Source organism: Paenibacillus silvae (genome assembly GCF_014639235.1).
In the GTDB taxonomy this organism is placed as follows: domain Bacteria; phylum Bacillota; class Bacilli; order Paenibacillales; family Paenibacillaceae; genus Paenibacillus; species Paenibacillus silvae.
Genome location: NZ_BMFU01000003.1, coordinates 230,687 through 288,357, shown reverse-complemented (window position 1 = coordinate 288,357; position 57,671 = coordinate 230,687). Strand labels below are relative to the sequence as shown.

At 39.6% G+C, this 57,671-nt stretch carries 67 protein-coding genes and 3 pseudogenes (2 of these 70 running past the window's edge); 64 read left to right on the top strand and 6 right to left on the bottom strand.

Annotated features, from left to right (window positions below; translation table 11 throughout):
- The 12 genes from IEW26_RS12205 to IEW26_RS12150 all read left to right on the top strand — a co-directional run.
- Nucleotides 1-9, top strand: partial view of a Cthe_2314 family HEPN domain-containing protein gene (locus IEW26_RS12205; RefSeq protein ID WP_188592622.1) — the end only. It extends 525 nt beyond the left edge of the window; only the last 9 of its 534 coding nucleotides appear in the window; the start codon falls outside the window, past its left edge; it ends in the stop codon at nt 7-9.
- A gap of 255 nt (nt 10-264) precedes the next feature.
- On the top strand, nt 265-594 hold the full coding sequence (locus tag IEW26_RS12200) for a DUF3024 domain-containing protein (protein WP_188592621.1): 330 nt from the start codon (nt 265-267) through the stop codon (nt 592-594).
- A 247-nt stretch (nt 595-841) separates the two neighbouring features.
- Nucleotides 842-1,171, top strand: a complete 330-nt coding sequence (locus IEW26_RS12195) for a hypothetical protein (RefSeq protein ID WP_188592620.1) — start codon at nt 842-844, stop codon at nt 1,169-1,171.
- A 15-nt stretch (nt 1,172-1,186) separates the two neighbouring features.
- On the top strand, nt 1,187-1,531 hold the full coding sequence (locus IEW26_RS12190; protein ID WP_188592619.1) for a hypothetical protein: 345 nt from the start codon (nt 1,187-1,189) through the stop codon (nt 1,529-1,531).
- Nucleotides 1,532-1,555: 24 nt separating this feature from the next.
- Nucleotides 1,556-2,023 carry a type III secretion system chaperone family protein gene (locus tag IEW26_RS12185; RefSeq protein WP_188592618.1) on the top strand — a complete coding sequence of 156 codons (468 nt, stop codon included), beginning with the start codon at nt 1,556-1,558 and terminating at the stop codon, nt 2,021-2,023.
- Complete coding sequence (locus IEW26_RS12180) at nt 2,020-2,460, top strand: hypothetical protein (RefSeq protein WP_188592617.1); 441 nt, start codon at nt 2,020-2,022, stop codon at nt 2,458-2,460. Before IEW26_RS12185 ends, IEW26_RS12180 begins: the two co-directional genes overlap by 4 nt.
- A gap of 202 nt (nt 2,461-2,662) precedes the next feature.
- Entirely contained in the window at nt 2,663-3,961 is a 1,299-nt protein-coding gene (locus tag IEW26_RS12175; protein WP_188592616.1) for a hypothetical protein, read from the top strand.
- Between the two features lie 304 nt (nt 3,962-4,265).
- Entirely contained in the window at nt 4,266-4,649 is a 384-nt protein-coding gene (locus IEW26_RS12170; protein WP_188592615.1) for a hypothetical protein, read from the top strand.
- Nucleotides 4,650-4,783: 134 nt separating this feature from the next.
- Nucleotides 4,784-5,593: a DUF5677 domain-containing protein gene (locus IEW26_RS12165; protein WP_188592614.1), complete on the top strand. Its 810-nt coding sequence runs from the start codon at nt 4,784-4,786 to the stop codon at nt 5,591-5,593.
- Between the two features lie 198 nt (nt 5,594-5,791).
- Complete coding sequence (locus IEW26_RS12160) at nt 5,792-6,400, top strand: hypothetical protein (RefSeq protein ID WP_188592613.1); 609 nt, start codon at nt 5,792-5,794, stop codon at nt 6,398-6,400.
- 248 nt (nt 6,401-6,648) lie between these two features.
- On the top strand, nt 6,649-6,924 hold the full coding sequence (locus tag IEW26_RS12155; protein WP_188592612.1) for a hypothetical protein: 276 nt from the start codon (nt 6,649-6,651) through the stop codon (nt 6,922-6,924).
- Between the two features lie 793 nt (nt 6,925-7,717).
- Nucleotides 7,718-8,530, top strand: coding sequence for a stalk domain-containing protein (locus IEW26_RS12150; RefSeq protein ID WP_188592611.1), 813 nt, complete (start codon nt 7,718-7,720; stop codon nt 8,528-8,530).
- Nucleotides 8,531-8,588: 58 nt separating this feature from the next.
- Here the strand turns inward: IEW26_RS12150 and IEW26_RS12145 are convergent, their stop codons facing one another.
- Complete coding sequence (locus IEW26_RS12145) at nt 8,589-10,289, bottom strand: DUF4127 family protein (RefSeq protein WP_188592610.1); 1,701 nt, start codon at nt 10,287-10,289, stop codon at nt 8,589-8,591.
- A 305-nt stretch (nt 10,290-10,594) separates the two neighbouring features.
- Here IEW26_RS12145 and IEW26_RS30750 point away from each other — a divergent pair.
- The 23 genes and pseudogenes from IEW26_RS30750 to IEW26_RS12030 form a co-directional block, all read left to right on the top strand.
- A pseudogene (locus IEW26_RS30750) lies at nt 10,595-10,789 on the top strand (DUF4259 domain-containing protein); the annotation flags it as partial.
- A gap of 11 nt (nt 10,790-10,800) precedes the next feature.
- Entirely contained in the window at nt 10,801-10,926 is a 126-nt protein-coding gene (locus IEW26_RS30745; RefSeq protein WP_188592879.1) for a DUF4259 domain-containing protein, read from the top strand.
- 326 nt (nt 10,927-11,252) lie between these two features.
- Nucleotides 11,253-11,828, top strand: a complete 576-nt coding sequence (locus IEW26_RS12130; protein WP_188592878.1) for a dihydrofolate reductase family protein — start codon at nt 11,253-11,255, stop codon at nt 11,826-11,828.
- 274 nt (nt 11,829-12,102) lie between these two features.
- Nucleotides 12,103-12,615 carry an NUDIX hydrolase gene (locus IEW26_RS12125; RefSeq protein ID WP_188592609.1) on the top strand — a complete coding sequence of 171 codons (513 nt, stop codon included), beginning with the start codon at nt 12,103-12,105 and terminating at the stop codon, nt 12,613-12,615.
- Between the two features lie 318 nt (nt 12,616-12,933).
- Entirely contained in the window at nt 12,934-13,434 is a 501-nt protein-coding gene (locus IEW26_RS12120; RefSeq protein ID WP_188592608.1) for a hypothetical protein, read from the top strand.
- 190 nt (nt 13,435-13,624) lie between these two features.
- A pseudogene (locus IEW26_RS12115) lies at nt 13,625-13,765 on the top strand (P-loop nucleotide/nucleoside kinase family protein); the annotation flags it as partial.
- Between the two features lie 38 nt (nt 13,766-13,803).
- Nucleotides 13,804-14,607: a phosphotransferase gene (locus tag IEW26_RS12110; RefSeq protein WP_188592606.1), complete on the top strand. Its 804-nt coding sequence runs from the start codon at nt 13,804-13,806 to the stop codon at nt 14,605-14,607.
- Between the two features lie 76 nt (nt 14,608-14,683).
- On the top strand, nt 14,684-15,067 hold the full coding sequence (locus IEW26_RS12105) for a nuclear transport factor 2 family protein (RefSeq protein WP_188592605.1): 384 nt from the start codon (nt 14,684-14,686) through the stop codon (nt 15,065-15,067).
- Nucleotides 15,068-15,232: 165 nt separating this feature from the next.
- The gene (locus IEW26_RS12100; RefSeq protein WP_188592604.1) at nt 15,233-16,003 is read left to right on the top strand and encodes a nucleotidyltransferase domain-containing protein; all 771 of its coding nucleotides are present in this window, start codon (nt 15,233-15,235) and stop codon (nt 16,001-16,003) included.
- 227 nt (nt 16,004-16,230) lie between these two features.
- Nucleotides 16,231-16,653 (top strand): GNAT family N-acetyltransferase, encoded by a 423-nt coding sequence (locus IEW26_RS12095; protein ID WP_188592603.1) that lies wholly within the window; start codon nt 16,231-16,233, stop codon nt 16,651-16,653.
- Nucleotides 16,654-16,784: 131 nt separating this feature from the next.
- Entirely contained in the window at nt 16,785-17,312 is a 528-nt protein-coding gene (locus IEW26_RS12090; protein ID WP_188592602.1) for a histidine phosphatase family protein, read from the top strand.
- Between the two features lie 145 nt (nt 17,313-17,457).
- A complete protein-coding gene (locus IEW26_RS12085) occupies nt 17,458-17,805 on the top strand; it encodes a DUF952 domain-containing protein (protein WP_188592601.1) in 348 nt (115 codons plus the stop codon).
- A gap of 57 nt (nt 17,806-17,862) precedes the next feature.
- Nucleotides 17,863-18,381: a GNAT family N-acetyltransferase gene (locus tag IEW26_RS12080; RefSeq protein WP_229729823.1), complete on the top strand. Its 519-nt coding sequence runs from the start codon at nt 17,863-17,865 to the stop codon at nt 18,379-18,381.
- 112 nt (nt 18,382-18,493) lie between these two features.
- Complete coding sequence (locus IEW26_RS12075; protein ID WP_229729822.1) at nt 18,494-18,859, top strand: hypothetical protein; 366 nt, start codon at nt 18,494-18,496, stop codon at nt 18,857-18,859.
- Nucleotides 18,860-18,940: 81 nt separating this feature from the next.
- Nucleotides 18,941-19,273 carry a DUF2834 domain-containing protein gene (locus tag IEW26_RS12070; RefSeq protein WP_188592600.1) on the top strand — a complete coding sequence of 111 codons (333 nt, stop codon included), beginning with the start codon at nt 18,941-18,943 and terminating at the stop codon, nt 19,271-19,273.
- A gap of 160 nt (nt 19,274-19,433) precedes the next feature.
- Nucleotides 19,434-19,970 (top strand): GrpB family protein, encoded by a 537-nt coding sequence (locus tag IEW26_RS12065; RefSeq protein ID WP_188592599.1) that lies wholly within the window; start codon nt 19,434-19,436, stop codon nt 19,968-19,970.
- A gap of 91 nt (nt 19,971-20,061) precedes the next feature.
- Nucleotides 20,062-20,610 (top strand): GNAT family N-acetyltransferase, encoded by a 549-nt coding sequence (locus IEW26_RS12060; protein WP_188592598.1) that lies wholly within the window; start codon nt 20,062-20,064, stop codon nt 20,608-20,610.
- A gap of 81 nt (nt 20,611-20,691) precedes the next feature.
- Complete coding sequence (locus IEW26_RS12055) at nt 20,692-21,708, top strand: hypothetical protein (protein WP_188592597.1); 1,017 nt, start codon at nt 20,692-20,694, stop codon at nt 21,706-21,708.
- Between the two features lie 192 nt (nt 21,709-21,900).
- The gene (locus tag IEW26_RS12050; protein ID WP_188592596.1) at nt 21,901-22,584 is read left to right on the top strand and encodes a helix-turn-helix domain-containing protein; all 684 of its coding nucleotides are present in this window, start codon (nt 21,901-21,903) and stop codon (nt 22,582-22,584) included.
- A 66-nt stretch (nt 22,585-22,650) separates the two neighbouring features.
- Complete coding sequence (locus IEW26_RS12045) at nt 22,651-23,448, top strand: patatin-like phospholipase family protein (RefSeq protein ID WP_188592595.1); 798 nt, start codon at nt 22,651-22,653, stop codon at nt 23,446-23,448.
- A gap of 444 nt (nt 23,449-23,892) precedes the next feature.
- The gene (locus tag IEW26_RS12040; protein ID WP_145403270.1) at nt 23,893-24,357 is read left to right on the top strand and encodes a UPF0158 family protein; all 465 of its coding nucleotides are present in this window, start codon (nt 23,893-23,895) and stop codon (nt 24,355-24,357) included.
- Nucleotides 24,354-24,863 (top strand): DUF6933 domain-containing protein, encoded by a 510-nt coding sequence (locus IEW26_RS12035; protein ID WP_145403269.1) that lies wholly within the window; start codon nt 24,354-24,356, stop codon nt 24,861-24,863. Before IEW26_RS12040 ends, IEW26_RS12035 begins: the two co-directional genes overlap by 4 nt.
- 79 nt (nt 24,864-24,942) lie before the next feature.
- Nucleotides 24,943-25,425, top strand: a complete 483-nt coding sequence (locus IEW26_RS12030; protein WP_229729821.1) for a hypothetical protein — start codon at nt 24,943-24,945, stop codon at nt 25,423-25,425.
- Between the two features lie 88 nt (nt 25,426-25,513).
- Here IEW26_RS12030 and IEW26_RS12025 read toward each other — a convergent pair whose 3' ends face one another.
- Nucleotides 25,514-26,134 (bottom strand): hypothetical protein, encoded by a 621-nt coding sequence (locus IEW26_RS12025; RefSeq protein WP_188592594.1) that lies wholly within the window; start codon nt 26,132-26,134, stop codon nt 25,514-25,516.
- A gap of 122 nt (nt 26,135-26,256) precedes the next feature.
- Between IEW26_RS12025 and IEW26_RS12020 the strand changes: the two genes are divergently transcribed.
- From IEW26_RS12020 to IEW26_RS11970, 11 genes are all read left to right on the top strand, one after another.
- A complete protein-coding gene (locus tag IEW26_RS12020) occupies nt 26,257-26,832 on the top strand; it encodes a histidine phosphatase family protein (protein WP_188592593.1) in 576 nt (191 codons plus the stop codon).
- 75 nt (nt 26,833-26,907) lie between these two features.
- Nucleotides 26,908-27,654, top strand: coding sequence for a cyclase family protein (locus tag IEW26_RS12015; protein WP_188592592.1), 747 nt, complete (start codon nt 26,908-26,910; stop codon nt 27,652-27,654).
- A gap of 111 nt (nt 27,655-27,765) precedes the next feature.
- On the top strand, nt 27,766-28,350 hold the full coding sequence (locus IEW26_RS12010) for a chloramphenicol phosphotransferase CPT family protein (protein WP_188592591.1): 585 nt from the start codon (nt 27,766-27,768) through the stop codon (nt 28,348-28,350).
- A gap of 15 nt (nt 28,351-28,365) precedes the next feature.
- A complete protein-coding gene (locus IEW26_RS12005) occupies nt 28,366-28,848 on the top strand; it encodes a GyrI-like domain-containing protein (RefSeq protein WP_145403264.1) in 483 nt (160 codons plus the stop codon).
- 365 nt (nt 28,849-29,213) lie between these two features.
- A complete protein-coding gene (locus tag IEW26_RS12000) occupies nt 29,214-30,035 on the top strand; it encodes a transporter substrate-binding domain-containing protein (RefSeq protein WP_188592590.1) in 822 nt (273 codons plus the stop codon).
- Between the two features lie 27 nt (nt 30,036-30,062).
- On the top strand, nt 30,063-30,758 hold the full coding sequence (locus tag IEW26_RS11995) for an amino acid ABC transporter permease (RefSeq protein WP_145403262.1): 696 nt from the start codon (nt 30,063-30,065) through the stop codon (nt 30,756-30,758).
- Nucleotides 30,755-31,465, top strand: coding sequence for an amino acid ABC transporter permease (locus tag IEW26_RS11990; RefSeq protein WP_188592589.1), 711 nt, complete (start codon nt 30,755-30,757; stop codon nt 31,463-31,465). Before IEW26_RS11995 ends, IEW26_RS11990 begins: the two co-directional genes overlap by 4 nt.
- Nucleotides 31,462-32,214, top strand: a complete 753-nt coding sequence (locus IEW26_RS11985; RefSeq protein ID WP_188592588.1) for an amino acid ABC transporter ATP-binding protein — start codon at nt 31,462-31,464, stop codon at nt 32,212-32,214. Before IEW26_RS11990 ends, IEW26_RS11985 begins: the two co-directional genes overlap by 4 nt.
- Nucleotides 32,215-32,262: 48 nt before the next feature.
- Nucleotides 32,263-33,273 carry an LLM class flavin-dependent oxidoreductase gene (locus IEW26_RS11980; RefSeq protein ID WP_188592587.1) on the top strand — a complete coding sequence of 337 codons (1,011 nt, stop codon included), beginning with the start codon at nt 32,263-32,265 and terminating at the stop codon, nt 33,271-33,273.
- 61 nt (nt 33,274-33,334) lie between these two features.
- A complete protein-coding gene (locus tag IEW26_RS11975; protein ID WP_188592586.1) occupies nt 33,335-33,829 on the top strand; it encodes a DinB family protein in 495 nt (164 codons plus the stop codon).
- Nucleotides 33,829-34,413: a GNAT family N-acetyltransferase gene (locus IEW26_RS11970; protein ID WP_188592585.1), complete on the top strand. Its 585-nt coding sequence runs from the start codon at nt 33,829-33,831 to the stop codon at nt 34,411-34,413. The genes IEW26_RS11975 and IEW26_RS11970 overlap by 1 nt, the downstream gene beginning before the upstream one ends.
- An 89-nt stretch (nt 34,414-34,502) precedes the next feature.
- Here the strand turns inward: IEW26_RS11970 and IEW26_RS11965 are convergent, their stop codons facing one another.
- On the bottom strand, nt 34,503-36,032 hold the full coding sequence (locus IEW26_RS11965) for a collagen-like protein (RefSeq protein ID WP_229729820.1): 1,530 nt from the start codon (nt 36,030-36,032) through the stop codon (nt 34,503-34,505).
- Between the two features lie 267 nt (nt 36,033-36,299).
- Between IEW26_RS11965 and IEW26_RS11960 the strand changes: the two genes are divergently transcribed.
- From IEW26_RS11960 to IEW26_RS11925, 8 genes are all read left to right on the top strand, one after another.
- Nucleotides 36,300-36,578 (top strand): hypothetical protein, encoded by a 279-nt coding sequence (locus IEW26_RS11960; protein WP_188592584.1) that lies wholly within the window; start codon nt 36,300-36,302, stop codon nt 36,576-36,578.
- Nucleotides 36,579-36,729: 151 nt separating this feature from the next.
- Nucleotides 36,730-37,770, top strand: coding sequence for an ABC transporter substrate-binding protein (locus IEW26_RS11955; RefSeq protein WP_188592583.1), 1,041 nt, complete (start codon nt 36,730-36,732; stop codon nt 37,768-37,770).
- 1 nt (nt 37,771) lies between these two features.
- Nucleotides 37,772-38,548, top strand: coding sequence for a (2Fe-2S)-binding protein (locus tag IEW26_RS11950; protein ID WP_188592582.1), 777 nt, complete (start codon nt 37,772-37,774; stop codon nt 38,546-38,548).
- 278 nt (nt 38,549-38,826) lie between these two features.
- Entirely contained in the window at nt 38,827-40,563 is a 1,737-nt protein-coding gene (locus IEW26_RS11945) for a helix-turn-helix domain-containing protein (protein WP_188592581.1), read from the top strand.
- A 770-nt stretch (nt 40,564-41,333) separates the two neighbouring features.
- Nucleotides 41,334-42,458 carry a GntR family transcriptional regulator gene (locus tag IEW26_RS11940; RefSeq protein ID WP_188592580.1) on the top strand — a complete coding sequence of 375 codons (1,125 nt, stop codon included), beginning with the start codon at nt 41,334-41,336 and terminating at the stop codon, nt 42,456-42,458.
- 555 nt (nt 42,459-43,013) lie between these two features.
- A complete protein-coding gene (locus IEW26_RS11935) occupies nt 43,014-44,315 on the top strand; it encodes an ABC transporter substrate-binding protein (protein ID WP_188592579.1) in 1,302 nt (433 codons plus the stop codon).
- A gap of 70 nt (nt 44,316-44,385) precedes the next feature.
- Nucleotides 44,386-45,321 carry a carbohydrate ABC transporter permease gene (locus tag IEW26_RS11930; protein ID WP_154982874.1) on the top strand — a complete coding sequence of 312 codons (936 nt, stop codon included), beginning with the start codon at nt 44,386-44,388 and terminating at the stop codon, nt 45,319-45,321.
- Between the two features lie 16 nt (nt 45,322-45,337).
- Complete coding sequence (locus tag IEW26_RS11925) at nt 45,338-46,174, top strand: carbohydrate ABC transporter permease (protein ID WP_188592578.1); 837 nt, start codon at nt 45,338-45,340, stop codon at nt 46,172-46,174.
- Nucleotides 46,175-46,743: 569 nt separating this feature from the next.
- On the opposite strand, the gene IEW26_RS11920 is transcribed toward IEW26_RS11925, so the two are convergent.
- Nucleotides 46,744-47,187 carry a hypothetical protein gene (locus IEW26_RS11920; RefSeq protein ID WP_229729819.1) on the bottom strand — a complete coding sequence of 148 codons (444 nt, stop codon included), beginning with the start codon at nt 47,185-47,187 and terminating at the stop codon, nt 46,744-46,746.
- Nucleotides 47,188-47,273: 86 nt separating this feature from the next.
- Entirely contained in the window at nt 47,274-48,107 is an 834-nt protein-coding gene (locus tag IEW26_RS11915) for a hypothetical protein (RefSeq protein WP_188592576.1), read from the bottom strand.
- Between the two features lie 462 nt (nt 48,108-48,569).
- On the opposite strand from IEW26_RS11915, the gene IEW26_RS11910 reads away from it, so the two are divergent.
- The 8 genes and pseudogenes from IEW26_RS11910 (at nt 48,570) to IEW26_RS11870 (ending at nt 56,395) form a co-directional block, all read left to right on the top strand.
- On the top strand, nt 48,570-48,983 hold the full coding sequence (locus IEW26_RS11910) for a hypothetical protein (RefSeq protein WP_188592575.1): 414 nt from the start codon (nt 48,570-48,572) through the stop codon (nt 48,981-48,983).
- A gap of 271 nt (nt 48,984-49,254) precedes the next feature.
- Nucleotides 49,255-49,557, top strand: a complete 303-nt coding sequence (locus tag IEW26_RS11905) for a hypothetical protein (RefSeq protein ID WP_188592574.1) — start codon at nt 49,255-49,257, stop codon at nt 49,555-49,557.
- A gap of 204 nt (nt 49,558-49,761) precedes the next feature.
- Nucleotides 49,762-50,403, top strand: coding sequence for a hypothetical protein (locus IEW26_RS11900; protein ID WP_188592573.1), 642 nt, complete (start codon nt 49,762-49,764; stop codon nt 50,401-50,403).
- 159 nt (nt 50,404-50,562) lie between these two features.
- The gene (locus tag IEW26_RS11895; protein WP_188592572.1) at nt 50,563-51,678 is read left to right on the top strand and encodes a DUF6602 domain-containing protein; all 1,116 of its coding nucleotides are present in this window, start codon (nt 50,563-50,565) and stop codon (nt 51,676-51,678) included.
- Between the two features lie 142 nt (nt 51,679-51,820).
- Entirely contained in the window at nt 51,821-52,516 is a 696-nt protein-coding gene (locus IEW26_RS11890; RefSeq protein WP_188592571.1) for a GNAT family N-acetyltransferase, read from the top strand.
- A 527-nt stretch (nt 52,517-53,043) separates the two neighbouring features.
- Nucleotides 53,044-54,033 (top strand): site-specific integrase, encoded by a 990-nt coding sequence (locus tag IEW26_RS11880; protein WP_188592569.1) that lies wholly within the window; start codon nt 53,044-53,046, stop codon nt 54,031-54,033.
- A gap of 166 nt (nt 54,034-54,199) precedes the next feature.
- A pseudogene (locus IEW26_RS30850) lies at nt 54,200-54,386 on the top strand (IS30 family transposase); the annotation flags it as partial.
- A 50-nt stretch (nt 54,387-54,436) separates the two neighbouring features.
- On the top strand, nt 54,437-56,395 hold the full coding sequence (locus IEW26_RS11870; RefSeq protein WP_188592568.1) for a nuclease-related domain-containing protein: 1,959 nt from the start codon (nt 54,437-54,439) through the stop codon (nt 56,393-56,395).
- A gap of 441 nt (nt 56,396-56,836) precedes the next feature.
- Here the strand turns inward: IEW26_RS11870 and IEW26_RS11865 are convergent, their stop codons facing one another.
- Complete coding sequence (locus IEW26_RS11865; protein ID WP_188592567.1) at nt 56,837-57,088, bottom strand: helix-turn-helix domain-containing protein; 252 nt, start codon at nt 57,086-57,088, stop codon at nt 56,837-56,839.
- Between the two features lie 163 nt (nt 57,089-57,251).
- Here IEW26_RS11865 and IEW26_RS11860 point away from each other — a divergent pair, with 163 nt between their 5' ends.
- Both IEW26_RS11860 and IEW26_RS11855 read left to right on the top strand, forming a co-directional pair.
- Nucleotides 57,252-57,440, top strand: coding sequence for an aspartyl-phosphate phosphatase Spo0E family protein (locus IEW26_RS11860; RefSeq protein WP_154887164.1), 189 nt, complete (start codon nt 57,252-57,254; stop codon nt 57,438-57,440).
- Nucleotides 57,441-57,473: 33 nt separating this feature from the next.
- Nucleotides 57,474-57,671, top strand: partial view of a hypothetical protein gene (locus tag IEW26_RS11855; protein WP_188592566.1) — the 5' portion only. Its footprint extends 114 nt past the window's final position; the window shows 198 of its 312 coding nt (coding positions 1-198); its start codon is at nt 57,474-57,476; its stop codon lies beyond the right edge, outside the window.

The window sequence follows — 57,671 nt, the reverse complement described above, 5'->3', positions numbered from 1 at the left end:
AAAAACTAAAAGATTATTTCAGTATTTCGACGAGGTCGATGATATCTCATAACAAAGTATCTACGCTGCGGGCCGTCCGGCCCTTGGTTCGTAAGAAGGGGCAGGCTAAGAAGCGGAATCAACTCACAACCCTGCCAGGCTAAGTCCGTTGGACCCGGTCGCACTGCTCCCTTAAGCCTCTCGGGTTCGTAGATACAGTAACGTTATGAGAAATCATCGTGATATAATCAAGGCAAAAGAGAATAAGGCAGGCGAGACTAATTCATGGATGATTTTACGAAGAAGCGGATTATGAAGATTATGGACAAGTACACCGAAAATGCAGTGCCGGAACATGTGAAAAGCCAAATTAAAATTAGTTACAAAATCAGAGGAAATCACGTGACATTAATCGAAGAAAGACAAGGATTCAAAAGTGATCAATGGGTGCAGATGCCAGTAGCTCAGTTTAGATTAGGTAACAATGAATGGAAAATATATTGGCAAGACAGTAAAGGAAAATGGCATTTCATAGATGACATAGAACCGAGTGAAGATTTTGAAACACAGTTAAAGATCGTGGATGAAGGACACAACGGAATGTTTTGGGGATAGTTCGCAGAAGCCAATGACATCTCATAACATAATATTCACGCTGCGGCTCCTTGTGGAGCCTTGGTCTGCAAGTTGAATTTCGAAGAGGAATTTCAGCAGACAACCCCTTTGGGGTTCATGAATACAGTAACGTTATAAGAAATCGATAAAACCTTAGATTGAAAATTGAAACAAAAGAAGGAATGTTGCTTTATTTTATCGAATTAATTAAAAGTACATCATTAATTTGACAGGGGATAGTACGTTTATGATTGATGTGGGGTTAATAAAAAAAACGTTAGAATATGAAGCACAACTTGTAGAGGACGAAGGCAACTATGTAAAAGCTAAAATTCGTAAGAATAGATCTGACCTTGCAACAAAAACCCATCTTTCTGACCACTACACTTTTGAAGTCCGGTTACTTACATTAGATAAATTGAAGCTTACTAAATGTACTACGATTAAATTAAATGATTTGCTAGAAATACATACCGAGATAAATAATATTTATAACGAGAATTTTCACGATGAAAATTGCAAAAAACTTATTTTGCGATTTGTGAATTTACTAAGCGAATTAGAAGAGTTTTTATAAAAAAGGAGTAGCATTATGATTTCGATGATAGTAATAGCTGATAAACTTTCTGATTCATCACTTAAATCTATGGAAAAATACTTCTCAATTAATTTCAAAAAACTTTCAAGAGATGCTTATTATGCAATCAATTCTGACAATAAACTTAAATTGATTCATTATAATGATTTTTTTAAAATTGAAATTTATGATACAGTTTCAAATCCATCTGCTTCAGAACAAAAATATTTAGTTTCGCAATTTATAAACAAAGAATTTAAGGGAGAAATTATGGGCATTTACTTTGATGAGGGTACATTAATACCAAATGATTTTAGTAATCTCCTGAGTGAAGAACGTAGAGCTCTTATTGTAAATTGATTATTATATATTGGAGGGAATCTTTTGATTACTAAAAATTCGTTATCTTTATCTGATGTTATGGAACTTTTGAACAATACACCCATTGAATATAGTGAAGTAACAGTACAAGATGAGAAAGTAATACAAGTGAATTTAGTCAGACAAAGAGATGAAAATGATGATGCATATATTGTAGAAGTGAATTTAGTAATCCAAGAAAGACCTCAGCATTTATTCATTTACTGTCATAACATATATGATATAAAACATGAAGATAGTGTTTCAAATGTTTTACGAGAGCTTTCAATAGTGAATTTGAAAAGAGTTATATATGGGAATATGGGATTTGATGATAGTGATAATTCTATTACATATACAAATTCTGTATCACTTGCTGGAAGAGAGTCTTTAACTGTTGAAGAGATAATGGATTATATATTTTATGCTGGCTTCATATGCGACAAAATTAGTTTGCATTTAACGCGGTTTGAAGAGGATTTGTTTAAATGAAAGGTGATTTTTCTGACAAATATCAACCTATTCAATGGTTTATTGTGACCGTTTCAATTGTAGTTTGTATTATTGTTATATCTACGGAAGATCAAAGTTCTTTGTATTTCTTAAATTATGTAAACTTATTTTCTCTGATAGCTACTTTAATTATGTTGACGTTAGTGTTATATAAAGTCACGTTAGCGACCACAGCTATATTGGTTACAGATCGAAAAAAACATGCTAAACATTTCTATATCACTTTTTGGATACTTGTAGTTGTCCTGTTACCCAGTGTGTTTTTATATTCATACTTTAACTCGATTCCTGATAAAGTTAATAATGTTCTTGGAATTATGGCACTTGCGTTAGCTTTGTCTACGGATGCGATATCGGAAAGAATTTTAGAATTAAAATTGAAAAAAGACAAAAAAAAATATAATTCTATGTATTAAACAGTACTGTATTGATGAAAAGCCATATTAAATGGCTTTTTTATTTGGATAAACGAGTAAAAGCAATCGACTTCTTATAACATAATATTCACGCTGCGGACATTCGTCCTTGGCCCGGCATTCGCCAGACACCCGACATGCGTCGGGTCGTGAATACAGGAACGTTATACGTAATTATATTTATATTAAACAGGGGGTATATATGAGTAACCGAGTAGATCCTTTAGAAGGACAAGATGACAAAGACTTTGCCGATGTACTCAAATCATTTGTATTGAACCTATATGATATTCTGAAGTGTAGTAACTTTGTATGGGATAAAGTTGTTGACTTAGATATAGATGCTCAAGAAAAGATACTTAAGACACTAAAAAGTGGAGCACAATTTTTGAATGAAGAAATTGATGTAAGTAAAGGTTCTAATGAATTGATTTTATCTGAACAAGCAAAAATAGTGCTAGCAGATTTACAGCGTGCTATGTACAGTAAACCTCCGTTTTACTCAGATATTTTAATAAATAGTCTTTATTTGAACATTTTTAGCCAATTTGATGAGTTTATAGGTGAATTATTAACTGTTTTATTTAACTTAAGACCGGGCTTATTAGAAGAAAGTGAAAAGAATTTTTCCGTCTCAGATATATTTTCATATCCGAATATAGAAATGTTCAAGAAATCAATAATTGAAAAAGAGATCGACACTATTCGAAGAGAAAGTTATGTAAAGCAAATAGAAATCTTTGAAAAAAAATTTAAGGTGAAATTAAAAGAATTTGAAAATTGGTCTGAATTTGTTGAAGTAACACAACGAAGAAATATTATTATGCATTGTGGCGGAATTGTAACGGAACAATATATTAATATTTGCAAAGAAAATGGATATGAAGATATTTCTTCAAAGGGAAGCAAAGTTGATATAAATGTAGAATACCTGAATAGTTCAATATTTATTATGCTCGAGGTTGGCATAAAATTAGTTCAAGTATTATGGAGGAAGCAGTTTAAGCACGAACTAAATGCAGCGGATAACGCTTTAAACAGTATAATATTCCAAATGTTACATCAAGAAGAATTTGAATTTTCATTAATCATAAGTGAATTTGCATTAAAGCTTCCTAATATAAGTGATTTAGAAATGAAATTCTTTTTTCTAATAAATCACTGTATAGCATTAAAACAACTTGAAATGAAAAATGAACTAGAAAAAACTCTTAAAAGTGTAGATTGGACTGTCGTAAATAGTGAATTACAAATTGCAAAAAAGATACTATCAGATACTGATGAAGATTTGGTAGAAACTATGCTTCAAGTTGGAGCTGAAGGTAAATATTTCAATCAGCACGCATATGCTACTTGGCCATTATTTCAATTAGCTAATAACAATCAACATTTCAAAACAGGATTTTTTAATCTTTACAATATCACTTTAGAAGAATATTTAAATAAAGTTGCGAATAAACAAGCTGATGAATTAGAAAGTACAGCATTACATGGAGAATAGAATATTAATTGATTTATTTTGATAGGCTAACCATCTAAGCATGATTGTGAAGAAATTCTAAAATGTATAAACAAAGTTCTAAGGAGAACAAATTAATTGACTTTTGGTGAATGAACATATTTAAATCTAAAACAGAATAAATACGTATAACATAATATTCACACTGCGGCTCCTCATGGAGCCTTGGTCTGCTGGAAGGATTTCGAAGAGGAATTTCAGCAGACAACCCCTTTGTGGTTCGTGAATACGACAACGTTATGTGAAATACCCAAAGTCAAAAACGTAATTAAAGGATGTAAAATGGATGACCAATGATGATTTTGATTACTATAACGATCAAGATTTTGAATGGACTGGAGTTTTGAAACTATATAGCGGTTCAGAATTTTCAAATCAGAAAGGCACCATTTTTAGAATAGAACTATTACTTGCAGAAGACCTTGAAGAATCAGAATTGTCTATTTTGAAATCACTTGGGCAGTCATGGACATGGGGAGAAGATCGTCGAATAAAAGCTTTTGAACTGCTGGATTTTCAATGCATCAATAAAAAGCTTGTTTTTGATTTTAGAACGATTAGAAAGAGCCAAAGATATGATGAGATTAAATACTTCTTATTCGATTTAGATGCAGGGATTGAAAGCGGAGGAAACAAGATTGAGGAAATTCAGTTAAGAGAATTGAAGTGATTGTTTTAAAGCCGGGTACATCACATAACATAATATTCAAGCTGCGGACATTCGTCCCGGGTCCGACAGTCGTCGGACACCCGGCATACGCCGGGTCGTAAATACAGGAACGTTATGAGAAAGGACTTTGCATAGTGAATCTTAAAAAATACGAAAAACAATTATTAAACTCACTAGATAAATTCTTAGAGAAAGGGACAATGATAGTAAAATATTATGGAGTTCAAGATCCCCATGGGGACCACATAAATGATTTTGTTTATTTCTGTTTTTCGAAAGCAACAAAATCGTTAAAATCAATAATTCTTTTAATTAGGAATGATCTACACGAAGATGCAATGAGCATAGTTAGAACAATCTATGAGAATTATATATATGCAAAATATTGTTTGCAGTTCCCTCAATCTATAAATAATTTTGTTGTTTACCCACTAGGCAAGGACGCCGGAGTCTATTTTAGACCAAGTCGAGGGAAATTGCTTGATAGAGATGGACAACAAATAATAGACTATGTTGAGTTAACTGTGTCTGAGATGGCAAAGCAGATAGGTGAAGGTTTGATACACACAAAAGTCTATAACTATTTAAGTGATTTTACTCATCCTAATTTTGTGTTGATTGATGCTTTTGTGGAGAATGGTATGTTTACAATTAACAAGGATTCTTACAAATACGATGTACTAATATACTCATTATATTGTTATTTTAAATTAACAGAAGTTGTAATGATATTAGAGGATTACGAAGAGGTAGCATTAACCAGATGGCTTCCATGGTTAATAAGTAAAACTAAAAAGCAGTTAATTGAAATTGTAAATACTGAAATAGCAAATATAGAACATGATATCTTACATACTTCTGATAAAGATGAAATGAAACATTATGAGGAAGTAATAACCTATTATTCAGATCTTATAAAGAACATAATTGGGCCAAATCAATGAAGGTAAGTCCCATCTCATAACAACATATTCACGCATCGTGCCATTCGGCCCTCGGTCCGGGTAGAGGGGTTTCGGGGAAGTTGGGGCAGCCGGACACATCGATCCCCTAAGATAAGAGCTATCTAAGGGGGATCGACGTCGTGAATACCAGAACGTTATATGAAAGGGACGCTAGCTAGTATTAAGGGGGGATCAAGGATGTTTGACTTTTTTCATAAGAAATCAAAAGAAACAAAGATCTCACTAGAAAACCAAATAGAGGTACTCAAAGATATTGGTATATCTTTCACAACTGATGATGATGGTGTTGTTAAAGAGTTGTTGCATCATTTTGATCGCGAAACTTACGAAGACGATCCCTATTCTCTCTTACTTTCGATGATTGGTTTAGATCTTATTGATGAAAATGACAATCAAGTTAGATTGTCGAACGATGTTTGGAGCTTTGATACCGAATGCGTTGAGAACGAAGAGATTTATTCGACAATCATTAATGAACTCGTAAGTTTAACTCGTGGTAAATTGCAAATGCAACAGGTAAAAAGCCATGTTGATTTTGATAATGAAGATGCTAAAGTATCGTTTATTTTAGATGATCAGAAATATGAATGGGAAATACATTTTGAAGATGATTGGATTGACTTTAATTTGCTGAGGAAGATTGGGGAACTAGCTATCAGAAGTGACGATGAAAATTACTTTATTCATTTTAATGATGGTCAGAGTCTTACAATGCTATATACAAGTAAAGTCAAACACAAATTAATTAATGATTTAATAAAAGATCGATTTTCTAAGTTAGCGTAATCGAGGGAGGTGTGCGCATTGTATAACAATGTGTTAACGCATTGGTGGACAAGCCGCCTCGGTCGCCAGGAGATAAGTCAGGGAAGTGGATTCAGGCGACACATCCTACCACGAATCGCGGTCGTGGCCAGTCGATCGAACTAGTCGTTCGGCGAGCAGTTTAGGTTTAGGTGCTAGGACGTCGTGAATACAAAACCTTAGATGTAATTGGGGGAATTATATAAATTTGAAGACTATTTTGGAGTGGTATGAACAAGAAGAAGGGCGACAACACATCAAAAAATATTATGAATGAAGAAGATGTACGTTTTGAATGTTATGACGGACTTTACGTTTGCGAACAATGTGAATATTTACTGAATCGTACATTTCTACATATAATCTCAAAAGATTATTCTTATATAAATAGTTATGACTGTCCGCGTTGTCATGTACAAATGCCTCAAAAACCATTGCTGGATGAAATAGAAGAAAATTCTTTGAAATGCCCTGACTGTGAGGAAGAAAAATTAGAAATACGATGATATATGGACTGGGATTAAATAACTTTATGTCAATTATGAAATTACTTAGTGAAATTTGAAAGCCCCTCAATGAAGACTTATCATCATCTAACATAATATTCAAGCTACCGGCATACGCCGGCCACCAGCATACGCTAGGTCGTGAATACAGGAACGTTATACGAAAGGACGAATTTCATAGGAAGAAATAGTGCGAAAAGTCATTATCATAACAATTTTCACATTATCTATGAGGAGAATACTATTATGTGGGGTATTGTATCAACGGTGTTTAGCATCATAGGTTTAATAGCATCAATAATAGCATTGTATGTTCTTAATAGAAAAATCAAAGTAGAAAGTGTTCAGACATTAAGAAAAGTGAAGTTTTATATATACATTTTGATTGCAATCAACGGGATCAGTCTACTTTTTAGACTAATTTAAGTTAATAATAGAAGTAACTCAAGGCCCTACGTATAACACAGCATCGTTGCAAAGCTCCTCGATCACGGATTAAGAAGTTGAAGAGAAGTGGATTCACGTCCCAACCCTGCAAGGCTAAGTCTGCGATCCGTTCCGCATTCGCTTCAATTAAGCCTTTCGGGTTCGTTAATGCAAGAATGTTATATGAAACTCCAGAGTGGATTCTCCAGTCCTTGATGATTTGTTTTAGCGGACATGGTGAAGTTTTCGTAAGAGGTAATTTTCATATAAACTACATTAATTTGAAGTTTTATCATTCAAATAGAAACATTTTCTCTATGTATCGCGTCTAAACTTACAAATAAGCTTAATTTTAGGAGGATTACAAATGTTCAAGAAAATATCTCTTACAATGTTGGCGGCTTCTATGCTTGTCCTGCCTAACTTCAGCTCATCTAGCTTTGCTGCTGATACACAAATCACCATAGATAGTGGTATTTTAAAAAACAATCGAGTACTCATCCCGCTAAGAGCTGTTTCTGAAAACCTTGGGGCAGACGTGAAGTGGGATCAACAACAAAAAACCATTACCATTACTAAAGAAAATACAGAAATGGTTCTCACCATTAATTCAAAAAAAGTAATGCTTAATCAATCGGAGATTCTATTGGATGTTCCAGCAGAACTAAATTACAATTCCACATATGTACCTGCTCGTTTTGTAAGTCAAACTTTAGGAGCAGACGTAAACTGGAATCAACAAGCGAGTCAGGCGACGATTACGTTAGAGGGGAAGCAACTCCAAGTAACCATACAAAAACCACAAGTTCAAATTCCAAATGCAAAAAAAATTACGGATAAGCAAAGACAGCTATTCGTAAACAAATTAAATGAAGCAACGGATCTATCATCAATTAAGCAAATCCGAGCGACCTTCAGCCCATATTTTACGGATAAATTTATCAATGAAATCATTCGTAGCAAAGGGTTGAAATATGATCTAAAATTTACAACCGTTTATCAATCTGCCATCAGTTATACCAACACCAATACCGCAAAATTAAGTCAATCTTCGGGTCCTGATTCTAAATATGCTCCTAATGAAACACTCTACAGAACAGCTAAGCTTGTATATACCAGTAAAGGCTGGAAAGTGGATGGGGTAGATTTCTCCTTGGTCAAAGAAGTATTGAATCCGTAACACTACTTAACAAGAATAAGACGGTTCCACATAGGAACCGTCTTATTCTTGTTTGTTATTACTGTAGCGTTACTACAGGATTCAACGTAACTTCAAAAGCCCGTTTCCAGAGATAATCAGGATCACCGTATGCAAGTGTTGAATTGGCATATCCTGCAAACGACCAGGTTCCTCCCGAAATTTGTCGTACATCATATGATGTTCCTGTACCGTTAATAAGGAAAGCACTTTTTCCGGAAAGTGTCGTTCGATGCGTTTGCATTCTGTTTCGCAATACACTTTGCAAATGTGAATAATCTGCAGGACTATTAAATAGAAGCATATTCTGATCTGCAATTGTAGCAACATTAGTATATAGCGAATTCGCTCTGGAGTAGGTACGAATTTCATCAATAGCAACCGTTTTGTAATAGTAGTCTTTTAAGAAACGTTTGAACAAGAGAGAACCGTGTGCATTTACTGCTGTGCTAAGTGCATTGAGATCTGTTTCAGTGACCAAATATGCATATCGTGCTTGTCCCATACCTAAGGCTATACCGATCTTATTTCCTGGCGTATTCCAAGCACTGTAACCTAAGATACGCCCGGTGTGTTGACTTCCCAACAGTCCATCTGTGACCGCAGCGTTTGCTGAACCTCCTCCAACAAAATCAATTACCACGGTCGGAACGCGATTTGTACTATTAGCCACAATTCGATTGACGGCTGCTGTAACTTGAGCAGCATCTGTAACCCCGATGATTTCGACAGTTGGTGAACTGCTCACGGACTGACCGCCAACAATATCAATGTGACGAAGAATATTTTGGTGCACATCCATATATTCATACTGACTAGTAATTGTGGAACCATGAGGGCCGAAGTACTGAACCGTATACCTTGGCTTTACCCCATTAAGATATAGCTGATTTGCCATTCTGGCCATCAAGGCATGACCCAATCCATCCGCATCAGGGAGAATAATTGCTCGGTCCGGATTTTGGCCGTTTGTACCACCGAGCCAGGCGTTAATACGACCCTCAACAAAATTAATCTCGTTAATCTGCACCCCCTGTGTATTCGCATCATCAACTCCCACAGCTAGAAAATCAATATATCCTGCCTGTGCTAATTGCTCTAGAATGTAACGATTACTTTTAAATTTATGTTGTCTAGTGTTGTAGTACTGTTCTTTATTGAAGTTTGTAGTACTTCCATATGAACCGGTAGGTGACAAATTATAACCTGCAATAATATCTGCAAACTGTGAAAAACTTCTTCTCGGCTGCAACATAAACGTACGTGATTCATTGTAAGCTGCAAAAGACAGTCCGCCTGCAAAGGCAGTTGTAGCTAGACGCATAATTGTATCTAACACATAGATTGGCTTACTCGGATAAGATTGTTTTACTAGTCGAATAACATCCAACAGATCCGTTGTGATACTATCGTAGGCCGGGTAAGCTCCTCCGGGACTCGTACGCAATCGTCTACTAGCAATGAGACCTCCGTAGGCAAGCATATCTGAGGATATAATAAACCCGTCGACAGAGGCAGCGTTATTTAAGATGAACTGACGGATATTCGCCGCATTTCCGTAAGTCGGCGAAGATGTCGAGACCAGTGTGGATCCAGAAGCTGTCTTTTGGGAATCCAGACGGTTTGTAATATCACTTAAATTTGGGGTAATTACGTTAATTCCTGCTGATCTACCTAGCACGATGACATCATCCAAATTCACTGGTCTGTCATCCAACGGTACATACAATACATTCTTCATATTCCTATTCTCCCTTAGTTTGATATAGGCTCAATAACAAGGGAAGAAAGAAATGAAATGGATATCTTCCCCAATCCCATCTCTTTTCTATTTGTTTGTGCCTTCACTTATAAGGTAGACTGTAGCCCTAGAATACAACCTGAAATATAAAAAAACATAAATTCGTTTTTTAACCGCCTTTTTTAAAATTTCTAAAAATGAGATTTTAGATAAAATCAAAAAAGAACGTTTGTTCTTTTTTAAATCTTTGAGGAATATAATCACAATTTTAGGAGGTATCTCAACGGGTAGATTTACTTGATTCTGATGGTATCGAATTCATTGAAGAGAAGATTGAAGAAGTATTGGAAGATGAATATATTGAGTCAGATTTGGCTTCAAATGCACTGGGCGCAATTGAAATTCTTGCAGCATTACAAGGTAGTCCTGGGAAAGAGTTATTGAATAATCGAAGTAATACTGGAGATCTATATGACTGGATCAATACACATAAAGGGTAAAGGAAAAAAACATTTCAAAAGCCAAACGTGCAGTTAAGAAAATTAGGAAAGATTCAGAACTAAAAGAGCTATGGGAAGAATCAGAAGGATATCCAATCTGGTTAAATACAATAAATGACTTAGAGAATGGATTGTGAAGGAAATGGGCAGCTTTTTAAGAAGAGATAACTTCTCATAACAAGATGTTAAAGCAATTTCTTCTTCTAAGCTCTGGCCTGAGGGAGGGGTTTCAAAGAGGAATTTCAGCATTCAACCCCTTCGGGCTGAAACCATGTAAGTGAAAGATATAAAGATTCTGATGCAGTTACTTGGAACATTTATTCCTACACTTTTAAGGAGGTTTTTTTGTGGATGAGTAGAATATTCCATTAGCAATGCATAAGAAACATCCCCAGGTTGAATTTTACTAAAATGTAGTTAATGTATAATGTTGAAATCCCTTATGAGCAAAGGAGAACTAAAAATGAGAAAACTCGTTTTATTTCTGCACGCATCGCTTGACGGTTTTGTAGAAGGGCCGAATGGTGAAATGGATATTGGCTGGGTTTCATATGATGCTGATTTGGAAAAGCACGCGAAAGATATTCTGAGTACGGCCGACACTGTACTTTGGGGGCGGGGGACTTATCAGATGATGCACAGTTACTGGCCATCTGTGCCTGCTGATCCATCTGCTTCGCAACATGAACGGGATCATGCGGAGTGGATCGAAAAGACAGCCAAAATCGTTTTTTCCACGACGCTGGAGAAAGTCGAATGGAACAATTCAAGACTGGTGAAAGAAGATGTCGAGGAAGAGATCAAGAACCTCAAACAGCAGCCAGGCAGGGACATGGTCATCCTCGGTAGTCCCAGGTTCGCACACCACCTTATGCAGCTTAATTTAATTGATGAATATAAAATTACGGTTTCTCCAGTTCTGATCGGTAAGGGATTGCCGTTATTCCAAGGCATCAAGGAGAAGATCAATCTTAAACTCATTGAAAATAAGACCTTTGATTCTGGAGCCATAGGTCTTGCTTACCAGACGATAAGATAACCGTGTCACCTAAAGTAGATTACGCTAACCGGTAAAGATAGTTGAAGACAACTTACGACCCAGCCTAAGATAGACCTAACTAGGGCTGGGTCGCTTCTTGAGCGCGGAACTTTAGACGAGATTCTTAAAAATAAATAATAATATCCGGTTGTTTGCACAAGGAAGGCTGAGGGGAAATGGATAATAAAAAAACCTAAGAATCGCTATTGCAGCAGTTTAAATCTGCACAACCAGCACTGAGTAAAAGGACATCTATACGAAAGGAGAATCATCAATGTTCTATGTTAATGCCAGAGCTTTTGTTGAACGCAAAAAAAAGAATAGACCAGAAATCATAATTCAGACTCGAAATAAAAAGAATGAGGAGTCACTGGAACTGCCAGGTGGCAGATTGGAACTTTACGAATCCATAGTTGATGGACTGAGAAGAGAAGTTCATGAAGAAACAGGCTTGAACGTTATATCGGTAGAAGGCAGTGACAAGCGAATAGATACATGTGGGATCAACCCGGATTTTGAAGTTGAATGTTTGGAGCCGTATTGTGTATATCAAACCATTAAAGGGCCAGTGGATTCGATTGGCATGTATTTTATATGTAAGGTGGAAGGGGAACTCTTGGAAACAGGAGACGAAACCGCAAATATCGGATGGAGAACGGTTGACGAGGTCTATGAAAGGATGATCGGTGATCCAAGACAGTTTTCAGATGTTGATCGCGCAGGGTTAATGTATTATTTGAAACACAGGTTTGGAAAAGAAATTGAAGAAATCGTAAGATCAAATTAAGATCTATTCGAGTAGTTTTTTGTTCTAACAAAACCATAGAATCTATGAGACTTGGTGATTTAGCGTCATTTTGGATATTCCGAAAAATTAATTATTGCAAGACTATGATATTACAGTCCTCAGGTGAGTACGGTTCGCTGTGGGACTGAGTAACCGAGTAATTCTCCCTTTTCAACCAATTTTTTCTTCGCAAATCTCACATCATAGAGTATCATATACGTAATTCCACATATAACGCGGGATATGTTTTATAGTGCGAGGTAAATAAATTAGATGTTATGTGAGACTAAATAAGATTTTAAAGAATGGATGATTCAATTGGATAATTTAGCGCTAGAGAGCTGGATTGTTACACATAAAATTATGGATAGAACTTTAGAAGGTTTCTGGATAGCATTCAATAACTACATGAAAGAATATCCAGAAGAAATTAGTTTATTTTTTGATGAATTGAGTCTAGAAGATATTAAGTCTTCAATAGATACAATTGAGTATAAAACTATTTTTCATTCCGATTATCAGATCGCAGACAGTCACTATTCTCAGCAGGTTATATCTACGTTTGACATTTACTATAAAGAAAAGAGAATAGGTTATTATAGAATGTTCTTTTATACCGATGGAGAGTGCTTTGATGATAGCCTAGTTACGGAATGGACAAGCTGGTATTTAACATTGAAACTTGAAGCATTAACTGAACTCCAAAAAGAAATTAAAAATGAATTGATAAAAAATAAGATTAAAGAAGAAGAAATCGAAAAAATCTATAATTTATTAGATAAACAAATTTCTAAAATCAAAGTTCATATCCATAAATAATTGTAGGTAGAAAGTTCAAAGAAGATGGGCATCACATAACATAATATTCGAGCTGTGGCTCCTAATGAAGCCTTGGTATGCGGGAAGGATTTCAAATAGGAATTTCAGCAGACAACCCCTTCGGGGTTCGTGAATACAGGAACGTTATTTAAAGACTTACAATACTACATTTGAAGATAGAGGTGTAAGTATGTTCTTTTTACAGATGTCGGGATTCCCAGGATCAGGAAAGTCAACACTAGCAAGACAGATTAGTCAAGCAACCGGAGCTGTCATTGTGGATCATGACATTACCAAAACAGCAATTCTGAAATCGTTATCATCACAAGGGAACACGATGGGAGGTAAAGAGATAGGACAACTATCAACATGATAAAAAATCAATTGTTATTACCGAGTAAATTAATGGATTTATCACAGAAGTTGATTAAAACTACAATCATTGAAAAAGGAAGAGATTATCAGTCCTTATACATGTTAGAGTTTAGTAATTCTCTAAAGTATGTATTAAAAGAAAAAAACGTTGAAGACTCTGGAAGTTTAATGGACGAAGCAGAAAGACTAAAATGGGTAAATGGAATAATTCCAGCCCCAAAGGTGATTAGCTATCAGGTGGAGAATGGAAAAGAATACTTAGTTATGACCTATATAGAAGGTTGTGCTGCGGAAGAATATCAGCAGGAAGAAGGGCAAAAAAGTCTAGGTTATATTTTAGGAGAAGGTTTAAGAACAATACATAATGTCCCCATCAATAATTGTCCTTTCGATGATTTTTCACCGAAAAAACTTATTGATCTAGTAAGAAAGAATATTAAAGAGAGAAAAGATGAAGTTATTAATGTAGTTAATAACGTTTTTCCTAACTATACAATTGAGCAACTGACTGATTTATTGGAGATGAATAAAGCGTCGGAGGAGGAACTAGTTTTTACCCATGGTGACTATGGTTCAGGAAACGTAATGATAAATAAAGGGCGTATTGAAGCATTTATTGATCTAGGAGGAGCGGGAATATCAGATGCATATTATGATATTTATTACTTGGTAAAGAGTCTTACTTATTATACTGATAGGAAAGAAGAAGTAGAGGAGTTTATTAAAGGCTATGGAATTTCAGAATTAGACGAGGATAGAATGAAATTCCATCAAATCATAGATGCTTTATTATTGTAATTTCTTAATTATCTGCCAAACGGTATCTGAAATCAAGGCAAACCAATAGTTTAAAACTTAGGAGCGTGAGTTGAATATGGAAAATTCGAAATTAAAAGATCTTATTGAACAATATTTAAAGGCGTACAATACGTTTAATATCGATGGAATGATAGATGTTTTACATGAAAGCGTTCATTTTAAAAACATTACAAACGGTAATGTAGATACACAAACACAGGGAATTGAAGAATTCCGTGCTTTGGCAGAACAGTCAGCCCAGATCTTTTCGCAAAGATGTCAAGTGGTTAAGAGCATTGTCTTTACAGATGATAAAGCAGAAGTTGAAATTGATTACGAAGGAATATTGTCCGTTGATTTACCTAATGGAATAAAGGCAGGAGAATCCATAAAACTTCAGGGGAAATCGATCTATCAGATGAAGGAAGAAAAGTTAGTATTGATTGAGGACTATAGTTAAGCTCCCTCGGGACATTTCGGAGAAGCAGATTCAGCGGACATATCGGCACCGACTAAGCACATTTCGCCCGGCTGCAGCATTCTTAGCCTAAAGTCGGTGGGACGTCTCGAACACAGAAACGTTAGCCGAAAGAAGCTCTTAGTTTTTAGTTTAGGAGGAGTCTACATGATATTAGAAAAAGTTATAAATCAAATTACGATACAAAGTGAATATAAGGATTTGGTTGATAAGTATGTGGATCATATCCTTAACGAATTCAAAGATAAAATTCATAGCATTTATATGTGTGGCTCGATTCCCAAAGGAACCGCTCAACCTTTTAAGTCAGATGCAGACTTTACGATTGTATGTGCAAATCCCAAAGATATTGATTACGAAAAATTGTCAAATATTAAAGATAAGCTGTTGGAAGAATACCCATTTGTCACGAAGATGGATACGATCATTTGCTCGATTGACGATGTATTAAGTAGACCGAATGATTGGGGTTTTTGGGTTAAGATCATCTGTGTTTGCATACATGGGGAGGACATTGGTGAAAAGGTACCCCCGATCATCATTTCTCCAGAATTCATTTTAGACTTGAATACAGATACCAAGGAGGAAGTGGAGCGTGTACGTCGTTCACTTTCTAATGCTAATGATGATGCGATGAAAACCAGATATACTAAAGGTTACTCGAAGAGATTACTTCGTGCATTATACTCATTGATTATAGAAGATACAGGGGTATGGGAAGACGACATGACCAAGATGAAAAATGCTATATTAAACTATTGCGAGATTGACCCCGCTTTAGTTGAGTATCTGTATGCTTGTTACTTGAATAGTAGCAATGTACCTGTTGAAGAGTTTCTGGGAATTGCAGATCAAGTGTATGACTATTTTGAAAATGCCTTAAAGACAATGGCTGCTTCCAGAAATTCCTCCCGCTAGCACCATATTGACGCTCCGAGTCATTGTGAGAAGTAACTAACCACATCCGGCTCACTAAGCCCGTTGGGACGTCACTGCATTAGGTGTTCTGCAAGCCACACAAGTATAAGCAGCGGCTCTAAGGGGCCAGGGCCAGGACGTCGTTAATACAAAATGTTAGCTGAAATGACTGCATTGCATTTTATATAAACATCCAACAACAATAAAACTTATCGTAGGTGATTTCAGTGGAATTAAAAATACTTAAAAAACAAATTAATGTAGAAGATTATATTCATCTAAGGGAAATCGTGGGTTGGGGTAGTCCTGAAGATAAAGAGGCCATTGAACTTGGATTAAAGAACACTTTATATTCCATCTGTATAGAGCATGAGGGGAAGACCATAGGATATGGAAGAGTCATAGGAGATGGTGGTTTTACTTTTTATATCCAAGACATTATCGTGTTACCTTCCTATCAGAAGCTAGGTTTAGGCAGTAAAATAATGACGGAACTTATAGAGCATATAACAAGAACTTATCCTGCAGGAAGTTTAGTGGGACTCATGTCAGCAAAAGGCAAAGAGGAGTTTTATAAGAGATTTGGATTCATTGAGAGACCAAATGAAAGTTATGGTGCAGGAATGATCCAATTCATAAAGAAACAATGAGGAAGAGAAGAAACAATTATAAGTAATTTCGAAGAGGGCAGTCATATCAGGTAACATCAGATCAATGCTACTGGCTGAAATCCCGGATTTCAAAAACATTGGTCTATGTAATCTCAAGGAGGAAAACTTGAATGATTTATATCGTTAGACATGGACAAACCGATTTGAATAAAGAGGGTAGATTGCAAGGTAGACTGGGAATGCCATTAAATAAAGCAGGAATTCATCAAGCGGAGGTACTAAGAGAGGAGCTAAAATCGATTAAGTTTGACTACGTTTTTTCTTCTCCTCAGGAAAGAGCTATTCAAACTGCTGAAATAGTGAGTGGCTTGAAGGCCGTAATTGATAAAAGACTTGATGTATTTGATCTGGGAGAAGCGGATCGATTACGAAGAGAAGAAGTAATAATGTCAGGTTTAATACCTGACCCCAGTCTGTATAAGGGTGTAGAAGAAATTAAGATGTTTATACAGAGAGTTTTTCATTTTATGTCAGACGCAGAAGATAAATTTAGTGGTGAGAATACAAATATACTGATATCTGGACATCGCTGCACTACAGGTTGCATGGGAGCATATTTTCTAGGAATTCCGGAAGACAAAAATTTATTAAAGTACTCGTCAGATAATGGGAAATATAAAGCTTATGAATTCAAGTAGATAAGTAGAATACACGAACGTTATTTGAAACCCCAACTGATCTGTATCAATTTTATGAATATGAATTTAGTAAATACACAAATCGAGATGTACATAGGAATGGAAATTATGAAATTCACTTGGATTTTTATTGGGAGGAGTTATCATGATTATCGTACATGCACTTCCGAGAACTGATTGGGAGTCAGCATTAGTGAATGGTACATATAGAGGGTCGCTAGAGAAGGAAGGATTCATTCATTGTTCTCCAATTGAGAAGATTGCATCTGTTGCCAATTATAATTTCAGAGGAGTGCAAGGACTAATAATACTATGTATTGACGAATCAAAAGTTAAGTCTAAAATCAGATGGGAAGATTTGTACAATGAAGGAAGAGAGTATCCCCATATATATGGGGAGTTGAATCTGGACTCTGTAATAAAGACTGTTGATTTCGAGCCGAATGAAAATGGGATATTTGTATTACCTAAAGAATTAGAAGAGATGGTATAAAAAATAAAGAACCGTTACGCGTAATACCCGAAATAGAATGAAATGGAGGCAATGCTGTTGAAAGATCCGTTGGTTTTAACTAATCCGAGTATTGAACTGAAAAACGCCTATTTGCGTTTTTATCAGGAGTGGAAACAAAGTGGAGAAGATATGGTTCCATGGGTGATTGAGAAAGATCCCGAAAACTTCGAAGACATGATTACCTGGCTTAATCATAACAAACAAGGAAAGAATACCAATGGTTTTGTTGCCAATTCAACTTATTGGCTAGTAGCCAATGATATTGTTGTAGGCGCCGTAAATATTAGACATGAATTGACAGATAAACTTTTTCACAGTGGTGGACATATTGGCTATGGGATCAGGCCGTCGGAAAGACGGAAAGGATACGCTGCAGAGCTTTTAAAATTGGCATTACTAGAATGTAAAAAGCTTGGAATATCGAAGGTGCTTGTAGTATGTGATGAAATTAATGAAGCATCTAAAAAGACAATTATTAAGAATGGTGGATTAAGAGATAAAGATTTTATAGAAGAGGATGGAAACGTATTAAATAGATTTTGGATAGAGACTTGATGGCTCTTCAAAGAATAGACTAATAAGCGCTGCATGACTTGGGAAATAATTTCTGAAGGAGGTGTAACCGAGCAAATTTCCACACATCCAGATTGGAGGAGGAAAGTTACAGGTGGAACTAGAATTGAACCTAATACCACTTAAGATTCCAGCAGGCTATGCCATAACGTATAACAAGTTCTATGATGTAGAACCTGTTCTTAGTATGGATAGTGACTACTTTATTGAAAATTGGGGGTTCTTCACAGAAGACTTATTACAGATCACGAAATTAAAAATAAAAAAGGGGAAGTGGTACATCCCTGAAAGAGAAGAGGTTATGCTATTGGATCTTGGATGGTACCCCGATTCAGATATGAATGGTCAATATTGTTTGCAGCTTGTTGATGGGAACTGGAATGAGATTAAAAGTATTTGTTCTAAAGATCGATTTCTTATAAAAGAGACACTCGAAGAATGGATGGAAGAACAACAATGAATGTAATCAATACCTGATTAAGGATCGTTCAAGACATTAAAATCGTTATCGTTTATAACTAAAATTTTAGAGGTGAGAGGTTTGAAATATTTTTATGGAGTGTTATCCATTTTAGGAATAGCATTGCCTTACATGGAGTTTATTCCTTGGATTGGTGAGAACGGGTTTAATCTGACGTTGTTATTGAATGAAGCAAGCCAGAATCGAATTAGTGCTTTTGCCTGGTTGGATGTACTCGTTTCGGCCGTTGTTTTAATCGGATTTATTATATATGAAGGAAAGCGAGTTGGCATAAAGTATAAGTGGATACCGATCCTTGGGACATTAACTGTGGGTGTTTCTTTGGGATTGCCATTATTTTTATTACTGCGTGAAATTCATATGGATAAAATGAAAGATAGAAAATCTAATTAAAAGAAGGTAAGTGAATACGATGAATAAATTTAATATTTCTTACGTTCCCCAGCCTGATTTTTATAAGTGCAATTAAGCATGTCTAGCTAGCTTCTATTGATGATATCTATGAAGGCAGAAACGTTAATATAAAGATACCCGATGATTTCCGGAGGGCTAAATGAACGTAAAACCAGTGGTTATCGAAAACTATAATGAAGATTGGCCTTTAAGGTTTTCAGAATTACAGAAAATATTGAGAGAACACCTGGGTGATTTGGCGTTATCTATTGAACATGTAGGCAGCACTTCTGTTCCAGGTCTTGCGGCAAAGCCAATTATTGATCTTGATATCGTCATAGATTCAATGGAATTACTTCCACAGGTAATTAAGAACTTGAACCATCTGGGTTATATTCACGAAGGAAATTTAGGAGTTGAGAACAGAGAGGCATTTGCAAGAGCGGATGACAAGGTGCCTTATACCAGAGAAAGTTATCAAAAAGCAGAACATCATCTTTATGTTTGTAGTAAAGAGAGCGATGCTTTGTTCAATCATATTACTTTTAGAGACATCTTACGAAAACAACTTGAACTTAGTGAAGCTTATGCAATTCTAAAGAAAGAGCTCGCCGAAAAATATAAACATCATCGTGAAGACTATACCAAAGGGAAAACTGAATTTGTAATCAAGGTTTTGAATGAATACAAGCATTAATACACGTTTTTAGTAGTTTCTGCTGATCAAGATTTACAACTGTACAGTTTGGAACTGATTATTCAAAAAAGAGCTAAAAGGAGGGGGATTTTTGAACACGCTTCCAAATCTTGCAGCAGAAAGAGTTACACTTCGTCAATTACGACTTGAGGATGCGGCCGAGTTGTTTGATTATTTTTCCAAAGATGAAGTGACGGAATTCTACGACCTGGAAAGTTTTATCGAAGTGAAGCAAGCGGAAGAGCTGATCCATCGTTGGAATGATAGATACGCCAAGCTGGAGGGAATGAGATGGGGAATAACATATCCGGCTGAAGATAAGGTCATTGGCACATGTGGCTTTCATAATTGGTCAAAAGAACATTTCAAGGCCGAGATCGGTTATGAGCTTGCTCCTGAACACTGGAGAAAAGGACTAATGACTGAGGTTATCGGAAGGGTCGTGCAGTATGGATTCAAAGAACTGGGATTACACCGCATTGAAGCTTTTGTTGATCCCAAACATATTGCATCCAGGAAACTTCTTGAAAAGGCAGGGTTCACGGAAGAAGGAACGCTCAGAGATTGCTTTTATGAGAAAGGAAAATTTGTTGATGCAGTCGTGTATGCTATTTTAAGTAAGGATCATAGCGGGATTTGAAAGAAGATGAGAAATAGGTTCCCGGATGCTTGAGCCGGAATAAATAATTTTGTTTGAATCAAAACAGAGGAGTGACCACGGATGGACATTAAAAATCAAAACGGTGATTTTCTTGGTAAAATTCAGATGCAATCTCTGGAGAGCGATCATGTTGTAGACCAGATCATACGTACGTTAAGACCTGGTGACGGGAAGGCCATTTATATTGCGGATGTCGAGGGAAACAACCAGTTTTCACAGCAGACGAATTATGCGGCTGTTGAATGGCAGTACAGTTTGAATGAATTGAAGGAAGCGATGACAAAGTGGCAGCCCAGGTTTCCAAGCCATGCTGAGGCTGATCACATTCAGGTTTATTATGGGTTCGATAATCTGACCCCGGATGAAATTGAAGCCATGGCAGAGGAAAGCAGAAGGACAGGTCAGAAGGTGGTGGTCCGGGACCTGAAACCAAATAATACACTTGTGGGTGTGCGATTAACCTATAAAGGAGAGGGGACATGCACACTCCATATTTTCGGCACAACCAAGAGTCGGATTCAACTGTCCGAACATGAGCTGTCTCAGGTGAAAAACCTTCTTGTGCGGGGGGCGGAAGCATTTTATTTTTCAAATCATGGAGCAGATCGCTTGATCTGGATCGAAGCAGGAAGCAACGGTAAGGCGCTGCAGTATGAACTTATAGGCGAGCAGATGTCCGAGGCTTCTTTAATACACATTGCAGAAACGATGAAAGAAAAGAGCGATATGATAATAGAAAAGAAAGCTTCAATTGATAGTATGATCAAGAAAACAGCAGTAGTGAGTTTGTATTTTTTAAGTGAGGAAGAGGGCGGACAGAAGGCTGTAATCAAGGAGGATTTCTCTGCACCTGTTGTGTTTGATGTGGATGAGGATTTACAGTTCGGGCTTTGGAGTGCGGTCGTGAAGTTACATAGTCAGCCTGATGAGAACAGGAAAGTCAGAGCTGATCTGCATTATTTATTTCATAACTCAGCAGAAGTGCCGACCCATTTGTTAACACCGGGAAACACATTCTCTCTAAGAACGAACAAGGTTATTGCTAAAGGAAAGATAGAATCGATCAAAGATGAATAGAAGAGAGGGGAATAGCGATGAAAGAAAAACAAGCACTTGATACATTCGGACAAATCGGTAAGTACGGAGAGCTTCAAGAGGAGCATTGACGATATCATATTCAGATGATACGATAATCCACAAAAAGCCCAAGAACGTTAAAGGTTTAATATTGAAAAACACATCACATAGATGGAAGGGAGGTGAGCCGCTATGGCGCTTTCCAAACGCAGATTGCAGTTCCTGGATCAACTGGTTGACATGTATCAGCAGAGCCGTTTGCCCGTTCATTATGAAGCGTTAGCCAAGGTTCTCGGGGTGAGTAAATGGACGGCATATGATATGCTGAAGGCTATTGAAAAAGCAGGCTTTGTCACCCGTAGCTATGAGACGAATCCAAATGTGACGGGACGTTCGCAGGTGGTTTTTACACCCACGGAGAAAGCAGCGGCGCTGCTTGGGAAAGAGGCAAAGCTGGATCAGGACGGTGAACCAGAGAAGACACAGGTTAGTCTTCAATTTATTCGTGATATGCTAAGCGGGTTCAAGGACGCAAGTGCGCAAGAGCTCATAAGCAAACTTCTAATTGAGATTCCTGAAAAAGGCTCTAATTTCGAAATCTGCGGATACATCTCCGGCATATTAATAATATATACCAGACAATTGGATCGTCGCATGAATGCGCTAATTCGCAAATTGGTGCAGGAGACTGACGGGCATCAGCCCCGGCTGCTTATATTTATAGGCACAGTGGCAGGCACAGTTATACAAATGATGAGCAAAGATGTTGGACAGGACTTAATGGTATTGGTCGGGTCATATGCGAATCGAATCCAAGCCCTAAGTCAGGCGGAGCAAACGGTGCTTGCCGACTTTATACTCGAAGCACTTGCGTAGAAGCTTCTGCGCTTAGTTTTTGGGTCTTTTGGGTGAATGGAGGAATAATGGAGAGGCGGTGTGTAGATGAAGAAGTTAGGTTTGGTTCTGGGTGGTGGGGCCGTACGAGGGCTTGCCCATATTGGTATCCTGAAGTCTTTGGAAAAACATCACGTTGCGGTGGATTGCATCATTGGCACAAGTATGGGCGGCGTTGTAGGTGGTTTGTATGCCGCGGGTGTGCCTGTCCATGAGATTGAGAATACACTTATTCATACACCCAAGCTTCGTTTTCTCGATCGCGGGAATTGGCTGAAGGGCATTCTGGCTGGCAACGGCATTGCACAGGTCGTGAGCGGTTTACTTGCTGAGCATGAATTACAAGACATATGCATTGAGCAACTACCGATTTCGTTCAAAACGATTGCTGTTGATTTGATGGAAGGCACACAAGTTATGATAGATCAGGGCGATCTGGTGACTGCGCTTCGTGCAACGTCGGCTTTTCCGGGTGTTTTCGCTCCTTTGATGTGGAATGGACGAATGCTGGTGGATGGCGGAGTTCTGAACAACTTGCCGGTAGCCAATATGAAAGAGGAAAACGTAAATTGTATACTGGCCGTAGATGTATCCAGAGAGCATGAAAAGAAGCCACCGCGTAACATGGTTGAAGTGGTCTATCGCTCCTACAGCCTGATGACTGCCGAACGAAAGCATAGCAGCCTAAGCTTGGCTGATATGGTGGTCAGACCCGATGTAGGTCCTTACGCTGCCTTTGATGTAACCAAATCCCTTGAATGTATTGCGGCTGGGGAAGAAGCGATGGATGCGATGATGCCTGAGCTCCAGCGTAGATTAGCGTCTGAAGAAATAAGTCTGATTTAGGAAAAATCAAGGCCTTGTCATAACCTTCTTTGGAAAAAAGGAACGACTGCCTTGGCTATATAGTTATTACAGCGGTACAGGTGTTAGCATCACAGGTGTGTGTCTGCGATGTCCGTTTGAGCCCCGTGATCCATGGCCGCGGGGGCCATTTCAATAAGGTGCTGCGCCCATGTTCGCAGCACCTCACCCTTACGTGGCTTGCTATTGCATAGCCGCGCCACGCTTCACTTTTTTACATATCCCCACGCACGTGAACTTGAAATTTCCGAATTGACAAGACTGCGAGAAAATGTAATGTTTGATTTGGTGGCCTGGAGTTGAGCTTCTCAGAGACGATTGTGAGAGACAGCTAATCAGAAGCTTATCAGGAAAGGGCTTTCTGTGAAAACTGAGGGATACAACGTGTATAATTAGCATTCAATCTGTCTCTGGAGGATGAGATGAATGAAGGTGAAATTGAAGGATATCATTGACCACATCGATATGCAGTCCGAAACAAGAGGATCGTACGTTAACTTGAAAACAGGAGAGATTATTTCTCTGTCAGACGAAGACCTTGAGCGATTAGAAGATATGGATGAATACGAAATTAATGAATTACCGGATTGGCAGCAGGAGGAACTGGAGGAAGAACTGGAGTTTCTCAAACATGAGGAAGATTATGAGGCACTGCCAAGGGAGTTAGACATTAATTCGTATAGAATTTTGGAAAAATTCATTTTTTCATTAGACGACGATGAACAGGTCTCCGTTCTTCAAGAAGCGATACAGGGCAAGGGCGCGTTCAGCAGATTCAGAAATAAAGCAGCGAATCTGGGTCTTCTTGAAAAATGGTATCAATTCCGCAGAGAGTGCCATCAAGAGATTGCTATAGATTGGTGTGAACAGAAAGGAATTACTTACGAATGATTATTTTCAAACCTACCCAGCTCACGTTAAAAGATCTTCACGTCAAACCGGAGGCTGTCGCAGAGAGCGATCCATTCTTCAGCTGGCATGTTAATTTCTTTACTCTATATGGTAAAAAACACTATGTATTTGTGAATGACTTATCGATCCTGAGCTTAACGGTCAGTGGGATTAGAACAAATTCCGCGAATAAACTGTTATCCATTTTCAAAGAAAATCTGGAAGCATATATGGTCGTTGAGGACATTCCGCAAGAATGGGCACAGTATTATCTGGATCAATGTAATGAGCGTGTGATCAGCAAAACAGATAGCCGAAGTATTGTAAGTACAATGACGGATTTGATGTTTATTATGAAAGCTATTGCACCAGAGGACAATGGGTTTCGAGATAAAGATGTGCGGCATAAAGCGAATAATCGCTCCATTTACAAGCCTATTGATTACCAGGAACCGATTCGTGTATTTGTGAAGGAGCTACAGCAACGGTTTGAAGCAGTAAAATAGCGAAAATGAAAGGTCATCTCGTTTCTGTTTGGAATGTGGATGCCCTTTTTACGATGAATTTGCTCTGAGATGAGGTGAGATGATGGATATAGTAACCAAGCAGTTGAAGCTGGAAGAGCTTAGTGAATTGAAATACGAAGTGCATATGGGAGATTCCCAAGCTGTTCATTACTGCAGCATCATGATCTTGAAATTCTTGGGGGAGTACGGTTTTGGTTCAGCAGGGAACTCAGATGCCAGATATATGTGTGCGATTGGAGAAGCGGTGGTGGAAGCCTGGGAACCTTCAGGTTTGATTCTTGATTTGAGTGAACTTGCATATGAGTGGGGAGACCGGATGGAAAATGTCTTTGATATTGGTCACGCGAAGTACGGGGACATTCCTTTTCCAGCAGCACTTATTGTCGGAGAACGCTCGGAAGAAGCGATTAGGACATTAATATTAGGTGTATACAGTGATCAGACTATTGATGACATTGACTGGGTGCACCGAGACTTGAGTAGCGCGTGGGCGTACATTGAACAGAAACTGGCTGCGTATGATCGGGATAAACGGTTGTAGAGCATAGTTTGAACAATTGAGATGAGAAAGAAGCCCCTACCTCGGGGCTGATCTGATTAAACGTATCTTTATGACAATGGAGATGAAATTAAGAATCTTCGCCTAAATTGTACTTCTTCATAACAGAGTCGCGAAAGGCTGCGTATTCTGAACATTGTTGTGCTGTGGCGGCTTCAGGCACGCTGCTCTGACGGATGCCCTCCAGGCTGAATTTTCCCAAGTTGCCATTGATTAACCCGTAGTCACCATAAGTATTTCGCATCAAAAAAAGTACACTTCTATCCCCCTTCTGCATTTCCACATAGCCATCGGCTGTATACTTGACGTCTTCATCCAGACTGACAGGTTCAATAATGATCAGGTCCTGCTGATCTGCCGGAAAATCCTCCGGTTTCTTCAATATCTTCTCAATTCGAATAGGTGTATTTGTGTGAAAGGATTGCATCGTGCCATCGTCGAATGCTGTTATGACATGCTCCCGAGCTCTGAAATCTTCTGTGGCATATCCAATAACGATCAATTCCGCAAAGGCATCGAGTTTATCTACTTCATGAAAGGTTAAAGCGTTAGCTGAAAGATGTACGACTTTATTTATTGGAGCGTCTGGCTTGGTTTGACCATTTATAAATATGATTGCGCTTGTACCTATGGAGATAACAAATACAACGAGTAATGAGAATAGTAGACCTTTCTTTTGGAAAAGAGACATGGTTTAATCCTTTCACTTAGATTGACTTCTTTGTAATGGAAATGGTTTATTTTTACTATACACATATTTAAAAATGATTGTAAATTACTTATTGTACGAGCCAGGCACTTGAGGAGGGTCCTATGAAAACGATCGTATACATGGTTAGGCATGCAGAGTCACCCTACAATGAAGGAACGGAAAGAACAAGGGGCCTTACCTTGGCGGGGCAGATGAATGCAGTCAAAGTAACAGAGATTTTGAAAAATGAAGGCATACATACGATTATTTCAAGTCCTTATGCGCGAGCTGTTCTGACATTGGAGGGGCTGGCGAAGGCGTTAGCAATGGATATCCAGATTGCAGAGGATCTGCGGGAGAGACATTTTTCAGATGAGATTATTGCCGATGAGGATTTCGGTCCTGCGGAGAAGATGATGTTTGATGATCCCGATTATGCTTTACCGGGAGGTGAGTCGAATCGGCTGTGCCAGAGTAGAGCTGTGAGTGTATTGAGGCAGATTTTAGTTGACTATAGGGGGAAAAAAATAGCGATCGGCACACACGGGCATGTGATGACGTTAATAATGAATTCTTTTGACTCAAGTTATGGATTAGACTTTATGCATCAGACCAGGAAGCCGGATATCTACCAACTGCATTTTGAGGAGATGAAGTTAGAGAAAGTGACAAGGCTATGGGAAAATAACACGACATAAAAAAAAAGAGAACACTTGTTCTTTCTAGTGTTTGCTGGTAAAATATAGATAAGTTTGAATATGGAGGCGTATCTTTTGCAATCTTCAGAGCTTGTCCGTCAATTTATGAATTGTTTTAATCAACTGAATGTATACGATATTTCCCCTGTGTTTGAAACGAATATGCCAGGATTTCATCATCATCCGTCCCTCGGTATTGTGGAGAATCATCGTAACTTTTGCCATCACGGGTACTATGCACAGACGTTAATTATATCAGAGCACACGGGCTCACACGTAGATGCCCCGGTTCATTGTCATGGAGAGAAGGCAACGATTGATCAGCTTCCGATAGATTGTCTAATTGGTCCTTACAAGAAATACGATCTGGTAAACTATGCTCTTGAAGCAGGCAAACCTGTTGGAATAGATATACTCCGAGAGGTAGAGGAGCGGGATCACTTTTCTGTTCAGGCCGGGGATATTGTACTGATTGACTTTGGCTGGGATCAATACTATAAACCGGACGCGGGCGGCAAGGAAAGAGACTGGTGGGGGAAAAATGAACCAGGTTTAACCAGCGAGGTGTGCCAATACTTTTACGAATCGGGAATTAAAGCTATTGGAGCAGATACTCCGGGGGTAGATATTTGTATGGTGAATGGGGAAATTTTGAGCGCCCCAGGTCATGCCGAATATTTTTTACCCAACAAGATCTTGATTATGGAAGGGTTCAGCAGAATGAATCAGGCCCCGGCAACAGGCATATTCATGGCACTACCTTTGAAAATTAAAAATGGATCTGGCTCACCGATTCGCCCGATATTGCTGGCTTATGAATGATCAAAGGAGAAGAGCGATGATTTCAATTCAACCTGTTGAATACGAACAAAAAACTATTCTGAGAAATATGTTCTGGTAGGGAGAACAAACCAAATCATAAGGGGGATTTATATGGAACGAGGACTTATTATATTCTTGAACGGAACGTCAAGCTCGGGAAAATCAAGCATCGCGGAGGAAATGAAAAAGCAGGCAGAGATTCCGTTACATCATCTGTCTGTAGATCAATTTTTCCTAAATTATGAGCAGTTTATCGACAATACATACCCGGATATACAACCTACAAGAGAATTAGATGCAAATGCAATGACGGATATTCTTATTGACCCGATTGGCTCATTATACTATGCAACTATTAAATTGTTCTCGGAGATGGGCTTGAATGTCATCGTGGATACGGTCATCTCCAACGACAAGTTTTTCAATGATTTTTATGATGTGCTTGCAGATTATCCGATTATGTTTGTAGGCGTGCATTGCTCCAAAGAAGAACTTACCCGAAGAGAGCAGAGCAGGGAAAATCGCGCAGTTGGACTTGCTCTTTCTCAATTCGATTATGTCTATGCCTATGAAGAGTATGATCTGGAAGTGAACACAGAAGAACTCAGCTCAGCTGCATGTGCCGAGAAAATACTGCAATACATGCAGTCCGATCAGAAATACTCGGCCTTTAAGAAAATAAATCGAAGAGACTGAAGGAGATGAAGGGTGATGGGTAAAGAGCTTTCGAGATCATTTGACATTGAAGTAGTGAATAGGGAATATAAGCTCGTAGGCCTGTGTGAGACGGGGAATTTTCCAGATGCATTCCCTGAGCTCGCGGTTGAGGTTCAACGTGCATTCTGGGATCGTAGAAAGGAAATTAAACATGGCAAAGATTACGAAGTATTATTCAGTCCGTTCATGTGTAATGGCATTATAGCTACGTATTTTGGTTGTGTCGAGGTGACAGAGATTGCGGATGTTCCAGAAGGAATGTTGGCTTTTGTACTGCCAGAAACCACCTATGTCAAAGTACTGTGTACGAATAAAACCATTGGAGAAGGCCACGATAAGCTTCATGAATGGATCAGGCAGAATGGATATGAGCCTCAATTATACGGTTCGAGTCAGATCGAGATTTATTATATCGATGAAGAAGCAGATGAAGAGCCTGTCGAAATCCTCTTTCCAGTCAGCAAAGTTAACCCATAATATAGAATACACGAGATGATAACAGTTCGGAAGGTATGGATTCCCTGGGGCAGGGAATCTATACCTTTCTTTTTTGAACAAGTTCATTGATGCATCAGATATGAAGGCTGCTGCTTTATGTTAGCCAAGCGACTTGGCTACCTATGGGCGTTTCCCCGAGTGACTGCGATGACGTTTCATCCTCAACATGTGACTTGGGTGTAATCGAACCCATTGAATATTTTATTTATATATAGAATTGTTCTATAAGTAAACCCGTTGACGATGTTCCTGTTGGGATGCTATTTTTAGATCAATTAATTCCTAGTTAACATGTAAGAATTAATGGTTTAAAAATAATGGCACACATAACGGGGGAGAAAAACATGAAAAAATGGTCTGTTCTAACACTTACAACTGCAATCGTATTAGCGCTGACAGGATGCAGCACCGGGGCGAAGACGGCATCAGGAGCTGATGGAGCGAAAGAACCAACCAAGATTATTGTGGGAACAGGCACACAATTTCCGAATGTCGCTTTTATTGACGAAAATAACAAGCTGACGGGATATGATGTAGAACTCGTCAGAGAAATTGATAAACGACTTGATGATTACGAGTTCGAGTTTAAAACGATGGAGTTCACGAACTTGCTGCTCAGCCTTGAAACGAACAAGATTGATATGGTTGCGCATCAGATGGAGAAAAATCCGGAGCGCGAACAGAAATATTTATTTAATAAAGAAGCGTATTCTCACTGGAAGAACAAAATCGCTGTTCTCAAAGATGACAATACCATTCATTCCATTGACGATCTGAAAGGCAAAAAAGTGTTAACGACAGCCACCAGTGCCCAGGCCATCTTGCTGGAAAACTACAACAAGCAGAATAACAATGCACTTGATATTGTGTATTCAAGCGGTGTGGCGAACGATTCTATCGCACAGCTCAAGGCTGGACGGGTTGCAGCGTTTGTAGCGGCGGACTTTACACTTCCACTCGTTGATCCAAACGGCGATCTCAAACTGGTGGGTCCACCACTCAGTGAATCGGATACCCTGTTTATGTTCCGCAAAGATGATCCGGATGAGCAAAAGCTCGCGGACCGCATCGATGAAGCGCTGAAGGAAATCAAGGCAGACGGTACGTTGAAGAAACTGAGTGAGCAGTGGCTTGGCTTTGACGCTACGCAATCGGAAAGCAAATAACACGTAGACGAAAGGCAGGTCGCAGCGATGGGTGCACCATTTGAATTCAGTTATGTCATTGACTACTTTGTAAAGCTCCTACCCACCATCAGTACTACGCTTCTAATTGTAGTTAGTGCAATGGTGTTTGGACTAATCATCAGTTCCATCGCGGCACTGCCGCAGATGTACAATATTCCGGTGCTGAAACAGCTGTCTAAGCTGTATGTGTCCTTTTTTCGCGGTACACCGATCTTGATTCAGCTGTTCTTGTTCTATTACGGTGTGCCGGAAATTTTGGGTTTGTTCGGTATCAATGCGAACCGCGCACCTGCAATCTACTTTGTCATTCTGACTTACTCGCTCCATAGCGGAGCGTTTATGGTAGAGATGATTCGGGCTTCCGTCGCTTCCGTAGATCGGGGCCAGGTAGAAGCTGCTTATGCCATGGGCATGTCTGGCCCGCAAGCGTTCTTCCGGATTGTATTGCCGCAGGCTTATGTGACGGCATTGCCTATATTCGCCAACATGGTCATTGGCAGTCTGAAGGATACATCCCTTGCCTTCAGTGTTGGTGTCATGGAGATGACGGGCAAATCGTCTACACTGGCAACGATCTCTCGTCACTTTATTGAAGCGTATATCTCGCTGGCTCTCATTTATTTTGTTTTGAGTTTTGTGCTGGAGCGGGTGTTCGGTGTGCTTGAGCGGAGAGTGCAGAAGAGGGGGTTTGCTCCGATATGAGCTTTGATCTTTCCTTTGTATGGACCGCTTTCGTGCAGCTTCTCGGTGTCATTCCGATTACACTGGCCATCACGGTGGTCTCGGTGGTTCTCGGTTTTATCATCGGCACAGTGGTGGCACTTCTCCGCCAGTTTCGGGTTCCTGTTCTGAGCCAGCTGGCGACTGCCTATGTTACGTTTATTCGCGGTACACCCATGATCACACATCTGCTTCTGATCTATTTCGGTCTGCCGATGATCATTGACAGCGTGTCTTCATCACTCGGACTTGGGTTCAACTCATCGTCCATTCCATTGATCGGCTTTGCTTACCTGTCATTCTCGATTACCGCGGGTGCTTATGCGTCAGAGATTGTCAGATCCGGCTTGCTCTCGGTGGATCGCGGGCAGATTGAAGCCGCGTATTCTCTGGGCATGACAGCGACAAAGGCACTGCGGAGAATTGTGCTGCCGCAGGCTTTTGCAGCCAGTCTGCCCAACATTTCAAACATGCTGATTGGCATGCTGCATGGCTCTACACTGGCCTTTGCGGTATCGGTGGTGGAGATTAACGCCAAGGCGCAAATTGTAGCATCAACCAACTGGAAATTTTTCGAGGCTTACGTGGCGGCAGCCCTCATTTTCTGGGGGCTGACCATCATGATTGAAAGACTGACCGCAGTGGCAGAGAAGCGGTTCAGGTCGTACAACCGGGGAGGCGTGTCATGATTGAACTAAAGCAAATACACAAAAGCTTCGGAGACAATAAGGTGCTGTCAGGAATTAATCTGAATGTGGCGCGCGGAGAGGTCGTTGCGATTCTGGGGCCCAGTGGATCAGGCAAAACAACGCTGCTGCGCTGCATGAACTATTTGGAAAAACCGGATTCCGGGCATATCACACTGGGTGATTTTACCTTGGATTACGGGAAGCACACCAAAAAAGACATCCATGCCTTACGCCAAAAATCAGCGATGGTCTTCCAGCAATATAATCTGTTCCGCCACAAAACAGCGTTGCAAAATGTGATGGAAGGACTTGTGGCTGTCCGCAAAGTGCCAAAAGAGGAAGCACGGACGCGGAGTGTCGCCCTGCTTGAAAAGGTAGGTCTCGGGAACAAGCTCGATTCATACCCTAGCCAGCTTTCAGGTGGACAACAACAACGCGTCGGAATCGCCCGTGCGCTGGCGATGAACCCGGAGGTTATTCTGTTTGACGAACCGACCTCCGCGCTGGACCCTGAACTTGTAGGTGAGGTGCTGGCGGTTATTCGCCAGATTGCGGAGGAAGGCATAACGATGATCATCGTGACTCACGAGATGGGCTTTGCACAGGAAGTGGCGAACCACGTTGTATTTATGGATGGCGGGGTTATTGTGGAAGAAGGAGAGCCAAAGCAGCTGTTCCGCTATCCGAAGGAAGAACGGACGAAGCAGTTTCTCAAACGCATTACGCCGGATAGTGCGTATTCCATATAAGAAAACGGGATAAGAAACATCAGAAGAAATATCTAAGGGGGAAGAAAAATGTCATTTACATTAGGGATTTTGGATCAAAGCATTGTATTTCCGGGCCAGTCGGCTGCGGAGGCGTTGAAAAATACCGTAGAAGTGGCGAAGCTTGCAGAATCACTTGGATATGACCGATTTTGGGTAGCAGAGCACCATGACTCCGCAGGTGTTGCCGGTTCCTCGCCAGAAGTGCTCGTTTCGTATCTGCTCGCACAGACTCAAAAAATCCGGATCGGCTCCGGTGGTGTCATGCTCCAGCATTATAGCCCATATAAGGTGGCGGAAAACTTCAATGTGCTTGCCACACTGGCTCCGGGGCGGGTTGAAATAGGGGTCGGGCGTGCTCCAGGCGGCTTGCCTCGTTCCACGAAGGCATTGCAAAAGGGAATTGCAGAGCCGGAAACACTGGATGACAAACTGGTAGAACTGAAGAACTTCCTGAATGCTCCAGCAGGTGAAACCCATGCGCAGCCAGGACTGACAGCCCATCCGTTACCGGGACAGCCTGCACGTATTTACATGCTCGGCACGAGTGTTTCCAGTGCGGAGCTTGCAGCAAAGCAGGGGCTCCCTTATGCGTTCGCGCTGTTTATCAACAGTGATCCCGAGACGGCACGCGCTGCGCTGGATACGTACCGCACGCAGTTTAACACGGAACATGGCGGAGAGCCTGAAGCTATTCTGGCTTTGTCGGTTATTGCAGCAGATACGGAAGAAGAGGCTAATGCACTGGCGGGACAGCACAAAACGGTGCGTGCAACACTGGCGAGTGGCAAAACCGTGAATGTGCAGACGTTGGAGCAGGCAGCGGAATTCGCAAGGCAAGCGGGAGAAGCATATACGGCGGTTGAGCGCGAAGCGGACATTACACGTGGCACCAAGGAAACCGTGCGGAAGCGACTGCTTGAGCTGTCGGAGGAATACGGCGTAAACAGCTTTGTGTTTACAACAATTATTCCTGATTTTGAACAACGAACCCGTTCGTTCCAATTGCTTAAAGAAGCATTTACAGGAGAATTAGTGTAAGCACAGAAATTCCTGAAATCAGTATTTTAGTTAAACTTATATAGATCGGAGAGCGGTAATTATGGGGAACACAACAGTGAAGACAGAATCGATTATATCAGCATATGTACACGCTTATGAAGAGATTGAACAGGAGATTGCGGGTCTGACCGAGCAGCAGTTGAAATGGAAGTCTTCCCCATCCTCCTGGAGTGTTACTGAAGTGCTGGCACATCTGGTGGATCATAGCATCGTCGTTTCCTTTCGCATCCGGGAAATATTAGCGGGATCACAGGCAACGCTGCCTGGTTTTAATCAGGAAGCGTGGATCGTCGGGCAAAAAGCAAATGAGGAGCAGATCTCTCAGCTGATTACGATTGCCAACGGTCTGGTTCAATACAACTCAGGAATATTGGAGCGGCTGAGTGATGAAGATTGGGAGAAAACAGGCGTTAACTTCAAAGGAGAGACGGTATCTCTAGCTGCGATCATTCCGGGTTTTGTCGCTCATGTGCAGAACCATCTCAACCAGATTCGCAGAATCAAGCAAGCAGCAGCTGAAAAGCAGGTGCAGTAATGGCAAACACAGAGAGGCAATCAACGGACAGCCAACATCCGAATTCGGGTACGGGCAGCCGGGAACTGATTATCAGGGAAGCGGCTGCCAATGAAGGTCATTTGCTGGAGGCCGTCCTGTATGAAGCATACAGTCAATACGAACAGGAGCTTCCTCAGGATGCCTGGGTTGTCTATAAAGCGGGCATTGCAGAAGCGACCCGGAAATCATCAACGATTGCCAAGCTTGTCGCAGAACTGGATGGAGAAATCGTCGGCAGCGTATTTGTGTATGACTCATCCGAGACGGCATACGGCAATGCAGCGCTAGGCATCCATTCACCGATTATTCGTCTGCTGGGCGTAACTGGCAAGGCTCGCGGCAGAGGTGTGGCAACAGAGCTTATTCGGGCCAGTGTCAAACTGGCGAGGGAACGAGGTGCAGATACGTTGTACCTTCACACCTCGGACATGATGGGGTCGGCGATTCGTCTTTATGAGCGTCTGGGGTTTGAACGAGCGTTGGATAAAGAGTTTATGACAGGGGGAAACACGCTGGTCAAAAGCTATCGCTTGAAGCTGGCTGACACCCTGTTGCTTCAATAGCAACACTCGCAAGGATGACCATATTCAGAGGCTTGACGCTTGTATATACCAATGGAATCCAATTTGGAGTTCTAGTGTATAGCTATTCATCATGAAATCAACATTAGCCAGTAACAATTATTTAATGGAAGATTAGGATCAGTCGGAATTGCTGTTGTATTATAGCCCACAATAAAACTAGACGGAACGGTTGCAGAAGCCCACCCCGAAGTAAAAAATTCATTTGCAATTGTATTGCCTGAACTGAAAATATTGGTTGTACCGATATAACTTGAGTCAATTCCGATGATCCCTTTTCCTGCAGTGTTTTGGACACTATTTCCATAGGCTGCTATAAATTTAAAAATATTTAAGTTTGCGTTAAATAGTAATACAGGGACATTTCCCTCATTAATTGTAGTGCTGTTAATAAAATACAAACCAAAATCTGCACCGATAAATTCCTCAATTACTAGCAAATGACGCAAAGTAAAGGGAGAGACAAGTTGTGTATTATTGTTTACTACCAAGTTCCCTTGGAGTGTCCCTGAATTAACAGCTATATTGGTAATGATGATAAATCGGCAATCAGAATTGCCTGCGTCAGATACAAACGTATTATTGTCAATAATGCTTTCACCAGAAGTAGAGGAAATAATGATATAGTAGTATCCATTGGGACGTGAAGCAAGAGGTGCATAGGTAAAGTTGCAATTTGTTATTTGGAATTCCGTTACTTTAACGGAAATACCAAGTTCGCATACTGAAATCTCACAACGGTCGACATATATACCTGTTGCCGATAAATTATTTAATGAAATAACGGTCTCAATGCTCAATACCTGCGGGAAATTTTGGACGATAGACATATTTTGAAAAACAACATTCGATACTGTCACATTAAACATAGTGGTCACGGTATTCAGGGTAGTGGTTACAATAGTGAGTCCTATTCCTTGACCCTCAATCGTCACCGGTGTGTTAACATTGATAGTGGATGTAATCGTAAAGGTCTCAGCATCAAGCAATAATCTGTCACCAGGATTAGCAGCAGCTAAAGCCGCATCAATTGTGGTATACGTCTGCGTTGAACCTACCGGGATTGTGATACCGGTTGGAGCAGGAATAGGTCTGACCGGGGGAGGAACAGGTTGAGATAGTTTGTAAAATGTGTTTCCTGTGGAGAGGTCAATATAAATGTCTCCCAAATTACCAATTGCGCATGTGGGTTCCCCAATTCCTGTTAAAACTGGAGTTCCAGGCGGGCCTGGAGGCCCAGGTATACCTGGACCTAACTCACCAGGAAAAATCTCGAAGATCCGATTTGCAGAACTATCTAAACCAGTTACAGTCACTACAATGTTATCTGCCCCCTCCCCACCTGTTATGACACGAACACCAAAATGATCAAAATTAGCATATACATTGTCAAACGTGACAATAGAATCAGTGGTACTAAACGGATTTAAAGAAAATGCGTTTAAAAAATACACTTCTGCATTGCTCACGCCAAGCGTAGGAACCAAATACACTTCAACCTGAGCGGTTGCATTTAAATTAGCTTCATTTGATACGCTGATGGCTAGGCTGGTTACTTGACGCTTTCGATTTTCGATAACGCCTGTAGACAAAACTGTCATCTTAATCACCTCTCATACTAATATCATATTTAAGAAGTTCATAATTGATTGGACGTAGTCACGTAGTCATTTGATTGTATTATTCCTTAAATGGAAGAATCACCATATCCTATCAAGTTAAGAAGTTTCTTTCAAATGAAACGAAAATACATCTATGGTGTCAGAGATAGATGTTTTTGTGATTTGCAAAGGCATACATACATATTATTTTTAGTCAGGAATACGCGGCATTTCACGATTTAAATAGAAGAGACTGAAGGAGGAGCTATGAAGACGGAAGATCATATCCAGCAAATGTTGCAGTCTATCATTGAAAATACACAAGCCATCATCAACGATAATCAGAAACAATCCTTCGGCTCACTGGAATATTTCCTGGGACATATTCTAGAGTATCGTGATGAGAGGCAATACCTGACAGAGGATTGGCATATTCGTACACCGCGCTGGCTGGGAGAGTACGGTAATACACCGGAGGAGGAAGAGCTTCTTTCGGATATCTACCGTCTACAGGCCTATATTGCTGAAAAATTAAAAGGCGGATAGTGAATGGGGAAAATATGAATCATCATGTCGCATTAGTCCGACTGAAATGTCGCAAAAGTACATGGTAACACGATACACAGATCGTTTATACTCTCTTTATGTTTCGATAATGAAAATCATTATCACTAGTATGCATAAGGGGGATTTACAAATGAAACAAGGAACAAAGGGGCAAATGGCCGGAAGCAAAGGCTATGCTGCTCAAAAATCACGATTACTCATGGGCTTGATGCTAGCCCTGATTCTTGTCCTGACGGCTTGCGGTGCCGGAACAGGTACAGATAGCGGTAAACAATCCGAGGCAACACCTTCGGATACACCTGCGAGTACAGAGACGAAGACTGACGGTGCTTTTCCAGTAACGATCAAGGGCATGAAGGGTGATATAACCCTAAACGAAAAACCGAAGAGAATTGCAGTTCTCGATGTTAAGTTTTTAGATCAAATGTTAGCGGTTGGCGAAAAGCCGGCAGGTAGTGTTATCGCTGGAGGTAACACTGATTTTCCAGAATACTTGGGAGACCAGCCAAATGGCGTTGAAGTGTTGGGTACACGGGACGAGCCGAACCTGGAAGCCATTGTTGCACTCGACCCGGATCTGATCATCATGACTGATTTCCAAGAAAAGCAGTATGAGAGTGTAAGCAAAATTGCACCTACCCTGGTACTGGATTTCTACGAAGACTGGCGTGATACGTTAGCTACAGTAGCTAAGATTACAGACAAGCAGGACGAGGCAGAGAAAGTGCGCACAGCGTATGAAGAGAAAGTGGCAGGAATGAAAACGAAATTGGCCGAGAAGCTGGGTGATGAGACGGTAGCACTGATTCGTCCGCGTAAAGAAGGTATCCGTGTTCATGGTATCGAGCACCGTACAGGCGGTATTCTGTATAATGATCTGGGGCTGAAAATGCCTGAACTCGTCGCGGGAATCAAGGATGACACTTCTGTAGAAATCTCGATGGAGAAGGTGCCTGAGATTGGGGCAGATCGTTATTTTGTCCTGTCGGATGAGCTGTTTGCCGCAGAAGCAGAGGCGATGGTGAATAATCCGGTATGGAAGTCTCTGGATGCTGTGAAAAATAAACGCACGTATGATGTAAACTCCACATTATGGATCGCATACTACGGACCGCTTGCGATTAATCTGATTGTAGATCAGGCTTCGGAAGCCCTGCTCGGATCGAACTAATATGAGCCGATATCTCTCGACAGACGCATGGAAAGAGACGGTGGAGGATCATTCGATTTTGCTTGGCGAGCCGCCTGAACATAGTGTCCGTAGCATTGCACTGAGTGAGCTGCATGACGAAGAGGCGTGCCGAGAGTATATCAGCTGGTTTCAACATTATATTGATGCACCAGACATGAAGGTCGCCGCTTCCATGTTAGCCAAGCGACTTGGCTATCTATGGACGGCTCCGCTCGTGACTGCGATGACGTTTCATCATCAGCATGTAACCTTTCAGCTGGAGAACAGCTTTCTCTATCATCCGAAGCTCGAAGAACATGAGAAGGGTACACGGTTTCCTTTTCTAGCGGTGAACGAGCTTCGGGCTGAAGAGCTGACGGGAGACAGGCACGTTTGGCGGGAAAAAGCAGTTCAGGAGATGTTTGCGGTACAACTTACACCTTTGTTAAAGACACTGGCTACGATTGCACCTCTTTCGATGAGTATTCTCTGGGAGAATATTATGGTACGGATCGGGCGACTATTCGCTCCTGATGAAGGTGAGACGGAGCAGGAACGTAAGACCATTCGAGAGGACTTCTCCTATCTGACGCAGGTGGCGTCCGGGCAAGTGTTTGGTGAGAGAAAGAATCCATTGACCCGTTTCACCGATTGTAAGGACAATGTACATGTTGCCAAAAGTGAGCGGCTCACCTGCTGTTTCTGGTACCAGATGTCAGGGGAATATTGCCTCAAATGTCCGAAAATTGACAATGAGAAAGAATCTCAACTACAATGACAATAGCAACATTCTATCTTTGCAAAGGTAACTATAGAAGTTGAACGAATTATTTTCACAGGAACGGAGAGGACAGAAAAAACCTGAAAAAGCGAAGCGTGCGCCTTTATCACCAGATTTTCACCTTTAAGAAAAGGGAGATATCAAAAAAATCTGGAGATAACAGCGATTGGAGGGTTATTCTGTCATCGGAGTGCACGTGTAAACATCGTTTGTTTAGCTTATATAGTAGAGACATTTGCCTTAGCAAATAATGCGATTGTCAGGAGATGAGAGAAATGCCGCTGCAGGAACAGACAAGTGGTTGGAGTGATACAGCGATCAAGATGCTGGACGGATATAGCGGTACTTTGCAGACAGGCAGCGTTTTACACGAAACAGATGTAACTTCTAATGTGCTGCTGCTGGCATATGGAGGGGAAGGGGAGCTTGCAATGGATGGCGAGGGTTGCCACATTGGAGCTTCTTTTGCCTGTCATGCGGTGAAGGGATCATCCTACACGCTGACGGCCAGATCAGAGGACATTCATTATATAGTGATCAAGTACAAGGCTTCTTCCATGGAGGGAGCCTCTATTGTTATGCCTTCGTACCGAAAACACCCGCTGCGCAGAGCATTTGTGCTGAACTCGGCAGCCCACGCGGAATGGATCGAAAACGCCGAAAAAATGGTTGCCAAATGGCGCCGCGGTGAAGGACTGGAACGCTTCTATGCGAACGCCTTGCTACAGGGCATGATCTACGAGCTGATCATGGCATATGAACGGGGGCAGGGGGGGGCGGAGTCCGATATGGTGGATGTAGTCGCTTCTTATATTGCGTCACACTATCGTCAGAACCTGGAGCTGAAAGAGCTGGCTGTCCTTGCGGGCTGCAGTGTAAGACAATTGCAGCGCCGTTTCAAACAAGAAAAGCAGCTCGGACCGATGGAGTATGTCATTCAGCTGCGCATGGAAAGTGCTTCACGCATGCTGCGTCATACGGATGCTTCGATCGGTGAGATTGCGGACAAACTGGGTTATCGGGACATGTATTATTTCAGCAGGGCATTTAAAAAGTATGTTGGTGTCCCGCCGTTGCATTACCGGCATGCCGCCGCTTCGAGAACCGATGCAGACTACGCGAAGGCTCTACTGCAAAACCGCTCCGCTTCATCCTATGAATCAGCCCAAGGCCCGGTCATCTGTCATATGCAAGGGGAGTACATCGTCACTGAAACATCCCAGCGTATCGCTGTACTCGATGTGCAGTATGCGGATCATTTGCTTGCGCTGGGCTTATCTCCAGTAGGGAGTGTTGGATTAGGAAGCAGCGTGTTATCTTTCCCCCAGTGCCTTCGGGCAGGACTCCAGCACACCGAATTACTAGGTACATATGAATATCCCGATCTGCCAGCGGTAGAACGACTTGCACCGGATCTGATTATCTGCACCGAGGTCCATGAGCAGTATCTTGAACGATTAAGTGGGATCGCTCCAGTGGTGATGTTCAAGCGTAATGAAAACTGGCAGACGATCCTGAGTCTGTTCGGTGAACTGACAGGAAAGCGAGCAGAAGCCAAACAGATTATTGCGGATTATCTTCGCAGAACGGCCTTGCTGTCTGAGGAATTAGCTACAGTATTGGCAAGCAAAAGTGTAGCCCTGATCCGTCCACTAGACTCTCTCATTCGTGTGCATTCCGCCGCTCATCGCACAGGTGCTGTGCTGTACCGTGATTTGGGTTTGCCAGTTCCGTTATTTGTTGCAGACACCTCTGATACGGCCTATCATATCTCGGTTGAGAGATTACCTGCAGTGCAGGCGAGTCACTACTTTTTGCTTAGTAATGAACTTATGCAGGATGGGATATCGGCGACAGAGCAGCGTGTGTTGGGGATGCTGGATACGGGTGAGCAACAGCAGGTACATTCGGTGGATGCAGCGACATGGATTGGGTGCTATGGGCCGGTGGGGATCAATGGGATTGTGGATCAGGTTGAGCAGGCGTTGTTGGGGGGAGAAGTTGCTTTATGATGATAAGAAACGTCTAACTCGTGGGGGCTGTCCCATAAGTCGTAAACGATTAGGCATTGCTCCATTATTTAAAATGATAAAACGAAAAGAGACCGTTCCTTAATAAAGCGGAAGTGTTTGGCAGACACATATCAAAGGAGACGTTTTTTGTACATTCAAAATAGTAAGATACAATAACTTTACGTCCTAACCCATGAAAAGAAAAGCAGTGTTATATCTTTTTGTCGCATAGTCGCCTCCAATAACTAAACGTGAATGAGGCAGAGTAGGCCTTATTCACGCTATGTAATGCAATGCTAAAGATTATTTAAAATCGAGATTGTTTGATGTATATGCATTACATACAAATTTCACTATACGAAATCGATGAAGGTAAATTTTATGAAAAACAACAATTATATTACATTGAACTGTTAATTTTTAACGTGATACACGAAAGTTCGGAGAAATTATCTCCATTCAGTTGAATAGGAATGTGGGTTACTTGCAGATTGCCCACAGCTTGTGCGAGGAGTTTGGAACAATTCCAACACATTCAGCCTGATGATCCTGTCCAAGTCATGCCTTCATATGGACGCATTATCCTCGCTCGTAGATCAGCCTTGCCTCAATGTCAGCTCGTTCGGATCTCTTAAACATTTCATGGACACCATAGCATCCACTAAGATGTTGCATGCCCACAGAAGTTCGGCGGTAATCTGATTAACTTTGCGAATGACTTCTTGTGTAATATACTTAGTATATTAATATTATGATGTCAGGGTGGTCTTGTGGAATTACATTTATATGAGCAGATATATGTCTATATTGTACAAGAGATCAAAGAAGGTCGATTAAAAGAAGGAGACCGAGTCTCTTCTGAAAAAGAGTTGGCTGAACAATTTGGCGTTAGTCGCATTACATCTAAAAAGGCTCTGGAGAAATTGGCCGATTCCGGGGTGATCAAACGAATACAGGGAAAAGGTTCATTTGTGGCCGATAGTATAATTGGAGAACAAGAACCGAAGCACTATTCAGAGGTAAAACCGTCCTTGGTCCCTGAGGATGATAAGCAGTTGATCGGTTTTATTATACCGGATTTTTCTGACGAGTTTGGCCTGCGGCTTCTTAGATCGATGGAAAAGCGGAGCGCCGAGCACAATTATCAACTCATTATCAAGCGAACTTGCGGGGATCGGGATGAGGAAAAACGTGCGATCGACTTATTTATGGGTTTAGGCATCAAGGGATTAATCGTGACCCCCATTCATGGTCAACACTATAATTCGGAACTGCTTCGGCTTGTATTAGATCGGTTTCCGATTGTTTTGGCCGATAGATATCTAAAAGGAATTCCGGTTTGTTCGGTATACACAGACAATAAGAAAGCAGCCATGGATCTTACGCGACATCTGATTAGCAAAGGCCATAAAAAAATTGCCTTTTTATCTCCGCCGGAAGAGAACACTTCAACATTGGAGGAAAGGCTGCTCGGATATACGTTTGCCTTCACCCAGGAAGGGATGAATTTGAACAAAGATTATGTATTGACAAACCTGAAGGGCACCCTTCCTATAAACATAAATGGAACCGCGATTGAAAGCGATAAGGAAACAATAAAGCATTTTTTGAAACAACACCCTGATGTAAAGGCATTTGTCGCGTCGGAATTTCTAATCGCTACCATGCTGGCTCAAGTCATCCACTCGATGGGGAAATCTCAGGAGGAATTCGAGATTGTTTGTTTCGACTCCCTGAATGATTACTTGGGGCAACCCATCTTCACTCATATTAAGCAGGATGAGAAGCGGATGGGTGAATTGGCAGTGGATATGTTAATCTCTCAGCTGGATGGAGCAGCCGTTCCCGAGCTGAACATTATTGAACATCGTATGGTCGTGAAAAATAACACATAGGGTGAATACAAGCTCAGTGCAGCTCAACAAAATCAAGGATATTTTTCAATGTGTCGAAAAGCCCGCCAGGGGCTTTTCGGCACTTTTTTGATATCCAGAGATATGAACAACTTCAAAGCTTGGACCTTCCGGACCTGATATCGCAGGAAAAACTTCTTCTAAATGTCGTCTGTCTTCTGTGAAGTATGTCGATAGCCGTTTTTCTTATGGTAAAGCATGTTTCACATCACATCAGGGAATGGGGTGGGAGACAGAAGATTAACGAACCTCGAAACATCGATTCACATATCTAATTATAGTCATAGGTCATACATATTCATGTCGTAATATTGCAATTGACAGGATTTGTAATGTCATATTAATATACTTAGTATATCTAGTGTAACTAGTAGGATTCTTATAACCAATTCACTTCGTTCATCATTTTCTGATTTCAAATCATTCATATCACCAATCTTGTTAGCGCTTACATAAATTGTGGATGGATCAGAAAAGAAAGTGGATGCTATAGGAATTCAAGTTAAACGAATTCATTTAACTTAAGGGGGACTTTGAATGAGGAGATCCAAAAAAATCGCATTTCCAATTCTTGTTTACTTTCTGGCTATGTTACTACTTCTAACTGCTTGCTCAACGAAGGCAGGCTCCGGCGATCCGGCCGGAGAGGGGAATACAACGGTTACGATGTGGCATGGTCTTACCTCCATTGATTTAGATAATATGAATAAAGTCGTGAAGGCATTCGAGGAGAAAAACCCTACCATCAAAATGAATTTGGTTTATACGGAATCCAGCGAGGGATCCGATCAGAAGCTGCTGACTGCGGTCGCAGGCGGCAATCCGCCTGACGTTGCACTTTTCGACCGATTTAAGGTCGGTACTTGGGCTGCGCAGGGTTCGCTGACTGACTTATCCTCGATGGCAGCAGAATCCGGAATTCGTAAGGAAATGTATTATCCATTCGCTTGGGAGGAATCCAGTTATCAAGGAAAGCTATATGCCATGCCGATGGATACGGACTCTCGCCTGCTATTTTACAATAAGGATCATTTCAAAGAAGTAGGGCTGGATCCTAACAAACCACCACAAACGATCGCCGAGCTTGAAGCGGCCGCCGATAAGTTAACCATCAAGGAAGGTAAACGTTTCAAACGGATCGGGTTCATCCCATGGTATTCGCAAGGCTGGCTGTATACTTGGGGATGGGCATTTGGAGGCGAATTCCAGGACGCTGCCACCGGAAAAATTACTGCAAATGATCCAAAAGTCGTTGAAGCGCTGCAATGGATGACCGACTTCGGCCAAAAATACAATGTCGAGGACATTGCCGGATTCACAAGCGCAGCTGGCACGGAGGAAATGGATCCCTTCATTTCCGGTCAAGTCAGCATGAAGATCAGTGGAAACTTTACGGTTAAGGGAATCGAAAAATTTAAGCCGGATCTAAATTACGGCGTTGCACCGATACCGACTCCAACGGGAGCGGATTTTACGACATGGTCAGGAGGCGGCTCCGCTATTATTCCTAAAGGGGCCAAGAATGTCGCTGCTGCTTGGAAATTCCTCGAATTCTTAGGGAAAGAAGAGGGGCAAACGTTATTAAACGCCGACTCTCAAATTTCCGTTATCGATTCGGTTAACGACAAATACGGTTACAAGGACGATCCGATCATGAAGGAATTTATTACTATTTTACCCAATTCACACAACCGCCCGGTTATTCCTGAAGGACAGCTGTTGTGGAATGAGTTAGCTTCTGCTACGGAAAAGGCTACCCGCGGCAACGGCACTCCGAAAGAGAACCTGGATCGAGTAACAGAGACGGTTAATAAGGCTTTAGAAAAATACGACAAATAGGGTGCTCGGTAGGCAGGGAGCGAATCTTCTCCTTGCCTATTCATGAATGACAATTGGAAGGAGAATGCACATGGCGAAACCAGCCGATTCCGTTCAAGTAAGCGCAATTCCATCGGCAAGGAAACGGGCACTTCACAGAACTAACGTGATTGGGTGGCTGTTTGCTTCACCTTGGGCTATAGGGCTGCTGTGCTTTTATGCAATTCCGATGCTCATGTCCATCTACTTCAGCTTCACGACTTACAGCATTCTGCAGCCTGGTGAATTTGTCGGAATGAATAATTATCGAGATCTGTTCCAGGATCCTCTGTTTTGGAAATCCATATACAACACGATTTATTTTACCGTATTTTTTGTTCCATTAAGTATATTCTTCGGTGTGGCACTCGCTATGATGTTGAATATGAAGGTCAAGGGTATGGCTGTATTCAGAACGATCTTTTTCTTACCTACGCTCGTGCCGCAAGTGGCTCTGGCTGTTCTATGGATGTGGCTGTTACATCCAAACTTCGGATTGGTTAACGGGATGCTGGCGCATATCGGTATCGATGGGCCTTCTTGGCTTGGTGGTGAGTCGTGGTCCAAGCCTTCGCTCATTCTGATGTCGCTCTGGGGTATTGGACAAGCGGTCGTGATCTACCTTGCTGGACTAGGAGACATCCCTGATGAGTATTATGAAGCGGCACAAATCGATGGAGCTAACTGGTTTCAGAAAACGAGAAAGGTAACTCTGCCTTTGCTCACTCCCGTTATTTTCTACAACCTTGTCATGGGGATGATCGGTGCATTCCAACAGTTTACTCTTCCCTATACGTTGACCAAAGGGCAAGGTACTCCTGCGAATTCCATGACTTTTTACGTCATGTATTTATACGAGAACGGATTCAGGTATTTCAAAATGGGTTATGCCTCCGCCATGGCCTGGATTCTATTTATTATCGTTATGGCATTAACCGGAATTATTTTTATTACGTCTAAACGCTGGGTTCATTATCAAGGGAAATAAGGAGGGGAAGTAAGGGATGAATCCTATCGCGATCAAAAGAATCAATCGTGCGTTAGCTTATTTATGTCTTATTGTTGCTTCTGCATTTTTCATTACTCCGTTCATTTGGCTACTTTCGACTTCTCTTAAACCACTCACACAAATCTTTACATTCCCGCCCGAGTGGATTCCGCAACCCATTCTGTGGAGTAATTATTCCCGTGCCGTGGAGTATATCCCTTTTTGGACGTATCTGAAAAACACGGCGATTATAACCATTGCGAGTACGCTTGGTGTGATCATATCCTGTCCCTTGGTTGCATATAGTTTTGCCAAGTTAGAGTACCGCGGGAGAGGTTTACTTTTCTTTGTAACCCTTGCTGTGATGATGATTCCCGGACAGGTGACGATGATTCCGCTTTTCTTGTTATTTACTAAATTAGGTTGGGTAGGAACAGCTCTTCCACTGATTGTACCCCAATTTTTTGGAGTGCCCATTTACATTTTTCTATTGCGGCAGTTTTTCATGGGATTGCCTGATGCTCTGCGCGAAGCGGCCCGCTTAGACGGTGCTAGTGAGTTCCGCATATATTTACAGATCATGTTTCCACTAGCCAAATCTGCCGTATTAGCCGTGGCATTGTTTCAATTTATGGGGAGCTGGACTGATTTCATGGGCCCCTTGCTCTATTTAACCAATGAACCATCCTACACGGTTTCGCTCGGATTGCAGCAATTCCAGAGTCAAAAGGGTTCCGAATGGGGTCTATTAATGGCCGTATCCACCTTGATGACATTACCTATTATTGTTTTGTTCTTTTTTCTTCAAAAGACATTTATTAGCGGCATTACATTTAGCGGTATAAAAGGTTGAACAATCATGGGTATGAATAAAGCTCCAGCGATGCGGGACCCAAGGCGTGTTAGGTCGGACCTAGACTTGAGAGGCAGCTTTTCATGAGGGAAAAACAAAAGAAACCGTTTCGTAGTAAATGGAAGCGAAAGCGACCATATACCAAAGGAGACGGTTTCTTTGTACATTTTACATACTCGAGTGAGGATACATTGGACTGGGTCGGGTGTTATGAATACAGGAATGATATATGAAATAAGGGTATATGTTAAAATGATAGAAAGTTGATCCATTAAGAAAAATAGGAGGTAATACTGCGTATATTCAGTATTCAAAGCCCAATGGATGCATGGATTAGAGAGATTAAGTTTCCTAATTATTCGAAGGAATATCTCTTAACATCATATTCATGTTGCGCGGTCTTGTATTTGCAGGTATGCATGATAGGAAGGCTAAGAATCTGCAAGAAAAAAAGAATCGGCGAACCGATTCTTAAAAGTGAGTTTCATGCTCATTCTTAAAGAGTTAAAACAACAATTTTAACATGATAGCAGAATCTACATCAATTTAACCGAGTAGCTCAGCTTATCTTATTTTTGTACTTCATGATAATTACCAGTCCATGGATCAAAAACGTATGAATTTACTTCTGAATTTTTTTCCACTGAGAACATATAACCTTTTTTAATTTCATTAGATTCATCTTCAATTAACGTATTCTTCTGTTTATTAACCACATAAGGCTCTTCTAGATTCTGAGTGACCTTATCTACCGCACTTTCATACGTGTATTGAGGAAGTGTGGTTATCGTATAAATTGGAATAAATATTAAAAAGAGTGTTTGTAAAAAAAACACTATTTCTTTACGTTTTTTACTTAGTTGAACTTTTAAGAAATAACTCAGCACCATGAAAAAAACTAACACTCCAATGAAAGGAAAAAGATCTAAAATATTATTGTATCGATATTGTAAAAAAATTAAAAAAGCCACTTCTATCAGACAAGCAATAATTATTAGTCTTCTATACATCATATCTCCTTTGAATAAGTAGTTGAAGCCAACATTAATGACATCAACTTATCTTAAATATTTATTTTGTGGATTGTTTCGACATATCCTTAGTTAAGAAGCCAAGCATTGTATGCTCCGATTATGCAAAGATCAGTATTACTTCTTCCTTCGCCTTCAACTCTAATTGGTACCCATTCAACTTTTCCGTTCTTTGTATTAATCACTTTAGCATCTACGATCGTTCGCTTACTGCGAAGGCCAATCTTCCCGTTAGATCTTACTTCCAAGTCTTGTGCAGCAAATCTTCCATAAACTTGACCAGTAATAGCTTTGGTGATCTTATCAGCAACAATAGTTGTGCCCAACGCTACGAGAATAGCTACAATTATACCACCTGAGCCGACTGTGACCAGGCCGACAATGACGCCTACGATGATTGAAACTTTAGTCCCTTTATCATAATTAAGATTATAAGTTTCTCCAAAAGTGATTTTTTCTTGTTTATATAAATAACCCCATTGCTTCACATTTGGATTAGAGTTGTATGCTGAATCTACAAACGTCCAATTACTAGCAGCACTAGTAGTAAAAGATTCTTTGTTGCTAATTATCGGATCTGGAGCAACTTTTTCAATATAGTCACTCTCATTAGCATATTCTACTTTCCCATCATTATCAATTGTCTTCATATCTCTTGTTTCTTTGTTTTTAATTGTTTGAGATTCTTTTTCGCCATTTACATAAGAAGTTACAATGTATTCTTTGTCTGTTTCTTCAATTGAAACTTCCAATGTACTGCCATCCTCAGTAGGGATAACGTATGTACCGGATTCATTAGTAGAACTAGTAGTGGTGCTAAATCCACTAGCCCCTGCTACTTGAACACTTAAAATACCAACAATTAGCAGGCAAGACAACAATGACGTAAATAATTTTTTCATACAAACACTCCCTTAATTAATATACTTTTAAAACGTTTTCTAACCAATAATTTCCTAATATAATACATAATATCATTTAAGGCAAATGATTATCTTTACACCATGAGTTGTTTTTAAAAAAAGTCCGACCACCTTCTAAGCTAATTTGGTGTATAAATTAAGTGAAGATGTATCGCCTACATCTTTCTCTCGAATGTATATGTTAAAATGATAGAAAGTTTTAAAAATACAAATAACAGAAGGTTTAGCGCATGAAATGGCATAAAGTGAGAGAACTGTTCCCTGACCAATTCGTACCGTATCCGAACAAGATGCGAATAAAGAGTTTTTTCGAGTAGAGCCTGGTAACGTTGTGTATCATACTTCAAATCCAGACTTTGTGATTCATCTCCGCAAAGATCCATTAATGAAGAGCGGGATGTTGAACGGATATGGAGCAAAAGGTATAGAGGGGTAGAGCCTATGAGCGAAAGAGCTGAAAAGAAATTGAAAATGCAATTTGGCTTCATCATAATATTTATTTTTATCATTGGCGTGCAATTCATTGTCAAAAACTACTTCGTGAATCATCCCCCTGCATGGGCAGCTGCATTATCCATTTCTGGTTTTATTATATTTTGTATACTTGGACTGCTAACCTACCTTGATCTCAAGAACCAAGAGCAATTCGTAACCATTGGACAAATCGTAGATGTGAAGAAGGATAGAAATATTATTATCGTTAAAGGGCTGGGGCGAGGTCATCGTAAAATATTAATAAAAGATAGTCATATCCTGAATATGATGCAGCCAAATGAACTGATCGAAATCACGAGATTAAAATATACAAACATGATAACGAGGAAAGTGTATCAGGACCAAGAGCTACAACTTTGATCAAGTGATGAAAGAGTTGTTGTTTTTTATTTATCGATAACAATAGTAATTAACGAAAGTAAATTTTCCCGAAGCCCGAGGATTTGAAAAGAAACTAAGCCCTTGATGACGCTCAAGTAAGCATTCGAGTAGCAAGATTTGCACCTGAACTCCATTCTATTGAACGTTATGCTTTATTGAGAGATGCCATCGTTAGACTACATAACGCGAACTTCGAGCATGAGATGTCAAAGGCGAGATATTCATAGATCAGAGATAAGGAGGTCAGAGAATGGAAACAAAAATGCTGTTTGGCGTAGGTTTGGTCTTTGATACACCTGAATACGGAACTATCGTGATGGGGGCGAACGAAGAGTTGGACGATCTTCTTCCTTCGACCATTCAAGAGATGATCGGTGATCAGATTTTGATTAAAACAGCGCATGGGGAAGAGCGGGGATATAACGTTGTTTCTTCTCAGATCAATTATTCGATTGCGGGTAAAAAGAATGTTGGGATATGTTTGGGGAGAGAGGTATCGCCAGATGAAGTAGTAGCTGGTTCAGTTGTTTATTATTATTCATCAGGACGATGATAAGTGTAGTATCTAACGGTCGTTTGAGTCCCTTGAGACGAAGAAGGCGCTTCCTTTTCAACCTGATTTTTCTTCGCAAAAGTCACTGCATAGGTTATCATATATGTAATTCAGATATCAGGTAGAATGTGTTGTTGTTAATGAAGTACATAGATTAGATGTTAGGCGAAACCTCATAGTAAATAATAATTAGGGGGATACATAATGGAGTATGGTATTATCCGCATGAAAGATGTATTTCCATGTGATAATGATGTTGCTAAGTGGATAGTTGGTTTAGCGGTAATACATAATGACTTTATCTTCTTAAAGAAGAAATTATTCCAAACTTCAGATGTGATTTCGAACTTGATATCAGAAGCGCCGTCTATTCTTAAAATTCTCATTTCTTCCCTCAGAGAAGCTATTTTCTATCTAGAGGAGTCTGAAAAATCAATACAAATAAAGACATATATTGATTCTTTACCGGAGCATTTAATCCAGATGTATATGAGTCTTAAATTGCTATTTAGAAACGGTGAAAAAGCAGATTTATTACAGAAATTTTCAAACACAAGAAACATAACGTATCATTACTCTAAACCTCAAAGGAACGAGCTGTCAGAAGCATTAGAAGCGTTAAGTAATGAAATTATATTCTACGAAGAGAAAGACGAGAGGTTTTTGTTTGCAGAGCACGTAAGAAATACAATTTTATTAAATTCTTTATTTTCTTCTAATGAAATCAAATTAGAACAAGAGTTGCCCATATCAGAAATAATAATAAGTATTAAAGAATCTATAGAAACCTTCATTGATTTTTCTAACAAGGTAAGTAAACACTACTTGAAAGATTTTGTTAAGTAATTCATTTAGGCATCGCCTAACATAATATTCAAGCAGTGGCTCCTTTCGGAGCCTTGGTCTGCGGAAGGGATTTCAAAGGGGAATTTCAGCAGACAACCCCTTCGGGGTTCATGAATACAGGAACGTTAGCTGAAATCAGAATAAAGAAGGAGATGTCATATGATTATAAACTCACTAAAAGCAGCTGCAAAAAAAATGATGATAGATTTTGAAGAAGTGACCTCCCAGATAGAACATAAAGGTGAGCGTGGAAGCAGTAGAGAAGAAATATTTTCTACATATTTTCGCAAGTATATCCCTCTTAAATACGAGTTTTCAAGGGGAGCGATAATAGATTTGAGTGGTAGGCAGAGCAAACAACAAGATCTTATTATTCATGATGCTTTTAGTAGTCCTATACTTATGAATATGGATAGTACAAAAATAATACCAATTGAAGGTGTATTTGCTACTATCGAAATTAAATCATCCTTAAACAAAACCCGACTCAATGAGTGCGTAGAAAATATTAAAAGTGTTAGAGGTCTACCTAAACATCCTATAACTCCATTTGTGTCGCCAACAGCAGGATTTGTGTTTGCTTATACATCTGATACAAGCTTAGAAACACTTTTGGATAACTTAGTCGATATGAATATAGAAATAGATCCGAATCATCAAATTTCAGTTGTTTGTGTACTTGATAAAGGGATGATTATTAATGTAGATAAACGTGGTTTCGACAAGATAGAATTAATGCCTTCAATTAATACAACAAGAGCTATTATACAAAATTCTATGGGAGACAATCTCATTATGTTTTATTTAATTTTAATGCAGTTTCTAAATTCTAGTGTAATAACACCTCCAGATTTATTCAAATATGTCGAAAAGGAGAATTTAGCAAAAGTTCAATATATTATACCGAAAAAGCATATGCCTTTGGACGGCACCTATAATATTGATGGGAAAGAAATAGGTATGCAAACGATTACATCCCTTATCGATGATATGGATAGGTTAAACCGGATTCAGACAAAAAAGGCGACATCTACAGAAATCATGGAGTATTTCAGTGATAATTTTGATTCAATACTATCTATGGGTGAATTTTCATCAGATAGTATATTTAAATTTTTTGGGAAGGAATATTTTATAGGACAACTTAAAACTGCTTTTCAACTGTACAAAAAAATAAAGAATGGTGAAAAGACCACCGAACAAGAAAAAGCACATTGCATTGAAATTGAAAAGGACTTATATAAGCAATATCAAGAAGAATCTGACATTAGCTAACATAATATTCAAGCTGCGGCTCCTCTCGGAGCCTTGGTCTGCGGGAAGGATTTCGGAGAGGAATCACAGCAAACAACCCTGATGGGTTCATTAATACAGGAACGTTACACGAAATACTTGAAAATAAGGAGATTAATACGATATGTTTATTGAATTTGAATCTTTTGAAAACGGAGTAATGCAAATTGAAGTTTTACCTCAAGTTACATTGGAGACATATGGGAGGCTGTTTGAATTCCCGGAGATAAAGCTTGATGAATATACTCCAATATATCACTCTATTAAACTTGTATATCCACTTGATCTTATTGAATTGGAATATTCTTTAACCGAAGAGGTTGAGAATCAAATTAAAGCTAAATACTATGTAGAAGATAATCAAATAATAATTGCAAGTTTAGACATTACTGAATTTCCAGATGATTGGAAAAAGGAGATGGAAACATCATGTTTTAATTGGTTAGATGTTCTAGATGGGGATCATGCGATAATTGGTGCAAGGGCAGATCAAATAGTTGATGAAGATGTTTACGATGAACATTTTGATTTTGGAAGTTTATACTATATACAGCGATTAGATGTTCACCCTAATTTTAGAGGAGAAGAGATCGGAAGAAAGTTGATTAACCATACATTCAAGTATTTGTTAAGAAATGCTCAAGGTATTGTTTTTTTGATTGCTAAACCAATGCAGTCAAAGCTTTCAGAATCTCAGTTAGACTTTAACAGTTCAAGTAGACTATCAAGATATTACAATCGGTGTGGTTTTAAGAGAGTAACAAAAGAAAGAAGTAAATCTATTTTAATGGAAGTACAAGTACATAAAATGAAAATTTGAATACAGTGGCATATTTTATGTTCGAAACTTCAAGACATCAAACATATCTTGAAGCAAAAATGGATGTTAATAAAATTATGAAATATGGAAAACAAGTTATACCCAATTTGGGAATAATTCAAGGAATACTGAGTAATTACTTTGTACATATCAGTGATCTACATTCTGATTTCAATGGAGTAGATTCATATGACGAATATTCTGAATCTTTGAGAATCAACATTAGTTTAATAAAGTCATGTATTTGGTCACTTTATATTGTGAGTGAACTAACTTTTTTTGGTTATTTTGATGGCCATACCTACTGGGCAAAAGTATCAGATAACCAGTATAGATTTGAAGAGAGCGAGCAAGTAAGATAATGGAAAACTAAGTTTTTTAAAGAACAATATAATTTTCCCTAAAATAATATTCACACTTCGAGCATAGAATCTTGATCTGCTGGATCTAGAATTTATCCAACTTCGAAGGACGTTTAGGTGAACTATACGAAAGTAAAAATATCACAGTGAAGAAGGTAAACCATAGTGCAAAGCAATTTATTTGAATACTGGAAAGAAGAATATTTAAGTAATGACGAGACCTACAGAAACCACGTAACAAAATTTGTTCGCTATATTACTTTAATCGGAAAAGGGAATTCTCCAATTACGATTACTAAAGAGGATGTTATTAAATGTATAGAACATTATAATCAGCAGGGAAAGATCAAAACGATTAGTACGATGGAAAGTCATTTAGAATCAATTAAAGCATTTTATAAATATTTGGTCGGGAGAGAGTATGCAGATGATATCTTTAATAATATTGCGTCATTCCAAGATTTTAAAGACAATATAGCAAATAAGTATAACCTAACAAATCCTAAGAACAGGGCTTATTGGGATGAGTCCGAGCTGGTAGATATTTTAGAAGCGATCGATGGATATTTTGAAAGGGTAAATCTAGCTGAAATTGCTAAAGTTAATGAAAAAAAGAAGTATTACAAATTTTTAGTACTTAGACTTTTTATCAAGTTGACTTTAATTGCACCTACAAAGAGATCGATAATTTGCGCATTGAAAAAAACGGATTTTAGTGCTGATTTTAGATTTATGACAGTAAATGAAGTGAAAGTGAGGATTCCATCCGGATTAACTAGGGATATTACGAATTCTATAAAAATCGCTGAATTCACAAAACAAAGAAGTTTTGAAGAGAATGAATCAATTTTGGACTTTGTGTATAATGATGATCGAGTTGGGAATCTAAATGAATACTTTTGTACATTTTTAAAGTCTATCAACTTGTTTGAAATTCCAGATCATATAGTGAGTTATCCAGTAGAAGTAATTATGGACTCTGCCTTGTATGAAATGGTGAAGAATGGAGTTAATCCTGCATTAATTGCTAAAATTAATGGAACGAAGATTTCGGCACTCGAAAAGAAATTTTATAGTAATGGTATTCCAACTCATGATTCAGATGAACTTATAAATCACGAGATAGCAAAAAACAGATACTACAATTACATTTAGCAGACTCAAGGAAGACTGATATATCATCAAGCAGCGGCTTCTTCGGAGCCTTGGTCTGCTAGAAGGAACTCGGAGAAGCATTTCAGCAGACAACTCCTTCGCGGTTGGTGAATACAGAAATGTTATAAGAAATCTCCGCATTAGTGGGCGTTTATTTTGATGATAAAAACGATGTTCCAATGAGAATGCAAACGGGCTACTACGAGAATTATTCCTATAAGGTACTAATCTTACTGAGGTGGAGGATGAAGACCTCGCTCACTTGATCTCATCAACAATATACCACGCAAATGCTTGCGTTGGAGAACCGCTCACGAATCCTTTTTTCAGAGGAACTGTCGCACTTGGCTTGACATTCCGTCATATAAAAAAACTATATAATTTTATTCGGAGGTGGGTTAGTTTGGATGAACTATTTAGAAAGTACTCCTTTCTATTAGACGAAACTAATGGAATTAATGATGATTTTCAGAATATTAAAAATAACAGTAATTTATATGAAGATGCTGAAGAAGATGTAGAACTGATTGAGAATTATTTAATTACTATGCTAAAAAAATTCTCCCAAGTAGATATGTTAGCTAAAATTGAGATGTTACGAATTGCAGGTTTGAAAGGTATGATTGAAGAGAAAATAAAAATTTATCAGTTTCATGTTGACTACATAACTTCATTTGCATTGAAAGTAGGAGGTATGGATTCCGGGGCTACAGAGTTAATAAATGAAGATGGGATTTTAAAAATAGTTAAGTTGACCACATTATTGATAATGTTTAAATCCCATGACTTACACAAGAAAAATATAAAAAGTAAACATTTCAATAACCAGTATCAATTTATTCGCCTGAGAGAATTTTCAGAAAATAAAATTAATGTTCTTCGTGAATTGATTTGCTATTTCGATGATAAAAATAAAAAAACAAGTGCATCTACTGAAGTTTTACAATTTATAATTAGACTGGCAGAAAAAATAAGCGATAATATTGAATCAATCTCAAGTAAGTACTTTGATGCAAATTACTCTTATCATCTTTTTAGCTTTAGTTTCAAACGTCTAAAAGATCTTTATATCAAATCGATTTCTGACGAGCAGTTTTCTGAGATTTTAGAATTATTTACATTTAAGTGGGGCGATTTCAATGATGTTGAAATCAGTGAAATTATTTTATATGACCGTATGGAAGAAAAATTTTTGATAAAGTTATCTGATAACTCATACTTTATTCCCAATATTTACAATGCATTAGACAAAATTACTGACATTATTGAGAGAGTTATATTTTCTATCGAAGGAGATAAATTAAAGTTTGAGGAGAGTAAAGGAACATTTCTTGAAGAAAAGATAAATGAAATCTTTTTAAAATCGTTTCCCAATAGTAGAGTGCTGAGAAACAGTCAATGGAATAAAGATACTCTTGATGGTGAAAATGATTTGACGGTACTATATGAAAATTTCGCTTTTGTCGTAGAGGCAAAAAGTAATGGGATAAGGAAAAATATAAAAAAAGGAATTCTAAAGGAAATTAATAGTGCTTATCAGGACATCGTTTTAAAAACCAACGACCAGGCCAAAAACTTCTCATCTATTCTAAAAGAGAATATAGGGAAAAAAATAGAATTCAAAGTTATTGGTGGCGGTATTAATATACTGGATCTTACAGAAATAACAGAAGTAATTCCAATTGGAGTTATATTTGCCGATATTCCAGTGCATTTAATGAAAGATTTAAATCCACAGAATAACATTTCAGTACCAATCCTTTCGCTATTTGAACTAATTAAGATTATGCAATGTTTGACTTTGACTAGTGAAAAGATCGACTATCTGAGGAAAAGATATTTAATTGATTCTGCAAATACTAGCTATCATGGTGATGAATATGATTTGCTTTATACTTATCTAATGTGTGGATTTAATACGGATCAAAGGCTCTATAAATCAGCTGAGAAAGATGAAAAAGTTTTTATTCATTATATAGAAGGTGATGTAAGTAGAGATTATCTAAAAAGAGTGAATTGGTTTGGAAATCTTCTAATTGAGCTAGAACAAAAAAAACCTCAAAATTGGCTGAGCATTTCTTTGGAAATTTGTAACATACCGTATGTCGCGCAAAAACAAATCGAAAGAGAACTTAGTATAAGGGGGAAAATAGAGCTATTAGATAATATGAAATTTAGAAAACGAGTAGTAGTTGTAAAATATGCTGAGTCAATGAATGACAGAGAAAGGATAAGAATTGAATTAGACGTATATGAAATAAAACGTACTGCAGTGCATTCAGGACTAGAAATTGAAAGTATTTTTTATTTGGTGATAAATACAAAGTTTGAATACAAATTTTCCGGAATTTTCAAATTTTAATTATAGGGCGGATTGCCAACCTAACATCTTTGGGTCTGTTATTGATTCAATAGAGTAAGTAGGTTCTTAATCATCATTTCATGTGAGATCGGTACCTTTAGGAAAACTCTAGAAGTAACCCTTAACTAGAACCTCGTTGTCAGAAAGAATACAAGTCATGAGTTAAATAAACGTCTAGTTCGTGTGTAGCATAGCAAGAAACTCTTGCTCACGGTGTCATGGTGGTGAGAAATGTCCTTTGGGTACTATGAATGACTACACTAAGGACATTCTCAATCGACAAAGCCACCTGATCCTATTTCGACTACATAGAACTGATCCGATCGCGACTAGCTTTCAGTGCAAGAATGCTTCACTAAAACGAGCCTCTTTCGAACAATTGAAAAATGGCTTCACAATGACGAAAGCCACCAGAAAAGAAATTAAGTAATTTTCTTTTCTTTAATCTTTATCTTCCCCAAGCAAATATCCCACAGAAATCTCCAAAGCCTTTGCAATTACCACTACTTCGTAATCTTGAACAAGACGATATTGACCCTCCAGACGTGAAAGGCTGGTTTGACTGATATCCAAACCCAGTGTTTGCAATCTTGCGAGAAATTCCCGTTGTTTAATCCCTTTACTTTTACGGATAGCTACGACTCGGGAGCCGATGATGTTTTTGTCTCCAGGTGGTTCTTGTCTATGTTTCATTATGTACACCTCTCATTTCAACCAAATTGTATGAGAAATAATGGTTGTTTTAATGCGGATATCGAATTAAAATAAAATAAACCGATAATCGCATTAAAATGATTGCTCATGTCTAGTCTTAACAAGATATTACGCAATTTAGACCCATCGGAGAGGTGCATGTATGAGCCGGTTGCTTGACTTATTGGAAGAGGAACGGCGCAAGCTTAATCAGCTTGGTGAGGCATCCTTGAAGCAAGCGATTCCGTTGTGGGACAATCCTGCGGTTCAGGAGCAGAGCCGGAGGGTGGATGAACTGGTGGCACGGGTTAGTGAAACGAAGGCGAAACATAGTCGAGTGGTACGGCAATGAGTGAAGTACATAATGCGTAGGGGAGGAGAAGCTATGGATTTTCCACTGTGGATGCAGCGAGCGATTCGGGCAAGGCTGGATGAGGTGACTGCCCGGATCGATCATGATCCTGAACTGAGTCGTGTACGTGGGGAAAACGACGAAGCGTTTGAAGCTTTGTTTGCAGGTAAGGACATCGAGCAGACACCTGAATATGCGGAATGGGAGAATCGTTACATCGTTAGCAAAGGC

Coding starts and splice junctions, on each gene's coding strand:
- IEW26_RS11925 (WP_188592578.1), top strand. CDS start 45,338: ATGAATCCTATCGCGATCAAAAGAATCAATCGTGCGTTAGCTTATTTA.
- IEW26_RS12100 (WP_188592604.1), top strand. CDS start 15,233: ATGATATTAGAAAAAGTTATAAATCAAATTACGATACAAAGTGAATAT.
- IEW26_RS11895 (WP_188592572.1), top strand. CDS start 50,563: ATGATTATAAACTCACTAAAAGCAGCTGCAAAAAAAATGATGATAGAT.
- IEW26_RS11955 (WP_188592583.1), top strand. CDS start 36,730: ATGAAACAAGGAACAAAGGGGCAAATGGCCGGAAGCAAAGGCTATGCT.
- IEW26_RS11930 (WP_154982874.1), top strand. CDS start 44,386: ATGGCGAAACCAGCCGATTCCGTTCAAGTAAGCGCAATTCCATCGGCA.
- IEW26_RS11960 (WP_188592584.1), top strand. CDS start 36,300: ATGAAGACGGAAGATCATATCCAGCAAATGTTGCAGTCTATCATTGAA.
- IEW26_RS11900 (WP_188592573.1), top strand. CDS start 49,762: ATGGAGTATGGTATTATCCGCATGAAAGATGTATTTCCATGTGATAAT.
- IEW26_RS12025 (WP_188592594.1), bottom strand. CDS start 26,134: ATGTCTCTTTTCCAAAAGAAAGGTCTACTATTCTCATTACTCGTTGTA.
- IEW26_RS12175 (WP_188592616.1), top strand. CDS start 2,663: ATGAGTAACCGAGTAGATCCTTTAGAAGGACAAGATGACAAAGACTTT.
- IEW26_RS12000 (WP_188592590.1), top strand. CDS start 29,214: ATGAAAAAATGGTCTGTTCTAACACTTACAACTGCAATCGTATTAGCG.
- IEW26_RS12105 (WP_188592605.1), top strand. CDS start 14,684: ATGGAAAATTCGAAATTAAAAGATCTTATTGAACAATATTTAAAGGCG.
- IEW26_RS12085 (WP_188592601.1), top strand. CDS start 17,458: ATGATTATCGTACATGCACTTCCGAGAACTGATTGGGAGTCAGCATTA.
- IEW26_RS11915 (WP_188592576.1), bottom strand. CDS start 48,107: ATGAAAAAATTATTTACGTCATTGTTGTCTTGCCTGCTAATTGTTGGT.
- IEW26_RS11965 (WP_229729820.1), bottom strand. CDS start 36,032: ATGACAGTTTTGTCTACAGGCGTTATCGAAAATCGAAAGCGTCAAGTA.
- IEW26_RS12170 (WP_188592615.1), top strand. CDS start 4,266: ATGACCAATGATGATTTTGATTACTATAACGATCAAGATTTTGAATGG.
- IEW26_RS11935 (WP_188592579.1), top strand. CDS start 43,014: ATGAGGAGATCCAAAAAAATCGCATTTCCAATTCTTGTTTACTTTCTG.
- IEW26_RS12160 (WP_188592613.1), top strand. CDS start 5,792: ATGTTTGACTTTTTTCATAAGAAATCAAAAGAAACAAAGATCTCACTA.
- IEW26_RS12040 (WP_145403270.1), top strand. CDS start 23,893: ATGAAGGTGAAATTGAAGGATATCATTGACCACATCGATATGCAGTCC.
- IEW26_RS11860 (WP_154887164.1), top strand. CDS start 57,252: ATGAGCCGGTTGCTTGACTTATTGGAAGAGGAACGGCGCAAGCTTAAT.
- IEW26_RS11910 (WP_188592575.1), top strand. CDS start 48,570: ATGAGCGAAAGAGCTGAAAAGAAATTGAAAATGCAATTTGGCTTCATC.
- IEW26_RS12090 (WP_188592602.1), top strand. CDS start 16,785: ATGATTTATATCGTTAGACATGGACAAACCGATTTGAATAAAGAGGGT.
- IEW26_RS11980 (WP_188592587.1), top strand. CDS start 32,263: ATGTCATTTACATTAGGGATTTTGGATCAAAGCATTGTATTTCCGGGC.
- IEW26_RS12030 (WP_229729821.1), top strand. CDS start 24,943: ATGATGGATATAGTAACCAAGCAGTTGAAGCTGGAAGAGCTTAGTGAA.
- IEW26_RS12145 (WP_188592610.1), bottom strand. CDS start 10,289: ATGAAGAATGTATTGTATGTACCGTTGGATGACAGACCAGTGAATTTG.
- IEW26_RS12005 (WP_145403264.1), top strand. CDS start 28,366: ATGGGTAAAGAGCTTTCGAGATCATTTGACATTGAAGTAGTGAATAGG.
- IEW26_RS12130 (WP_188592878.1), top strand. CDS start 11,253: ATGAGAAAACTCGTTTTATTTCTGCACGCATCGCTTGACGGTTTTGTA.
- IEW26_RS12190 (WP_188592619.1), top strand. CDS start 1,187: ATGATTTCGATGATAGTAATAGCTGATAAACTTTCTGATTCATCACTT.
- IEW26_RS12035 (WP_145403269.1), top strand. CDS start 24,354: ATGATTATTTTCAAACCTACCCAGCTCACGTTAAAAGATCTTCACGTC.
- IEW26_RS12045 (WP_188592595.1), top strand. CDS start 22,651: ATGAAGAAGTTAGGTTTGGTTCTGGGTGGTGGGGCCGTACGAGGGCTT.
- IEW26_RS11985 (WP_188592588.1), top strand. CDS start 31,462: ATGATTGAACTAAAGCAAATACACAAAAGCTTCGGAGACAATAAGGTG.
- IEW26_RS12150 (WP_188592611.1), top strand. CDS start 7,718: ATGTTCAAGAAAATATCTCTTACAATGTTGGCGGCTTCTATGCTTGTC.
- IEW26_RS12055 (WP_188592597.1), top strand. CDS start 20,692: ATGGACATTAAAAATCAAAACGGTGATTTTCTTGGTAAAATTCAGATG.
- IEW26_RS11945 (WP_188592581.1), top strand. CDS start 38,827: ATGCCGCTGCAGGAACAGACAAGTGGTTGGAGTGATACAGCGATCAAG.
- IEW26_RS11975 (WP_188592586.1), top strand. CDS start 33,335: ATGGGGAACACAACAGTGAAGACAGAATCGATTATATCAGCATATGTA.
- IEW26_RS12180 (WP_188592617.1), top strand. CDS start 2,020: ATGAAAGGTGATTTTTCTGACAAATATCAACCTATTCAATGGTTTATT.
- IEW26_RS11970 (WP_188592585.1), top strand. CDS start 33,829: ATGGCAAACACAGAGAGGCAATCAACGGACAGCCAACATCCGAATTCG.
- IEW26_RS12065 (WP_188592599.1), top strand. CDS start 19,434: ATGAACGTAAAACCAGTGGTTATCGAAAACTATAATGAAGATTGGCCT.
- IEW26_RS12020 (WP_188592593.1), top strand. CDS start 26,257: ATGAAAACGATCGTATACATGGTTAGGCATGCAGAGTCACCCTACAAT.
- IEW26_RS11890 (WP_188592571.1), top strand. CDS start 51,821: ATGTTTATTGAATTTGAATCTTTTGAAAACGGAGTAATGCAAATTGAA.
- IEW26_RS12155 (WP_188592612.1), top strand. CDS start 6,649: ATGAACAAGAAGAAGGGCGACAACACATCAAAAAATATTATGAATGAA.
- IEW26_RS11920 (WP_229729819.1), bottom strand. CDS start 47,187: ATGATGTATAGAAGACTAATAATTATTGCTTGTCTGATAGAAGTGGCT.
- IEW26_RS12125 (WP_188592609.1), top strand. CDS start 12,103: ATGTTCTATGTTAATGCCAGAGCTTTTGTTGAACGCAAAAAAAAGAAT.
- IEW26_RS11865 (WP_188592567.1), bottom strand. CDS start 57,088: ATGAAACATAGACAAGAACCACCTGGAGACAAAAACATCATCGGCTCC.
- IEW26_RS11990 (WP_188592589.1), top strand. CDS start 30,755: ATGAGCTTTGATCTTTCCTTTGTATGGACCGCTTTCGTGCAGCTTCTC.
- IEW26_RS12110 (WP_188592606.1), top strand. CDS start 13,804: ATGATAAAAAATCAATTGTTATTACCGAGTAAATTAATGGATTTATCA.
- IEW26_RS12195 (WP_188592620.1), top strand. CDS start 842: ATGATTGATGTGGGGTTAATAAAAAAAACGTTAGAATATGAAGCACAA.
- IEW26_RS12200 (WP_188592621.1), top strand. CDS start 265: ATGGATGATTTTACGAAGAAGCGGATTATGAAGATTATGGACAAGTAC.
- IEW26_RS12050 (WP_188592596.1), top strand. CDS start 21,901: ATGGCGCTTTCCAAACGCAGATTGCAGTTCCTGGATCAACTGGTTGAC.
- IEW26_RS12010 (WP_188592591.1), top strand. CDS start 27,766: ATGGAACGAGGACTTATTATATTCTTGAACGGAACGTCAAGCTCGGGA.
- IEW26_RS11995 (WP_145403262.1), top strand. CDS start 30,063: ATGGGTGCACCATTTGAATTCAGTTATGTCATTGACTACTTTGTAAAG.
- IEW26_RS11905 (WP_188592574.1), top strand. CDS start 49,255: ATGGAAACAAAAATGCTGTTTGGCGTAGGTTTGGTCTTTGATACACCT.
- IEW26_RS11950 (WP_188592582.1), top strand. CDS start 37,772: ATGAGCCGATATCTCTCGACAGACGCATGGAAAGAGACGGTGGAGGAT.